Origin of the sequence: Micromonospora nigra, assembly GCF_900091585.1 — a bacterium.
In the GTDB taxonomy this organism is placed as follows: domain Bacteria; phylum Actinomycetota; class Actinomycetes; order Mycobacteriales; family Micromonosporaceae; genus Micromonospora; species Micromonospora nigra.
Genome location: NZ_FMHT01000003.1, coordinates 115,344 through 171,008 on the forward strand (window position 1 = coordinate 115,344; position 55,665 = coordinate 171,008).

Here is a 55,665-nt window from a genome sequence, read left to right on the forward strand (position 1 = left end):
CGGGGATGCTGTTGTAGAACGGCTCCGAGTGCGACGAGACCGGGGCGATGGTGTCGGTCTCGCCGCCGACGATCAGGGTCGGCACCCGCAGGCCGGACCAGGTCTTGTCCAGGTTCCACGGCGCCAGCGGCACGGCGGCCTGCAACGACGGGCGTTCGGCGGCGGCCTCCAGGCTGCCCCCGCCCCCCATCGAGTGCCCGGACACGGCGAGCCGCGAGCCGTCGACCCGGCTGCGCACCGAACTGCGCTCGACGAGGTAGTCCAGCGCGGCCAGCAGCTGCCGCCCCCGGCTGGCCGGCTGGTCGAACCGGCTGTTCGTCTCGATGCCGATGACCACGAACCCGTGCGAGGCCAGGCGCGGCCCGAGCCAGTCGATGCTGGACCAGGAGGCGGTGTACCCGGGCGAGATGGCGATGCCGCCGAAGGTGCCCTCGCTGGTGCTGGTCGGGTAGTAGATGACGCCGCCGCCGAAGCCGCTGACGCTCAGTGAGGACACCCTGGTCGACGAGGTGGCGAACGGGCCGCGGCTGGCCTCCAGCATCGCGGAGGTCGGAGCCGGGCCCCGCTCGTACGGGTTGGCCGCCGCCTGCGCGGCGGGCGACGGCGCCAGGACGCCGCCGGCGGCCAGGACGGCGGCCACCGCGAACCGGGCGACGGCCGAGCGCAGGGTGTGGGTACGGGTGGTGGTGGGTGATCGCATGCCGGGCACTCCCTAGCGGGTGGGCGGTATCGACATGCGTCAGTCTTCGGCGCGGTCCACCTGCGCCGCATCGGCGAAATCACCAGTGCCGCCGGCCCGGGGCGGCCGTCCGTCGAGCGGCCCTGCCCCGCACAGGTGTTCGTCGACGATCCGGACGGCCAACCCGACGTCGACGTGCGGGTACCAGCTGTCGTCGGGGTGCACCACCACGACCGGTCCGATACTGCACGGGAACAGGCAGCCCGTCGACGTCACCAGCACGTCGTCGTCGCCGAGGCCGTGGGCGGCGAGCCGCCCGGTCAACGCCCCGGCCACGTCGTTCGCGCCGTACGCGGTGCACCGCGGCCCCCGGCAGACCAGGACGTGGTGCCGGTGCCGGGGCACGGCCGTCCACGCGGCAGCGCGGAACGGGCCCGGTCGGCCGGTCAACGGGGTGACCGGCCCGCCGACCGCCGCCACCACGGCGGTGACCAGCGCCGGCTGCTCGGCCAGGGGCAGGGCCACCGATGTCGGGGGCGGGTTCCGCCGGCCCGCGGCCCAGTCCGCGTGGGCCCGGCGCAGCCAGGTGTCGAGGTACCGGTCGGGCGGCAGGTGGGTCGCCACCAGCAGCACCTCCGTCGCCCCGGCGTCCGCCGCGGCGTCGAGCGCGTCGTGCAGCGACGGTGCCGCACCGTCGAGGAAGCAGGCGACGACGGGGGCCCCGACGACCGCCGCGACGTCGACGGCGAGCCGGCGTACGGTCGCCTCGCCACCGTGGTGGGTCACGGCGCGGGCGACGAGGAGCACGTGCCGACTCACGCGTCCTCCCCGTCGACCGGCGGATGGTAGGTGACCACGGGCCGGCCGGTGACCGGGTGCGCCGCGACGTCGGCCCGCACCTCGTACACCTCGGCGATCAGCCCGGGAGTGAGCACCTCGGCGGGCGGACCGGCGGCCACGACCCGCCCGGCGCGCAGCACCACGACGGCGTCACAGAACATCGCGGCGAGGTTGAGGTCGTGCAGGGCGGCCAGGGTGGTCAGCCCGGCACGGCGCACGAGGTGCAGCAGGTGCAGCTGGTGCCGCACGTCGAGATGGTTCGTGGGTTCGTCGAGCAGCAGCAGGTCGGGTTCCTGCGCCAGCGCGCGGGCGAGCTGGACGCGCTGACGCTCCCCGCCGGAGAGGGTGTGCCAGCGCCGGTCGGCGTACCCGTCGAGACCCACCCGACCCAGCGCCCCGGCCGCCGCGGACAGGTCGGTGGGACTGTCGGCCCAGCGCGACCGCCGGTGCGGGATGCGGCCCAGCAGCACCACGTCCCGGACGGTCAGGTCGAGGTCGGTCTCGGCGTGCTGGGCGACCAGCGCCATCCGGCGGGCGGCGGCCCGGCGGGGCAGCCCGGCGACGGGGTCTCCGTCGAGCGCCACCTCGCCGCGATGCGGCCTGGCCAGACCGGCGACGGCTCGCAACAGGGTGGTCTTGCCGCAGCCGTTGGGACCGAGCAGCCCCACCAGACTGCCGGCTGCGACGGCGCAGGTCACCCCGTCGAGAATGCGGACGGCCCGCGCCGACACCGCGACATCCGTGACGGCGAGCATCAGCCCCGCACCTCCCGTCGACGCAGCAGCAGCACGAAGGCCGGCACCCCCACCAGCGCCGTGAGGACACCGGCCGGCAACTCGCGCGGCGCGAACAGGGTGCGGGCGGCGGTGTCCACCCAGACCAGGAAGATGGCCCCGGCCAGCACCGCCACCGGCAGCAGCCGGCGGTGGTCCGGTCCGGTGAGCAGCCGGGCGGCGTGCGGCAGGATCAGCCCGACGAAGCCGATCGCCCCGCTGACCGCCACCAGCACCGCCGTCAGCAGCGCCGTCGCCACCAGCAGCAGCCACCGCACCCGGGTGACGTCCAGGCCGAGGGTGGCCGCGGCGTCGGCACCGAAGGCGAACGCGTTGAGCGTGCGGGCGTGGGCCAGGACGACACCGAGCACGCCGGCGAACACCGGCGCGGCCCAGCCGAGGGCCGCCCAGTCGGCGCGGGCCAACGAGCCGGAGAGCCAGAAGGTGATGCTCTGGGTGGCGTGCGGGTCGGCCGCCCAGATGATGGCCAGGGAGGTGCCGGCCGCGGCCAGTTGGGCGACGGCGACACCGGCGAGCACCATCCGGGTCGGGGCCCGTCCGCCGGCCCGGCCGGCCACGGCGATCACCAGCGCGAACGCGGCGAGCGCTCCGACGAGGGCACCGCCGGTGAGCCGGGCGACCCCGGCCCCGAGGCCGAGCACGACGACCGCCACCGCGCCGAGGGACGCACCGGAGGACACCCCCAGCAGGTACGGATCGGCCAACGGGTTGCGGGTCACGGTCTGCATGACGGCGCCGCAGGCGGCCAGCCCGGCACCGACCAGCGCGGCACCGAGCACCCGGGGCAGGCGCAACTGCCAGACGATGTGCTCGCGCAGCAGCGGAACCTCCGCCCGCACCAGGCCCAGCCGGTCGGCGACGACCGTCCACACCGTGTTCAGGGACAGGTCGGCCGGACCGGCGGTGACCGCCGCGCCGATCGAGCCCAGCAGGAGCACGGCCAGCGCCCCGGGCAGCAGCGCGCCGGCCGCCCGCCCCGCACTGGGGCGGGCGGTGACGGCGGTCAGCGGTCGGTCCTGGTGCGCGGCGCGGCGACCCCGGCGGCGAGCGCCTCGATCGCGAGGACGTTGCGGATGCCGGCCGAGGTGGCGGAGAACGGGATGGTGACGATCCGTTGTCCGGCGACGGCGCGCAGGTTGCGCAGGGTGGGGTGGCGACGCAGGAACGCCTGCTTGTCAGGGGCCGGGTCCCAGGCCGCGTCGACGAGGACGATGAGGTCGGGGTCGCGTTCGGCCACGGTCTCCCAACTGGTGGCGGCCCAGCTGCCGGGGAGGTCGGCGAAGCCGTTGGTGACCCCGACAGCCTTCATGATCATGCCGGGTGCGCCGCAGCAGGCACCGACGCTCGGGGCGTCCGTACCGGCGTCCCACCACAGCACGGTGCCGCCGGCCGGGGCGGCCGACGACGCGGCGTCGATCCGTCGCCGCTGCTCGGCGACCAGCGCCTCGGCCCGCTGCGGCACCCCGAAGACCGCAGCGATCTCCCGGATCTCGGTGAAGACGTCCTCCACGGTCAGGGCCCCGGGGCGGTGCTCCTTCGCGCAGCCGGCCGGGGAGGTGTAGGTCGGGATGCCCAGCCGGGCCAGCTCGCCCCGGTCGCCCACCCCCTCGTCACCGAAGGCGCTGGCGAAGGAGGCGTAGACGAAGTCGGGCTCGACCGCGAGGAGTGCCTCGGCCGACGGGTACCGGTCGGCCAACACGGGCACCGTGGCGTAGGCCGCGGCGTACTCCGGCAGGATCTCGTCGTCGAGGTAGGCGGTGCCGGACATCCGGTCGGCCAGGCCCAGCGCCAGCATGATCTCGGTGGCCGGCTGGTTCAGGGTCACCGCCCGCGCCGGTGGCGCGGTCACCTCGACCGGCGTGCCGCAGTTGGACGACGCGACCGGCCCGGCGGCGACCGGCGGCCCCGGCGAGGCGGTGGTCGTGCAGCCGGCCAGGGCCAACAGCAGGGACAACGGTGCGGCAACGCACCGGGAGACACGGGGCCGCACAGCGCGCACGCGCATCGGGACCGCCTTCCAGCACCTCGTGGACGGGTCATCGCAGTGCCGTGGCCGGTCTCCTGGCTGACGGGAGGTGCGTCCACGGCCGGCCTTCCCAGGCGCGTACGCCCAGTGACCTCTTCACGACGAGGGCCGCGGACTTCCCGATCACAGTGGCGAGGGCCGCGCCGGCATCACACCGGCTTCCCGAACACCACGGCAGCGTCACCTTAACGCCCGGAAGCCGGCCCGTCACGGTGACGAACGCCATGGCCTGGTCCACCGGCGGCGCCACGGCCGCGGCGCTGCGCCGCGCAGCAGCCCGCACGGGTCGCACAGCCGCGCCTACCGCGCCGCGAACGGCCCGAAGAACAGCTCGTAGTGCGGCTCGCGGTAGCCCGGCAGGGACCGCAGCAACTCCCGCGCCTCGGCGGTCGACCGCCCGGCGGCCTCGCAGTCACCCGTGGCTTCGGCGGCGCGGGCCGCGGCGTGCCGCGCCACCGCCAGCACGTACCGGTCGCCGAACCGGGCGGCGAGGTCCCCCGCCTCGGCGGCGTCACGGGCCGCCGACACCGGATCGGCCAGTCGCAGGTGGGCGGCCGTCCGCGCCAGGTGCGCCTCGCTGCGGGACGGCAGGTCCCCGGCGCGTTCCGTCACCGCGACCGCCTCGGTGAGCACGGGCAGCGCCTCGGTCCACCGTCCCGCGAGGCACAGCAGCTGACCCCACATGCTCAGCGCCGCGCCCTCTAGGCCGACCGCGCCGATCTCCCGGGCGATGCGCAGCGCCTCCTCGACCCCCGCGAAGGCCTCCTCCTGCGCGCCGACGGCCATCCGCACCTGGGCGGAGTTGCTGAGACTGGCACCAACGAGCAGTGGCTTCCCCGAGGCCCGGCGTAGCGCCAGCGCTTCGTCGTGGTGAGCGAGGGAGCGATCGAGGGCACCCGTACGGTAGTGCAGCACACCCAACGCTTCCAGGCAGGCCGAGATCCGGTCCCGGTCGTCGAGGGACCGGACCAGTTCCAGGCACCGCAGCAGGTCCGCCTCCACCCGGCTCGGATCGCCGGTGCCCCGGTTCAGGCTGGCCCGGTAGAACAGCGCCGCCGCGTGTTCCAGGGGCAGCCCGAGCGTGTCGGTCAGCGTCGCCGCGCCGTCGATGAGACGCACCGCCTCGTGCCGGTAGCCGTGCCGGCGCAGCGCCGCCGCGCTGGACCAGGCGAGCAGCGCCGCGAGCCGGGCGGTGGCGGGGCCGCCCTCCGCCGCCTGGGTGAAGGCCGCGACGATGTTGGCGTGCTCCTCGGCCAGCCACCGGGCGGCCTGTTCCGGGGTGGTGGGCGACTCCTGCCAGGCCGGTGCGGGCGGCTCCGATCCGGCGGTCGGTGACCAGCCCGCGTTCGCCAGCCGCGTCACGTCGCGGGAGCCGAGCTGGTACAGCTGCGTCAGCCGGCCCAGCGCGGCCTCCAGGTCGGCGGTCGGCTCATCCTGCGCCCGTTCCGCGGCGAACAGTCGCAGCAGGTCGTGGATGGCGTACGTGCCCGGCCGGCGGGGCTCGACGAGGCGCTGGTCGGCCAGCAGCTCCAGGGTGTCCTCGGCCACCGCGACCGGCTCACCGAGCAGCGCGGCGACGGCCCGCGCGCTGACCACCGGCAGCCGGGTGCCACCCACCAGTCGCAGGATCCGGGCACCCCGGCGGTCCCGCTCGTCACCGCCGGTCAGCGCCGCGTACGCGTGCTGGATCGACGCCCGCAGGCTGAGGTCGTCGTACTCCAGTTCGTCGAGGCGGTGCCGGGGGTCGGTCAGCCGCGCCACGAGCCGGTCGAGGGGCCACTGCGGACGACTCGCCAGCCGGGCCCCCACGATGCGCAACGCCAGGGGCAGGAGGCCGCACAGCTCGGCGAGCCGGTCGGCCTGCTCCGGTTGGGCGGCGACGCGTTCGGCGCCGCACTCGGCGGCGAGCAGCCGCACCGCCGCCTCGCGGGAAAGCAGCTCCACCGCGAGGTGTCGGCTGTGCGGCAGGGTGGCGAGTATCCGCCGGCTGGTCACCAGGGTGGTGCACGATTCGTCCCCCGGCAGCAACGGTCTGACCTGGGCGGCGTCGCGGGCGTTGTCGAGGACCACCAGCATGCCGCGGCCGGCGACCGTTGACCGGAAGCAGGCGGTCGCCTCCCCCGGATCCGCCGGTACGGCGTTGCCCGGCATGCCGAGGGTGCGCAGGAACCGGCCCAGCACGTCGACCGGGCGCAGCGGCGGCAGGTTCGCGTCGGAACCCTGCAGGTCGACGTAGAGGGTGCCGCCGGGATAGCGGTCGGCCAGTTCGGCCGCGAGGTGCACGGCCAGCGCGGACTTGCCCACGCCGCCGGGCCCGTGCAGGGCCACGACCGCCGGGCGGGCCGGCCCGTCGAGCCAGGCCAGCGCGGTGGCGATCGCCGACCGACGGCCGACGAGTCCGTCGATGCGGGCGGGCAGCTCGCGCGGCGGCGTGCGGGCCGCCGCCACGATGCCGGTCGTGTCCGTGCCGGGGCGGTCTGCGGCCAACTGGGGGCTGTGGTGCAGCACGTCCCGGTAGAGCGCCTGGAGCTCCGGGCTGGGATCCAGGCCCGTCTGCTCCGCCAGCGCCTGCCGCGCGTGCAGGTACGCGGCCACCGCGCCGGCCACGTCCCCGGTGCGGTAGAGGGCCGTCATCAGCTGCGCCCAGCTGCGTTGCCGCAGCGGGTGCGCGGCCACCGTCTCGCGTAGCCGGCCGACCAGTTCCGCCGCGCCGCCCAGGCCGAGCCGCGCCTGGACGTGGTCCTCCTCGACGATGAGGCGCTGCTCCGCAAGCCGCGCCAGCCGTCCGGCGAGCGTCGGGGGCAGCGGCAGGTCGGCCAGGGCCGGTTCGCGCCACATTCGCAGCGCCGTGCCGAGACTGGTCTCGGCGGACTCCAGGTTCCCCGCCGCCAGGGCCGCCCGGCCCCGGTGCGCCGCCTCCTGGAACTCGTCCAGGTCGCGCTCGCCGGGGCGGACCTCCAGCAGGTAGCCGCCGGTGCGGGTGTGCAGCCGGGTGGGGGCGCCCGGGGCGGTGCGCAGCGCCCGGCGCAGCCCGTGGGCGTACGTGCGCAGGTTGGCCGCGGCCGATGCCGGGCGCGGCTGCCCCCACAGCATCTCCGCCAGGTGATCGGTGCGCAGCACCTCGTTCGGGTCGAGCAGCAGCGTGGCCGCGAACAGGCGCTGCTTCACCGGACCGAGGTTCACGGGCGTGTCGTCGACCCGGACCTCCAGCGGGCCGAGCAGCACGAACCGCAGGACAGCCACGGCGTCTTTCTACCAGAGCGACTGCCCTGTGATCGGCGTGGTCCCGGCTGCCGGACCTCCCGCGGCCTCAGCCGCTCGCGGCGGTGAGTTGCAGGTCCACGGCGATCCGGGTGAGGCCCGCCTTGTTGGGGGTGCCGGTCTTCTGCCGGACCCGGTGCACGTAGGTGTCGACGGTGGCCTTCGACAGGCCGAGTTGGGCGCCGATCTGCTTGTGAGTCAGGCCCTCCGCGATGAGGGTGAGCACCTCGCACTCGCGCGGGGTCAGTGCCGGAACCGACCGCAGCGCCGGCTCGACCACCGCGTCCGGGCCGTACGGCCCGGGTGCGAGCGCCGCCCGCGCCTGCCGGTCGAGGTACAGGTCACCGCAGGCCACCGCCGCGACGGCCCGGACGAGGGTGCTCACCTCCACGCCCTTGCCGATCCAGCCGGCCACCCCGCGCCCCAGGGCGGCGTGCACGTCGGCCGGGTCGTCGGCGGCCGACATGACCAGCACCGCCAGGTGACCGGGCAGCCGGGGCGGCAACGCCGGCCCGGTGCAGGGGTCCGCGATCACCACCGTCGGGTCGCCGTCGGGGGCACAGTCCGCGAACGTCGGGAAGACACCGGCGAAGCGGACCTCCGACGCCCCGCGTAACACCTCCGTCACGCCGCGGAAGGCGACGGACCGGTCGTCGACGACGGCCACTCTCGGGTACACCGCACCACCTCCAGCACCACCGGACCGCTCGCGGTGGCGGCACCCGCCACCGTTGGGACGACCACCGGCGTGTCCATCCTCGGTGGTCGTCCCAACGGTAGGGGTGGTGACGTACAGGAGGCGTACATCAGACGTACGCGCCCGGCGTACGCGACGACTCAGTCGCGCGTCTGTGGGCCGTCGCCCTGGGGGCAGGCCGGGAAGAGTTCGTCCCACAGGTCCGGCTTCTTCGTCGTCGGCCCGCAGGTGCCCATGTAGTAGATCGGAGGCGTCACGCCGACCAGCGGTTCGCCCACCGTCTGGCCGCCCGAACCGGAGGCCGAGAACCGGGCCGGGCCCCCGCCGACGGCCACGCCGGCCAGGGCGAGCGCCGCCACCGGTACGAGAAGCCGGGCGAGCCGTCTGTGACGGGGTGTCGTGCGCATGGTGTCGTCCTTTCGTCGCCGACCAGGACCTTCGAGCCTCATCGTCCGGGCGGGCGAGGTCAACAACCACTCGATCACGAAACAGGAAACGCCGCGTGCGTCCCCTACGGTACGTCCATCAAGCGTGACGTACCGTGGCGCAAATTGGGTCAGCGGGCGGGCGGACCGGCGACGCTGTTGCGCACCACGAGGGTCGGCGCGATCGTCCGGCGCAACGCGCCGCCACTGTCCGACGCGATCTGGGCCAGCAACATGTCGAGACTCGCCTGGGCCACCGCCGCGAAGTCGGGCCGCACGGTGGTCAGCGGCGGGATGAAGTACGCCGCCTCCGGCACGTCGTCGAAGCCCACCACGCTGATGTCGTCCGGCACCCGCCGGCCGTGTTCGTGCAGGGCGCGCAGCACCCCGAGGGCCAGGTGGTCGTTGGCGGTGAAGACGGCGGTGACCTCCGGCATCCGGGCCAGCATCTGCCCGCACCGGTATCCCGCCGCGGCGGACCAGTCGGCCGGCACCAGGGGTGGGATCTCCGCGCCCGCCGCGAGCAGCGCCGCCCGCCAACCCTCGATCCGGCCCGCGCTGTCGAACCAGTCCGACGGGCCGGACACGTGCCAGACGGTGGAGTGGCCCGCCTCGAGCAGGTGCTGGGTGGCGGCCCGGGCACCGGCGATTTGGTCGACGGTCACCAGCGGCACCGGCCGGTGCGGGTCGCCGTCGACGGTGACCAACGGAACGCTCTTCGGTAGGCGTTCCAACGCCTCCCCGGCCGACTCCACCGGCGCGATGACGACGACGCCGGCGACGCGGTGCGCGAGGTGCCGCTCGACGGCCGCGGAGATCGACCGGTGGTCCAGGTTGCGCACACTGCCCACGCTCACGGCGAAACCGGCCTCGGCGGCGGTCTGTTCGAGGGCGGCGAGCAGGGACGCGGGACCGTAGAGGGTGGTGTTCTGCGCGACGACGCCGATGACCTGGGACCGGCCGGTGACCAGGGCCCGCGCCGCGCGGTTGGGCCGGTAGCCGAGTTCGGCGATGGCGGCCTGGACCCGCAGCCTGGTCTGCTCCCGCACGTTCGGATGGTCGTTGAGCACCCGTGACACCGTCTGGTGGGACACTCCCGCCAGGCGAGCCACGTCCGTCATCGCCGGATCGCGCACGGCCATGTCCTACTCCCCCGCCTGCCCTTCCGTCGCCGCGGCCCGTCGACGGTGACCGGAGCGGCCTGGGTACGATCCCCGCTCGCGATCCCGTGCCCGCGCTGCGCGCACGGTTGGGTAGCGCCAGATCAGCGACAGTCTACGCCAGCGGTCGGCCGGGCTGGTTGCGAGGCCATTCCCCGCGCGCCGCCGAGGCGGGGTGGGTGGGCGCCGGTGCCCCTCGGGGCGGGTCAGCCGGCGGGCGGGGCGGGTCAGCGGCGGCGGGGCGGGTCAGCCGGCGGGCGGGGCGGGCACCACACGACGCAGGAAGGTCAGCTTCTCGCGGTCGTGGAAACCCTGCCCGCCCTCGTGGTTGTTGAACGGGTACTCGCGCATCTCCTTCACCCCGGCGTAGCAGTTGTAGGCCGCGTACACCGTCGACGGCGGGCAGACGTCGTCCATCAGGGCGACCGAGAACAGGGCGGGCGCGGTGGCACGCCGGGCGTGGCTCACCCCGTCGACGTAGCCGAGCGTCCGGTAGACGGGGTCGACGTGGTCGCGGTGGGCCTTGAGGTAACGGGCGACCTCCGCGTACGGGAGGGTGTCGACGAGGGTGGTGGCGCGCGGGAAGTCGCACAGGAACGGCACGTCGGTCATGACGGCGGCGAGGTCGTCGACCAGCCCGGCGACGGCCAGGCTGATACCGCCGCCCTGGCTCGCCCCGGTCACCACGACGCGGGCGGGGTCGACGGCGTCGAGGACGCGCACCGCCCGCACGGCCCGGACGGCGTCGGTGAAGACCCGGCGGTAGTAGTAGGTGTGCGGGTCCAGGATGCCTCGGGTCATGAACCCGGGGTGCGCCGGGCCGCCCGAGTCCGCAGCCGGGTCGGGAGTGTCCCCGACGCTCCACGACGAGCCCTGCCCCCGGGTGTCCATGATCAGGTGGGCGTAGCCGGCGGCGGCGTACAGGATCCTCTCGTGTGCCAGGCCCCGACCGCCTCCGTAGCCGACGTACTCGACCACGGCGGGCAGCGGGCCCACCCGTCGGGCGGGCAGGTGCAGCCAGGCGCTGACGGGGCTGCCGCCGTAGCCGGGGAACCGCACGTCGAAGGTGTCCACCAGGGTCAGTCCGGTGTCGACGGGCGTCGCGGTGACGTGCAGGTCGTGGGCGTCGGCGGCGGCGAGCGTGGTCGACCAGAACTCGTCGAAGTCGGCCGGCTCGGCCAACTCCGGGCGGTAGTTGCGCAGTTGCTCCGGTGGCAGGTCGAAGTGCGGCATGGGGATGACCTCCGGTGTCGGGCGTCTGTCCGGGACCCTATCCGGGCCCGCCGTCGGTCGTCGGGGGGTCGAGACGGCGGGCCAGGACCAGCAGCAGCTCGAACCGGGCGACCGCGTCGTCCAGGTCGGCGCCGTACAGCTCGCGCAGCCGCCTGAGCCGGTAGCTGACGGTCTGCGGGTGGACGAACAGCTCCGCGGCGACGTCGGCGCGCGAACCCCAGTGCCGCAGCCAGCTGTACAGCGTCACCAGGAGGTTGTCCTGCTGTGCGGGGCGCAGGTGTGCCAGCGGCGCCAGGCGGCGGTGGGCGAGCACCGCCAGCGCGCCCGTCTCGCCGCGCAGCGTCAGGGCGCTGAGCCGGTCGTCGACGAACACCGGCCCCGGGTCCGGCCCGACCAGCCCGCCGGTCAGCTCGGCGAGCCGCACCGACGCCGGCACCCGGGCCCAGCCCAGCGCCGGCCCCACCACGGCCCCGCGCCCGACCAGACTGTCGGTGAGCGCGGCCCGGCTCGTGCGGGTGCCGGCCCGCAGCAGCAGCACCGCGTCGCGCCCACGCTCGACCACCAGGCCGTCCGCGCCGAAGCGGAACCGCGCGTCACGCGCCTGCTCCGGCGGCAGCAGGACGGGCACCACCACGTCGAGGTCCGGCCAGCCGATCCGCGAGGCCGCCGCCTCGACCGCGCCGGGCAGGCCGTCGCCGCGCAGGAGCAGTTCGGCGAGCTGGCGGCGACGGTCCCCCTCGCCGGCCTGTTCCCGCAGTTGGAGGGCGTACCCGTCGGTGCCGGCGGCGGCCAGCTCGTCGACGTACGCGCTGATGGCGTCGGACAGGTCGATGAGTTCGCCGGTGCCGACGGGACGCAGCCGGGCCAGCGACTCGGAAGCCGTCCGCAGCATCGACCGGGCCGCCATCCGCAGCGCGGCCAGCAGCGCCTCGGGCCCGCGGTCCTCGCGCGCCTCGGCGGCGCCCAACGCGACGAAGACCTCGCGGATTCCGGGCGGCAGGGCGGGTTCCTCGGTGCCGACGAGGTCGATGAACCGGTCGAGCGCGACCTGAACGGCGGTGCGCACGTCCCGCGTGAACTTGGCGTCGCGGATGGCGGCGAAGGCCGGCGTCGCCTCGGTGACCGCGACCGCGACGGCCGCCACGGTCGCGGGCAGGTGGGGGCGCATCGCGGCGGCCAGGTCGGCCGGGAGCCGCTGCCAGGGGGTTGCGGTCGCGCTCACCCCGGGATCTTGTCACGCCGTGACAGAAACAGCCCGGTTTCTCGCTGCCGGCGGGACGGTGATCCGGGCGCGTCCGCCGGGTGACGATGGACGTCGCCCGTGGTCGCGACCGAGGAGGATGTCGTGCAGCACCTCATGTCCCGTCGACACGTCGTCGACATGTGCCGCACGATGCTCGCGCGGGGCTACCTCAAGGCGACCGAGGGCAACGTGTCCGTCCGGGTCCCCGGTCACCGGCTCTACGCGGTGACCCCGAGCAACTACGACTACGACCGGATGCGCGTCGAGGACGTCTGCATCGTCGACTTCGACGGCAGGCACGTGCCCGACGGCCCCGGCGAGGGGCTGGCGCCGTCCATCGAGTGCGGGATGCACGCCAACATCTACCGGGAACGCCCGGACGTCAACGCGATCGTGCACACCCACCAGCCGTACGCCTCGGCCCTGGCCTTCCTGCGCAAGCCGATCCCGGCTCTCACCGACGAGCAGGTGCGCTTCCTGGGCAGGCAGGTGGCCATCGTCGACTACGCCCCGTCGGGCACCGGTTGGCTGGCGAGGAACGTGCAGAAGAAGGTTGCCGGCGGGGACAACGCCTTCATCATCGCCAACCACGGCATCGTCGCGCTGGGCACCGACCCGGACCGGGCGGTGTTCAACATGGCGCTGCTGGAGAAGGTCTCCCTCGCCTACCTGCTGGCCCTGACCACCGAGACCGGCCGGGTCTACACGATCCCCGCCGCGATCCGCGAGGTCGCCTTCAGCAAGCTGCGCGCCGACGAGAAGCGCATCGCCGCCCAGCTCACCGAGGCGGTGGAGCCGCTGCGGGTGCCCGCCGACGAGGAACTGCCGAGCGCCGACGCGGTGTCCGCCGAGGCGGCGGGCACGGCACGCGACCAGGCCGACCAGCAAGGCCAGCCCGACCGAGCCGACGACCGGCGCGACCAGGAGTCCCCCGGCGGCGAGTCGGCGCGGCTCGGGTACGCGATCAGCGAGTATCCCGACGTGGACGACGTGATGCGGCGGTTGCGGGCGCTGACCGCGCAGCCGGTGCGCGGGCTGCGCCACGACGCCATGCTCGACGTGCTGGGCTGGTTCGACACCAAGTGCCGGGCCAGCCGGGAGATCACCGACCGCGCGAAGTTGCGCATCCCGGGCGGGGTGCAGCACAACCTGGCCTTCAACTACCCGTTCCCCCTCGCCATCGACAAGGCCGAGGGCGCACACCTGGTCGACCGCGACGGCAACACCTACATCGACTTCCTCCAGGCCGGCGGCCCGACCGTCCTGGGCAGCAACTACGCGCCGGTCAACGAGCGGGTCGCCGAGGCCGTGCGGGAGTCCGGGCCGGTGACCGGGCTGTTCCACGAGTACGAGCTGAAGCTCGCCGAGATCATCCACCGGTACCTGCCGCACGTGGAGATGTACCGCTCCCTCGGCTCCGGCACCGAGGCGGTGATGGCCGCCGTGCGCGGGGCCCGCGCCTTCACCGGCAAGAAGATGGTGATCAAGGTGGGCGGGGCGTACCACGGCTGGTCCGACACGATGGTCTACGGGCTGCGGGTGCCCGGCACCTACCGGATGAACGCCAAGGGCATCCCCTTCGGCGCCACCAGCCGCACCCGGGAGGCGTTCCCGCACGACCTGGGCCAGCTGCGGCGCAAGCTGATCGAGAACCGGGTACGCGGCGGCACCGCCGCCGTGGTCGTCGAGCCCCTCGGCCCCGAGTCGGGCACCCGACCCGCCCCACGCGACTTCAACGCGAAGGTCCGCGAGCTGTGCGACGAGTTCGGCGCGTTGCTGGTCTTCGACGAGGTGGTCACCGGCTTCCGGCTCGGCCTGGGCGGCGCGGCCGGCTACTTCGGCGTCACCCCCGACCTCACCGTGCTGGGGAAGGCGGTCTCCGGTGGCTACCCGATGGCCGGCGGGGTGGGCGGCCGGGCCGACGTCATGGCGGTGTTCGGCTCCGGTCTCGACGGCCGCAGCGGCGCGCACATCCAGGTCGGCGGCACCCTGTCGGCCAACCCGCTGTCCTGCGCGGCGGGTTACTTCGCCATCGAGGAGATGGCGCGCACCAACGCGCCGGTGATCGCCGGGCGGGCCGGCGACCGGCTGACCCGTGGCCTGCAACGGCTGATCGACCGGTTCGGCCTGCCGTACGTGGCCTACAACCAGGGGTCGATCGTGCACCTGGAGTGCAGTGGCGTCATGCTGCTGGACATGCGCAACCCGGTGAAGCTGCTGCGGGAGAACAAGGCCCGCAAGCGGCTGATGGAACAGATGGGCGCCGCGTACGCCGCGCACGGCATCATCACCCTCGCCGGCTCCCGGATGTACACGTCGATGGCCGACACCGACGAGGTGATCGACGACGCCCTGGCCCGGTTCGAGCGGGTGTTCGAGCTGGTCGAGGGGGTCTGAGTCGGGTGGGGGCCACACCGCCGCAGGTCCTCGCGATCGACCTCGGCACCTCCGGGATGAAGGCCGCCCTCGTCGCCGCCGACGGCACCGTCACCGGCTGGGCCGAGCGGGCGGTGCCGCTGCGGGTGCTGCCCGGCGGCGGGGCGGAACAGGACCCGCTCGCCTGGTGGGACGCCCTCGGTCAGGTCACCGCCGAGCTGGGTCGTGCCCATCCCGGGCACCTGCGGGCGGTGACCACCGTGTGCGCCTCGACGCAGGGCGAGGGGACCATCGCCGTCGACGCCGCCGGCGAGCCGCTGACCGCGTGCATCAGCTGGCTCGACATGCGCGGCAGGCCCCACCTGCGCCGGCAGTTCGGCGGCTTCCCGTCGTACCAGGGGATGTCGGTGCGGCGCATCGCGCGCTGGCTGCGCCTGACCGGCGGGATGCCGTCGCCGACCGGCAAGGACCCCGCCGCCCACATGCTGCTGGTCCGCGACGAGATGCCGGCGGTGTACGCGCGCACCGCGTCGTTCCTCAACGTGCTCGACTGGATCAACCTGCGGCTGACCGGGCGCACCGTCGCCACCGTCGACTCGATCCTCACCTCCTGGGTGACGGACAACCGGCGGCCCGGTGACGTCCGGTACGCCCCCGCCCTGGTCGCCGACTGCGGCATCGACGCCGACAAGTTGCCGCCGATCGTCGCGTGCACCGAGGTGGTCGGCACGCTCAGCCCGGCCGCCGCCGCTCACCTGGGGCTGCCGCAGTCGGTGCGGGTGGTGGCGGGGGCCGTCGACAACTCCGCCGCCGCGGTCGGCGCGGGCACCACCAGCGACAACGAACCCCACCTCTATCTCGGCACATCGTCGTGGATCGCCGCCCACGTGCCGCGCAAGAAGACCGACGTCGCCGCCGGCATCGCGGCGGTGCCGTGCGCGCTGCCGGACCGCTACCTGATGACGGCCCTGCAGGCCACCGCCGGGGCCAACCTGACCTGGCTGCGCGACAAGGTGGTCGAGTACGACGATCCGTTGCTCAGCGCCGGGCACGTCAGCCGGGACGAGGGTCGATCTTCGACGCCTTCGACGCGATCCTGCCGACCGTGCCGCCGGGCGCGAACGGGGTGCTCTACACCCCCTGGCTGTACGGCGAACGCGCCCCCGTCGACGACGCCAACCTGCGTGCCGCGTTCCTCAACATCTCCCTCGACACCAACCGCTCGGACCTGCTGCGGGCGGTCTTCGAGGGGGTCGCGTTGAACACCCGGTGGCTGGCCGGGGCGGTCGACCGGTTCCTCGGCGCGCCGGTCACCTCGATGGCCGTCACGGGAGGCGGCGCGTTGTCGGACTCGTGGTGCCAGATCTTCGCCGATGTGCTGGGCATCGAGATCCGCCGCGACGCCCAGCCGCTCGCCGTCAACGCCCGGGGCGCGGGCTGGATCGGCGCTGTCGGCGTGGGAATGCTCTCCTTCGCCGACATCCCCGCGCTGATGCGCACCGACCGGGTGTTCACCCCGACGCCCGCCCACCGGGCGACCTACGACGAGTTGTTCGCCGTCTACCGGGATCTGCACCGGCGGCTGGCCCCGGTCTACCGGCGACTGCACCGCTGAACAGCGGGAACCACCGCTGCGCGCCGGCTGCCGCCGGCCGTTGGCCCTGACACCGCACGCCGCGAGGTGTGGCGGGCACCCCACCGGTGTGACGATCCCATGGTCCCGGCGTGCCGTGATCAGGAGGTCCACCGCCATGAGCTCCGGTCTGTCGATCGTGTTGTTCCCCGTCGCGCTGGGCATCGTCATGCTCGGCCTCGGGCTCACCCTGACGGTGGACGACTTCCGCCGCGTCCTGGCCTACCCCCGGGCCGTCGTCGTGTCGCTGGTCTGCCAGATGCTGGTCCTGCCGGCCATCTGCCTGGGGCTGGTCCTGGTCGCCGACCTGCGGGCCGAACTGGCCGTCGGGATGATGCTGCTGGCCGCCTCCCCCGGTGGCAGCACGGCCAGCCTCTACAGCCACCTGTTCAAGGGCAACGTCGCGCTCAACCTGACCCTGACCGCCATCAACTCGGTGCTGGCCCTGTTCACCCTGCCCCTGATCGTGAACCTGTCCGTCGCCGCGTTCATCGGCTCGGACAGCTCCATCGGGCTGCCGGTCGACAAGGTGATCCAGGTGTTCGCCCTCGTGCTCGTCCCCATCGCGGTCGGCATGACCGTGCGCCGGCGGCGGCCCGCCTTCGCCGCACGCATGCAGCGACCCGTGAAGATCGTCTCCGTCGTCGTCCTCGTCGTGGTCCTCACCGGCGCCGTGCTCGGCATCCGGGGTGAAATCGCCGCCACGGTGGGTGCGGTGGGTCTGGTCGCCCTGGTGTTCAACCTCGCCAGCCTGGCCGTCGGGTACGCCGTGCCGCGCCTGCTGCGCGTCGGGCACCCCGAGGCCGTGGCCTCGTCGTTCGAGATCGGCATCCACAACGCCACCCTGGCCATCACCATCGCGCTCAGCCCGGCCCTGCTGAACAACAGCGACATCGGGATGCCCCCGGCCATCTACGGCACACTGATGTTCTTCACCGCCGCGGTGTTCGGGTTCGTCGCCGCCCGGCACCGCAGCGTCGCCACCGCCGGCGGGCGCGTGCCCACCTCGGCAAGGTGAGGAGCGGCCACCCGGGCTAGTCACCGCACATCGGGCATCCGGGGAGTTTGCCGACAAGGGCTGAGGGTACGGCCACGAGGACCCCGCTCGTAGCCGTCCACGGAGGAACTCGCCCAGATGGATTCCCGCACACCCGCCAAGGCAGTCAAGGACGTCGTGGAGAAGGTCACCGACGCCCTCACCCCCGACGTGCCCGGTGCGCCGGGCAGCGCGCCGCCCAGCGTCGAGGAGCCGACGACGCCGCACGACCCGTTGCCGCCGAAGCCGGAGCAGGGGGCCCCGCAGACCCGCACGCCCACCGGCGTGGAGACCGGCGCGCCGGCCACCGCCATGGGGCAGCAGGGCGCCTTCCTGACGACCGCGCAGGGGGCGAGGCTGCGCGACACGGACCACTCGCTGAAGGCGGGGCCGCGCGGTCCGGTGCTGTTGCAGGACCACCACCTGCGCGAGAAGATCACCCACTTCGACCACGAGCGCATCCCCGAGCGGGTGGTCCACGCCCGGGGTGCCGGCGCCCACGGCCTGTTCACCGGTTACGGCACCGCCGAGGAGGTCACCCGGGCGGGGTTCCTGGGCAAGGGCAGGGAGACGGAGGTCTTCGTCCGGTTCTCCACCGTCCTCGGCTCACGCGGATCGGCCGACACGGTGCGCGACACCCGCGGTTTCGCGACCAAGTTCTACACCGACGAGGGCACGTTCGACCTGGTCGGCAACAACATGCCGGTGTTCTTCATCCAGGACGCCATCAAGTTCCCCGACATCATCCACGCCGGCAAGCCGCACCCCGACCGGGAGATCCCGCAGGCGCAGAGCGCGCACGACACCTTCTGGGACTTCGTCTCCCTGCACACGGAGGCGCAGCACCACACGATATGGAACATGTCCGACCGGGGCATCCCGCGCTCGTACCGGACGATGGAGGGCTTCGGCGTCCACACCTTCCGGCTGGTGAACGCCGCCGGTGAGACGGCGTTGGCCAAGTTCCACTGGAAGCCGAAGCTGGGCGTGCACTCCCTGACCTGGGAGGAGGCGCAGATGCTGGCCGGCGTGGACCCGGACTTCCACCGCCGCGACCTGTACGACGCCATCGAGGCCGGCGCGTACCCGGAGTGGGAGCTGGGCATCCAGGTGTTCCCCGACACCCCCGAGGAGACCTTCGCCGGCATCGACCTGCTCGACCCGACGAAGATCGTGCCGGAGGAACTGGCCCCGGTGCAGCCCGTCGGAAAGCTGGTGCTCAACCGCACGCCGACGAACTTCTTCGCCGAGTCCGAGCAGGTCGCCTTCCACGTCGGTCACCTGCCGCCGGGCATCGACGTCACGAACGACCCACTGTTGCAGGGCCGGCTGTTCTCGTACGTGGACACCCAGCTCACCCGGCTGGGCGGGCCGAACTTCTCCCAGATCCCGGTCAACCGCCCGCACGCCCCGGTCAACGACATGCTGCGGGACGGCTTCCACCAGCACGCCGTCCACGCCGGGGTGGCGCCGTACCGGCCGAACTCGCTCGACGGCGGCAACCCCTTCCCCGCCGGCGACGCCGACGACGCGTTCGTCGACGTGCCCGTGCGGGTGACCGAGGCGCCGAAGGTGCGCGCGAACCCGGCCACCTTCGACGACCACTTCAGTCAGGCGCGGCTGTTCTGGCTGAGCATGTCGCCGGTCGAGAAGGAACACATCGTGCGCGCGTACACCTTCGAGCTCGGCAAGTGCTACCACCAGGCGATCAGGGAGCGGCAGCTACAGTGCCTGGCCAACATCGACCCGGTGCTGTGCGCCCAGGTCGCCACCGGCCTGGGGCTGCCCGCACCGCAGCCGACCGTGCCGCTCGGGGAGGCCACGCCCAGCCCCGCGCTGTCGCAGGTGGGTCGGCAGTGGCCGGCCGACGGCCGGATGGTGGGGATCGTGGTCGACCCCGACGGTGACCTCGACGACGTGCACCAGGTGCGTCACGCGGTGTTCGCCGCCGGCATGGTGCCGCTGCTGATCGCCCCGCACGGCGGGACGATCGGTGGCCTGACGGTGCAGCGGACGTTCGCCACCGGGCGGTCGGTCGAGCTGGACGCCGTCCTGCTGGCCGCGGCGCCGGCGCCCGCGCCGGATGCGCTGCCGGCCCGCGACGCCAAGGCCGGCGCGGCGGGCCCGGCGGCCGTCGACCCGCGCGTGCTGTTGCTGGTGGAGGAGTGCTGGCGGCACGCCAAGGCGATCGGCGCGTGGGGCGCCGGCGCCGACGTGCTGCGGCAGGCCGGTCTGGTCGACTCTCCCGGTGTCGTCACGGGTGGGTCGGGCACCGAGACCCTCACCGCCGTGCAGCAGTTGATGGCCGCCCACCGGGTGTGGGAGAGGTTCCCCGCGGCGATCGCCTGATCCGCGCCGTTCCGGTCGAGGGCCGTCCACCGCCGAGGCGGGGGCGGCCCTCGTCGCGCCCGGTCAGCGCAGGGCGACCGGCGGGCCGAACCGGACCGGGACGCCGGGCGCGTAGAGCACGCTGGCCGGCGCGCCGGCCGGCGGCGGCAGCCCGGCGGCGGCGACCAGTTCGTCGTCGAGGTGCAGCAGCTCGGCCCGGTGCAACGGCCAGCGGGGATGCCAGTTCGGCAGGTGCAGCGTCCGCCCGTACGCCCGGGTGTGCAGGCCCCAGCGGGCGGTGACGAAGTGTTCCAGCGGGGTCGGGTCGGCGATGGGCCCGCCGACCCGTACCGTCATCCGGCTCGCCGCCCCGACGGGGCCGGGCCAGCGACGCCGGCACCGGTAGGTGAGCCGGTCACCGTCGCGGTCCAGCCGCATCCTCGACCACAGGTACGGCAGTCGCAGGGTCGCCCGGGCGACCAGCACCGGGATCAGGCGGGACGCGTCGAGCGACCGGAACACCACCGCACGCCGGCCGGTGTCGTCGACGGAGTAGAGCCGGACGTTGGTCTCCCAGAAGCTGCCGAAGTAGGGCACCGCCGGCCCGAGGCCGAACCCCAGCCCGACCATCCGGAAGCCGATCAGGCCGACGTGACTGACCCCGTCGAGGGTGTCCGGGCGGGTACCGGGAGGCAGCAGCGGCGCGACGACCTCCGGGGCGACCGCCCAGTGCAGGAAGGTGAGATGCTCCCAGCGCTGCCGCAGGACCGCGCGGTGGAACCCCTGACCGGGTGCCGCGTCGACGGGCTCGATGTTCACCTGCCCATCCTGCACCGGGGACGCACGCCGCAGGTCAGGCCGGGTGGCCAAGGTTCCGGTGGCCGTCCCGGGCGGCGGGGCGCCGCCTGCCCGCGCCGGCCCCGGCTGGCGTCGGGCGCGAGATCTTGCGAGGCTGGCGGTCGTGTACGACTACGACGTGTTGGTGCTGGGCTCCGGGCCCAGCGGTCAGAAGGCCGCGATCGCCGCCGCCAAACTCGGCCGGCGGGTCGGCATCGTGGACCGCCGCGACATGATCGGCGGGGTGTGTATCAACACCGGCACCGTGCCGTCCAAGACGCTGCGGGAGGCCGTGCTCTACCTGACGGGCCTGAGCCAGCGGGACCTGTACGGCAGCAGCTACCGGGTCAAGGAGGAGATCACGGTCGGCGATCTGGCCGCCCGGACGCAACACGTGATCAGCCGGCAGACCGACGTGATCCGCAACCAGTTGGCCCGCAACCGGATCACCATGATCACCGGCACCGGCCGGTTCGCCGACGCGAACGCCGTGTGGGTGGACGCGGGCTCCGGCCGCGAGCAGCGGGTCACCTTCGACAAGGCCGTCATCGCCGCGGGCACCCGGCCGGCCCGCCCGGACAGCGTCGACTTCGACGACCGGACGATCGTCGACTCCGACGGGGTCATCAACCTGCAGGCCGTCCCCCGCAGCATGGTGGTGGTCGGTGCCGGGGTCATCGGCATGGAGTACGCGTCCCTGTTCGCCGCGCTCGGCACGAAGGTGACGGTGGTGGAGCGCCGTGACCGGATGCTCGACTTCTGCGACGAGGAGATCGTCGAGTCGTTGAAGTACCACCTGCGCGACCTGTCGGTGACGTTCCGGTTCGGCGAGGAGGTCGCCGCGGTCGAGAAGCACGGCGACGCCGCGCTGTGCGTGCTCCGCAGCGGTAAGAAGATCGTCGCGGACACCGTGATGTACTCGGCCGGGCGTCAGGGGCAGACCGACGGCCTCGGGCTGGAGGCGGCCGGGCTGGAGGCGGACCGGCGGGGCCGGATCGCCGTCGACGGCGACTACCGCACCGCCGTGCCCAACATCTACGCCGTCGGTGACGTGATCGGCTTCCCCGCGTTGGCGTCCACGTCGATGGAGCAGGGCCGGCTGGCGGCGCAGCACGCCTGCGGCGAGCCGGCCCGCGCGATGCCGGAGTTGCAGCCGATCGGCATCTACACGATCCCGGAGATCAGTTTCGTCGGCCGGACCGAGGACGAGCTGACCGACAGTTCGACGCCGTTCGAGGTGGGGGTGGCCCGCTACCGCGAGCTGGCCCGGGGGCAGATCGTGGGTGACTCGTACGGCATGTTGAAGCTGCTCGTCTCGCCGACGGACGGCCGGCTGCTCGGCGTGCACGTGTTCGGCACCGGCGCCACCGAGATCGTCCACATCGGGCAGGCGGTGATGGGCTGCGGCGGCACGGTCGACTACCTGGTCGACGCCGTCTTCAACTACCCGACCCTGGCGGAGGCGTACAAGGTGGCCGCCCTGGACGCCGTCAACAAGATCCGTAACGTGTCCCGGATCGACAGAGGTTGAGCCGGCCGGCCGGTGACCGGAGACCTTCGGCGGTGAGATGCGTTACCTGTGGGTGGAGCGGGAATCACCTCGCCCCTTGCGGAAGTTGGAGCCAGGTATGACTGTCGCACCGCCGTTCACCCGTTCGGGTTCGTTCCGGGCGTGCCGATGAGCGCCGCCGTCGCGTCCCGGGCGGCCGAACCGATGCCGGGTGACCTGATGACCGGCCGGCAGCGCCTGCGACTCGTGCTCGTCCTCGGTTCGCTGATCGCGGTCGGTCCGCTGACCATCGACATGTACCTGCCGGCGTTGCCCGCGATCGTCGACGGCTTCGGCACCACCTCCGCGGCCGTCCAGCTGACCCTCACCGGCACGCTGGTCGGAATGGCCGTCGGGCAGTTGCTGATCGGTCCGCTGTCCGACGCCGTGGGCCGGCGGAGGCCACTGATCGCGGGCACCGCGCTGCACGTGCTGGCGTCGGTGGGCTGCGCCGTCGCGCCCAACGTGGCGACGCTCGGCGTGCTGCGGGTGGTGCAGGGCCTCGGGGCGGCAGCCGCCGCCGTGATCGCCATGGCGGTGATCCGCGACCTGTTCAGCGGCGCGGCGTTCGCCCGGTTGCTCTCCCGGCTGCTGCTGGTGATGGGCGTGGCTCCGATTCTGGCACCGACGCTCGGCAGCGCGGTGCTGCGGTGGACGCAGTGGCGTGGCGTGTTCGTGGCGTTGGCGGTGCTCGGTGTCCTGCTGGTGCTGGTCGCCGGGTTCGGCCTGCGGGAGACGCTGCCGCCGGAGCGTCGGCGCCGTGGTGGGCTCCGCCCCACCGTCGGGCTGTACGGCCTGCTGCTGCGGGACCGCACCTTCGTCGGGCTGGTGCTGGTCGCCGGGTTGGCCATGGCCGCGCTGTTCGCCTACGTCGCCGGTTCGTCGTTCGTCCTCCAGGAGCAGTACGGCCTGGACGAGCAGGAGTTCGGGTTGGCCTTCGGTGCGGGCGCGTTCGGGCTGATCGCCGCCACCCAGGGCAACGTGCGGTTGCTGCGCCGTCATTCTCCGCAGCGGATCCTGGTCACTGCCCTGGCCGTGGGAACAGGTGCCGGCCTGGCGCTGCTCGGTTTCGCCGCGACCGGCATCGGCGGGCTGCCCGCCGTGCTGGCGTCGCTGTGGGTGGTGCTCGCGGCGGCGGGCCTGGCGATACCGAACGCCCCGGCCCTGGCCCTGGCCGGGCACGGGGAGGCGGCCGGCACGGCGTCGGCGCTGCTCGGCGCGGCGCAGTTCGGCATCGGCGCTCTCGCGGCACCGCTGGTGGGTGTGCTCGGCACCGGTGCGGCGGCGATGGCCCTGGTGGTGGCCGGTTGCATGGTGGCGGCGCAGGTCGTGCTGCACCTCGTGGTGCGGCCGGCGCGGCTCGCCGCGCCGGAGGTGCCCGTCGTCGCCGTCGCGACGCACTGACGGAACGGGCCCGGGTCACCGGGAGGGGGCCCGCAGCTGCTCGAAGTAGGGTTTCATCGCCGGGTAGTACGCGTCGAAGGACGGTGCTGCCGCACCCGCGTGGGCGGCCACCAGGCGGTCGAGGTAGTACTCCCACCCCGGGCCGACCTCGCCGATGCCGTCGACGCTGTCGAGGTGGTGGACGAACCGCAGCTCGGTGCGGTCGCCCCGTGGGGTCAGCAGCAGCTCCGTCCGCCAGGTGCCGGCATCGTCGCGCATGGTCAGCGCCAGCCGACGCGGTGGTTCGCACACGTCGACGCGCATCTCGCACCAGGGCGTGCCCTCCTCGTACGCCATCTGGACGCGAATGGTCCGGCCGGGGGCCGCGTCGCCTTCCCACGGGCCGAACCAGCGCGCCGAGCGCTCGGGTTCGGTGATGCCGGCCCAGACGTCCTCGACGGGGGCGCGGAACGTGCGGGTCAGGACGAGGTCCGTGCCGTCGCCGGCGCCGAACAGGCGTCCGCTCGGTGTGCCGATCATGCTGTCTGCTCCCTTCGCAGGGTTTCCGCGTCGCCCCGGCGGCGGTCGCGGCGGGCCCGGTGGACCTCGGTCTCCAGGGCGTCGAACCGGCGTTGCCAACCGTCGCTCCCGGTGAGCCAGGCCAGCCAACGGCTCAGGTCGGTGAGCCGGGACGGGTCGAGCTCGTACAGCCGACGGCGACCGACCAGGGTGACCCTGACCAGTCCGCTGTCGCGCAGGACGCGCAGGTGTCGGCTGACCGCGGGCCGGCTGATGTCGAACCGGTCGGCGATCTCACCGGCGGCCAGTCGCTGGCCCCGCAGCATTTCCAGGATGTGCCGCCGCGCCGGGTCGGCGATCGCGACAGTGACGTCGTCCACACCGGAAGTGTAACTCACAGGTTACGCGTCCGGCCGGTGGAGCGACCGGGTCGGGGGCTCAGCCCTTGACGGCACCGATCAGCACGCCCCGGATGAAGTGCCGCTGGATGAAGGGGTAGACGGCGACGATGGGCGCAACGGTGAGGACGACCACCGCCATCTTGATCGCCTCGGTGGGCGGCATGGTCACCCCGGTGGTCCCGCCGGAGGTGTGCGGTGCCTGCCCGGCCAGCAGGTAGCTCTGCAACACCCGCTGGATCGGGTACATGTCGTTGCGGTCGATGAACAGCAGCGCGTCGAACCACACGTTCCAGTAGCTGACCGCGTAGAACAGCCCCACGACGGCGACCACCGCCCGGGACAGCGGCAGGACGATGCGGGCCAGGGTGCGGAAGTCGCTGGCGCCGTCGATGCGGGCGCTGTCGAGCAGTTCCTGCGGGACGCCCTGGAAGAAGCCGCGCACGACGACCAGGTTGAACACGCTGATCGCGGGCGGCAGGACCAGCGCCCAGATGGTGTCCTTGAGCCCGAGCCCGGTCACTACGAGATACTTGGGCACCAGCGGTGGATAGATCAGGAAGGGCAGCAGGAAGTACGCGAGCAGCCACCGGTAGCCGAGCGAGCGGGGTTGGGACAGGCCGTACGCGGCCAGCACGGTCACGGTCAGTGCCACGGCGGTGCCGATGACGGTGACCAGCGTGCTGATCCACAGCGCCCGGGTGACGGCGCCGCCGGCGAAGATCGTCTCGTACGCTGACGTGTCGATGCCCCTGGGGATGACCACCAGGCCGCCGGCCCGGGCGATCGTCTCGCGGGACGACAGGCTGGTCACCAGGATCACCCAGAGCGGGAACAGCACCCCGAGCACCAGCAGGGTGAGCAGGGTCGCCTTGAGGGCCTGGCCGACCGGGGTCGGCTGCTCCTCCCAGACGGGGCGGCGCTGGTGCCCCCGGCGCGGCTTGCGGACGACGGTGTCGGTCATGATCGCGAGTAGATCCCTCGTTCGCCGAGCTTGTGTGCGATCTTGTTGGCGGCCAGGATCAGGCAGAGCCCGATCGCGGCCTTGAACAGGCCGGCGGCGGCGCCGTAGCCGTAGTTCCCGGTGGCGATGGAGAAGTGGTAGACGAAGGTGTCGAGCACCTCCGAGGCCTGCCTGCCCACGGCGTCGCGTTGCAGGAGGAACTGCTCGAAGCCGACGGAGAGGGCGTCACCCAGCCGGAGGATGAGCAGGAGCACGATCACGGGGCGCAGGCCGGGCAGGGTGATGTGCCACAGCCGCCGCCACCGTCCGGCGCCGTCGGCCGCCGCCGCCTCGTAGAGGCTCTGGTCGATCGTGGACAGCGCGGCGAGGAAGACGATGGTGCCCCAGCCGACGTCCTTCCACACCGCCTCGACGGTCACCAGGATGATGAAGGTGTCGGGGTTGGTCATGATGTTCCACGGTTCCAGCCCCGCCTCGCGCATGGTCTGCGCCAGCAGGCCCGCCCCGCCGAGCATGGCGACGAAGAAGCTGACCACCAGCACCCAGCTGAAGAAGTGCGGCAGGTAGACCACGGTCTGGACGAAGCCGCGCAGCCGGCTGGAGAGCAGGTTGTGCAGCATGATCGCCAGGAAGATCGGCAGCGGGAAGAAGAACACGAGCTGGAACGCGGTGATCGCGAGGGTGTTGCGGAACGCGTCCCAGAACGCCGGGTCCTCGAACAGGAGCTGGAACTGACCGAAGCCGATCCATTCGCTGTGGACGAACGCCTCCAGCGGATTGTTCCCGAGGTACGGGTTGTAGTCCTGGAAGGCGATGACGTTGCCGAGGATCGGCACGTAGCTGAAGACCAGCAGGATGAGGAAGCCCGGGGCCACCATGGCCAGCAGCTGCCAGTCGCGCCGCAGCCGGGTCCGCAGTGGCAGTCGCCGGCGACGCGCGGCGGGACGGGCGGTCGCCTCGGGCGGGGACGACCCGCCGGGTCGGGCCCGTTCGGGCCCGACCTCGGCGGTTGCCTTGCGTGTGGTCATCGTCCAGCCTTGGGCAGGGAATCGGCGAGCAGCTTCCTCGCCTCCTCTCCCCCGTTGGCCTTCCACTCCTGCACGATGCCGTCGACGTCGGACAGCGGCCGGCGACCCCGCAGGACGTCGGTGAACTTGTCCTCCGTCGGCACCTGGTTGGCCTTGTACGCGGCCGGCATCTCCAGCTTCACCCCGTCCCAGGGGTCCTTCTCCAGGTACTTGACCATGGCGTTGGAGTACGTCAGCACGTCCTGGACGTAGTTCGGGGTGTCCGGGAAGGGGCCGACCGTGGGGTTGCGGCCGCTGATGAAGAAGTACTGGTTGGCGATCTCCTTGAACGCCAGTTCGGTCTTGACCGGGCCGTTGGGCGTCATGGTGTGGTGCTGGCCCGCGACGCCGAAGTCGCGCAGCTGCGCCTCCTGGCTGCCCAGGGGCGCGGAGCACCAGTTGATGACGCGCAGCAGCTCCTCGACCCGCTCCTTACCGACGCCCTTCTTGACGAAGGTGTAGGAGATCGGCTCGTCGTCACCCCAGACGAGGGGGTCGCCGCCGGTGGCGGAGAAGACCGGCAACGGCTGGATGTTCAACTTGGGGTTGATCTTCTGGTGCTCGGCCTGGGCGCCCTGCCAGAAGCCGATGCCGTCCTGCTTGAAGACGATGGCGCCGCTCTTGGCGAACAGCTGGGTGGCGTCCGCTCCCTTGCTGGCGACGAGGTCCGGGTGGACCAGACCATCCTTGTAGATCTTGGTCATGACCTCCAGCGCCTGCCGGTACTCCGGGGTCTCGTACTTGAACTCCGGCGTCCCGTCGGACTTCAAGCGCCAGCCGCCCTTGGAACCGGGCACCTTGTGGTACATCTGGATCATCGCGAAGACGTCGCTGAACGCCCACACGTTCCGGGCCGGGTCGGTGATCTCCCTGGCCATCGTCAGCAGCTCGTCGAGCGAGGTCGGAGCGGCCAGGCCGCGCGCGTCGAGCAGATCCTTGCGGGTGAACATGGCCCAGGGGAAAGGGCCGTCGGTGGGGTTGGGCACGGCGGCGAGGCGACCGTTCCAGATCGCGTTGCGCCAGGAGCCGGTCGGGAACGTCGCCAGCATCGGGTAGGAGCTGATCGCGTCGCCCTTGAGGTGATCGGTGAGATCTTCGAACAGCACCCCGATCGCCTCGGCGAAGCGCGGAATCTTCTCCACCTCCCAGCCGGGCACGCAGAGCAGGTCGGGCACGTCCCGGGCGCCGAACATCGCGTTCAGCTTGTCGGCGTAGGTGTTGCCGTCCTGGATGGTGAAGTTGACCGGCGTACCCAGCTCCGCGTTCACGGCCTGGAGGTAGGCGCTCTGGCCGACTCCCGGCGGCGCCGGCCCCCAGGCGGGGGTCATCGCGGTGATCTCCTTGCCGCTGGTGCCGGGCTTGTCGGTGATCGCATCGACGAGGCTGGCGGGGTAGCTGGTGTAGCCGTCGGGCACCGGGCGGACGCCGATGACGTCGGGCCGGATGCTCTGGGCCAGGTCCCGGTGCGTCGGCAGCAGGTCGGCGAAGGCGTCCAGGTTCTGCGCGGCGCCGCTGCTGGAAGGCTTCTCGGAGCAGCCGGCGAGCAACGGGCCGCCGGCGGCCGCGGCCGCCCCGAGGCCCAGGAGGCTGAGGAAGGTACGGCGCGAGGACCTCGCGTCGGAGTGGTGGAAGGTCATCGGTCTCCCCTGCGAGAAGGGCGGTGTCGAGAGGACGTGCACGGTGGGGTACGAGAGTTCGTCTGGAACGTAAACAAACTAAGGTACGGCCGAAACTCCCACAAGGCCCGGCCCGCGACGTCAGGGGGCGCCCCACACCGTCGCCGTCACCCACGGCGCCTTCGGGATGCTGCCGTCCCGCTCCGGTGGCAGGATCGCCGGCATGACACCGGCCAGGAAACCGTGGTGGCAGCTCACACACACGCCGAGGCAGGGATACATCCTGGGAGGCTTCTGGCTGTCCATGGCCATCTTCCAGGCATTGATCGTCATCGGGAAGCCGATGGACTGGCGGGTGGCGCTGGCCGCCGGGTTCGGACTGCTCGGTGTGGGCTATCTGGTGTCGGCCGTGCGACTGCGGCGGGCACCGACGTGCGCCGACGACGTGCCGGTGGGCGCGCGGTGGCGACGTCGACGCTGACATCCCAGGCGGTCAAGCTGAATGCTTGACCGGAGATCTCGCCGTCCATCGACCACCGACACGCCGCACCTGACTTCGGGAACTGACTAGATGTGCCGCCCGGCAGCGTTGTTGTCGCGGGGCGGCGCGACCACGGAAGTCGTCACGCCGGCACGCCCGACACGACCTCCGCGACATTGCCCTGGTAGCAGGTGGTGGTGGAGATGCTGGGGGCGGTCCTCGCCGGACCGTGGACGACGTAGCGCTGGCCGGTCTGCATGTTGTGGCACTGGATCCGAACCCGGTAGGTGCCGGTGTCGCACTGGGCGGTGCCGCGGCCGTAGTAGTGGCTGCTGCCCTGGTGGACCCACTCCGCCCAGGAGACGCAACCGGTGACGCCGACCGTGGGCAGCGGGTCCTCGACGGGGAAGACGCCCTCGGCGACGTTACCGGTGTAGCAGGTCCTGGTGGCCGTGCTCGGCGCGTTCACCGCGTAGCTGCCGTAGACGACGTACCCTACGCCCGTCTGCAGGTTGCGGCACTGGAGCTTGACCTTGTAGCGGCCGGTGGCGCACTGCACGTTACCCCGACCGTAGTAGTAGTGGTTGCCCTCCTGCACCCACTGCACCGACGTCGTGCAGCCCGTGGGGGCGGCCTGGACGCCGAGGTCGGACTGCGCCACCACCGGGGCCGGCGGCGGGGCTGCCTGTGCGGGTGCGGCCACGGCGGCAAGACCGAGAACAGCCGCTGCGACCATCGAGAGCGAATGCCTGATCAAGTCTGTCTCCTTGCGGTTGTAGGGGTTCTCACTCAACGGCAGGGACCATACTAGGAAGCATTTTGATCTACGTCTATGGCCTTGTCGCGGCTCGGGGCTTCGCGGGCCTGTGCGCTGGTCACGCTAGCGATCGCATGTGTCCGATGAGCGTGGTGCCGCTACGGTGACGCCCGTGACGACCGACGACGCGGCCCTGGTGGCCGTGGACATCCTGCTCGCCAGCGCCGCCGTCGCCCTGATCGGGTTGGCCGCCTGGCTGGTCATCAAGAGCAGGCACGCGCCAACCGGCCGGCTGTTCGGGCGGACCGTGCATCACCCCCGGCTGTGGGCCGCAGGGGCAGCATGCATGGGCTTCTACGTTCTCCTGTGGCTGGGAAACCTCACGGAGGTCACGCCCAGCGCCTGGCACACTGCGAGCCGGTGGATCGGCGCCGCGCTGTTCCTGGCCGCGTTGGCCCTCATGGCCTCCCGCTCGGTCCTTGAGCATCGCGCCAGGCGTCGGCATGGCCGTGAGCAGCACACAAGGCCGTGACGAGCGCCGGCGCGACCGACCGCCATCGACGTGAGGGCGATCAGCTGCCGCGCTGCGATCCTCTACACCAGACAGGTCAAGGCCACTCCGTGGAGGGGCCTTGACCTGTCGTCACGTCTCGCGCGGGCCAGCCGCTACACCGGGTACGTGTTGTACCGGTCGAGCGTCGACTTGGACGTCGAGGTATCCCGGAAAACCAGTTCCCACGGGCCGGTGTTGACATCCATGTCCTTGCCGAACCCGACCCACTTTCCGGCCATCCGTCGACCCGTGGGCTCGGCCATGAGTTGGATCGCGCCGTGATACCGGGCACCTCGGTAGTAGCCGGCCGAGTCGGTCTGCTCCACCCACGTGCCAGTGACAACGGCACCATCGACGGTGAGATCCAAAGACAGGGACGAGGTCGCCGAGCCGGGCAGGCTACGCGCCGTGAGCCGGTCGCCGTGCTGAAGCACCACCATGAAGTGCTGTCCGGCGAAGGACTCCCCCCGACCGCTGGAGTAGTACTGGTAGCGGCTGAGCCACACGCCCTCGTACGACCGGTGAACCGTCGCCGGCCTGGACGTTGGCGTCGGCGTCACCAGACTGGACATGGGAGAGGTCAGGTCGTGACCCCCGTGCTGGTCATCGGCGACATGGTCGTCAGGCACCGTGGCGAAGCCAAGTAACGAGATGGGTAGGCCGGTGACGACCTCCAGCGCGCGGGCGTAGACGGGTCGCGGCGCGGCGATCGCTCCGGACTCCCACCGCTGGACGAGTCTCTTGTTGGCGTCGTTGGGCTCGCCGACGCGATGGCCGGCAGCCTGGAGCGCGCGAGCGAAGTCGTCCTGGCTCATGCGCATCCCGGCACGGACGGCGCGCAGTGCGGTGTTCGGGACCGTCATGACCGCCACCGTAGCGGAATGTCGCCAGAATGTCGTCAGGCGTGTGGCGGTATTGCCCTACTTCATGTCGTCGCGGGCGGTGACACCTGGGCGTCATTGTGGTTGGCACGCGACGGCGGGCCCGCCGCCGCTTCTCATGACGGAGGTAGGTATGCAGTGTCATGGCGACGAATCGGCGGTGAGCCGAGGCGAGCAGGTGGAAGACGCGGAACGGGAGGCCGCCAAGCAGCGGATTCTGGCGCAGGCGGAGGCGGAGCGGATCCCGGTCGAGGAGACGACCCGGGCGGTGCCGGATCGGCGGTGGCGTGGTGAGCGGTGATCCGGTGCCGATCGGGCGGCGGGTGGCGTATCTGCGGGTGCGACGGAGGTTGTCGCAGCAGGCGTTCGCGGATCGTCTCGGCAAGTCGAAGAGTTGGGTGGACAAGATCGAGCGTGGCGTTCGGCGGTTGGAGCGGGTGTCGACCATCCGGGACATCGCCGCCGTGCTGGGGGTCGATGCGGCGACGCTGCTCGGGCGTGAGGCTCAGCCCGCCGAGGTTGCCGAGCGGAGTCGGGGTGTGGCGCGGATCCGGGCGGCGTTGTCGGCGTACGAGATGACACGCGGCCGTCCGGTCGTGTCGCGGCCGGCGGTGGCGGTGGATCGGTTGGTACGGGAGGTCGGGCATGCGTGGACGACCTACCAGCATGCCCGGTATCCGCAGCTGGTCGAGGCGCTGCCGAGGCTGCTCGGCGAGGTTCAACACGCCTACGTCCGGGATCCGCAGGCCGGTCGGGTGGCGGTGGTGGAGGCGTACCGGGTGACGGCGGCGCTGCTGGTGAAGCTCGACGAGGCGAGCCTCGCGTGGCTGGCCGCCGACCGGGCCATGTCCGCCGCGACCGGTGACCGGGTGTTGGTGGCTGCCGCAGCGGTGCAGCTCGGGCAGGTGTTGCGCACGGCGGGCGCGAGGTCGGTGATGCTGGCCGCCGCCTACCGGATCGCCCCGCCCGACCTCGGTGCCGGTGACCCGCATGAGTTGTCGCTGTGCGGATCGCTGCTGGTGCAGGCCGCGTTGATGGCGGCGAGGGCCGGAGACGACCGGGCGACGAGCGAGCTGCTGGACGACGCGGCCGACATGGCCGCTCTGGTGGGCGACGGACACGACCACCACCGCACCGGGTTCGGACCGACGGCCGTCGAGCTGGCCCGGACCGCCGCCGCCGTCGCCTCGGGGAATGGACGCGAGGCGGTCGCCTGGCACGAGAAGGCGACCAGCCGGGACGGGTGGCGGTGGCTGCCGGTCGAACACCGCGCCGCCCACCTCATCGACACCGCCCGCGCCCACCTCCAGACCGACGACCCCACCAACGCCGCCCGACTCCTGCTCCAGGCCGACAGCATCGCCCCGGCCGAAGTACGCCACCGGCCGACCGCCCGGAAGGTCGTCGCCCAGGCCGCCCGCGCTCCGGACGCACCCGGCACGATCACCCAACTCGCCCTCACCCTCGGCGTCATCTGACGCTCCCACCCGACGACGTGCCGCGACGAAGGTCGGCGTCGTAGGACGGTCACGGCCAGGCTGCCTCCACCAGGGCCGGGAGCACCTGGGCGGCCGTGCCGCGCAGGTTGACGTCGGCTACCTCGTCCAGCGCCGTCTCGCCGGGGTCGACCTGGACGACCGTGGCGCCGAAGCGGGCAGCCACCTGGGGAATCTCGGCGGCGGGGTAGACCAGCCCCGAGGTGCCCACGGTCACCAGCAGGTCGCAGCTGGCGGCGGCCTCGACGGCGGCGGCCAGGGCCGACTGCGGCAACGCCTCCCCGAACCACACCACCCCCGGCCGGACGGGAGCCGCGCACCCGGCGCACCGGGGCGGGGGCAGCCGCCGACCGCCGACGGGCTCCGCTCCCCCGTCGGGCACCGACGCCGGGCGGTCGCAGGCCGAGCAGCGCGGCGCGAACAGGCTGCCGTGCAGGTGCACCGGGGCGGCCGAGCCGGCGCGCTCGTGCAGGTCGTCGACGTTCTGGGTGACCAGCACGGCGTGCGGGACGCGGGCCTCGATCTCGGCCACTGCCAGGTGCCCCGCATTCGGCGTGGTCCGGCGCACGAGGTCGCGTCGCCACTCGTACCAGCCCCACACGAGAGCCGGATCGGCGTGGAACGCCTCCGGCGTGGCGAGCTGCTGCGCGTCGTACCGCTGCCAGAGCCCGGTGAGGGCGTCGCGGAACGTCGGAACGCCGCTCTCGGCCGACATGCCCGCGCCCGTGAAGACGACGATCCGCTCGGCCCGGCCGAGCATCGACGCGGCCTTCCGCAGCTCCGATTCCCCCACCCGTCCACCCCCTCCGGCGCGGGTCCACCCCGCGACGCGACTGTCCCACAGCCGGTCCGGCTCGCGGAAAGTCGGTTGCCCGGCGGGGCGGGCTACGGGATCGTCGCCGCCATGACGTACTGACGGACAGCACCCGATGCTCCCTCTGGCCACGCGGCTGTGATTCGCGGTGGCCTCCGTCCACGTTGTCTGATCAGCCAGAAGAAGGCTCGTTTGTCTGCGCGATCCTCCCGGCGGGAACCGCTGCCGCGGTCCGCCCCCGCCACCGTCTCCGTGTTCGCCTCCCCCGGCAGTTGGATCGAATCCGACGCTCTCGAACAGTGCCGGCAGGTGGCCGACCTCGACGGCATGCAGCACGTCGCGGCGATGCCGGACCTGCATCCCGGTAAGGGCGCCCCGATCGGCGCCGCCATGGCCTCGACCGTGCTGTACCCGTTCCTGGTGGGCTCCGACATCGGCTGCGGCATCGCCGTGTTCCCCATCGCACTCAGGCGTGTCGTGCCCGAGCGGCTCGCCGCCCGGTTCCCCGATCTGGACCGCCCACTGGATCCCGTCCGGGACGCCGACGACCCGGCCTGGGACGTCGTGGCCGGGGACATCCCCGGCGGTCACGTCGAGGGCCTCGGCACGGTCGGCCGGGGCAACCACTTCGTCGAACTGGCCCGGATCGGCGCCGTCCTCGACGCCGGACACGCGGGCCGTCTCGGGCTCGACGCCGGTGACCTCGTCCTCGTCGTGCACAGCGGCTCCCGGGGTCTGGGCGAGCGGATCCTGCGCGAGCACACCGAGGTGCACGGCGCGGGCCCCGCCGCAGATGCCGCCGCCTACCTGGCGGCGCACGACGACGCCGTCCGCTGGGGTTCGCTCAACCGGCGGCTGCTGGCCGCCCGGGTCGCCCACGCCCTGGGGGCCGCTGCGACCGAACCGATCGTCGACCAGTGTCACAACCTGGTCGAGATCCGCGACGGGATGTTCCTGCACCGCAAGGGAGCCGCGCCGGGCGACGGCCGCGACGTGCTGGTCGCCGGCACCCGGGGCACGCCGTCCTATCTGGTGGCCGGTCACGCCGGGCCGGAGGCCAACCACTCGGTGGCGCACGGCGCGGGCCGCAAGATGTCCCGCTCCGACGCGCTGCGCCGGGGGCGGGCCAAACACACCGTCGAGGAGCTGCGTCGTACGCCGCTGGGGTCGCTGGTGGTGTGCGGCGACCGTCAGCTGCTGTTCGAGGAGGCCCCGACGGCGTACAAGCGCATCGAGCAGGTGGTCGGCGACCTCGTCGCCCACGACCTGGCCACGCCCGTGGCCACCACGGTTCCTCTCGTGACCTACAAGACGGCCGACAAGGGGCCCGCCGCGCGCCGCGACGACCGCCGCCGTCGGGGGCGGCGGTGAACGTACGCCGCACCGGGAGCGCTCGGGGGTCGCCCGGTGAGGCGCGACCGCTGCCGGGGGACGGCGGTTCAGCCGTCCCCCGGCAGGCGTGGTCGCCCGGTCAGGCCACCGTGCAGGGGTTGCCGCCGAGGCTGAACGCGGTCGGTGCCGGGTTGCTGCCGGCCCAGCTGGCGAGGAAGCCGACCGTGGCCGACGCGCCGGGGGCCAGGGTGGCGTTCCAGGAAGGCCCGGTGACCGTCACCGTGGCGCCGCTCTGCGTGTGCGTGCCGTTCCATGCCTGGGTGACCTGCTGGCCGCCGGTGAAGGCCCACCGCAGCGTCCAGTCAGGCACCGCCGCGGTGCCGGTGTTGGTGACCCGCACCTCGCCCTGGAACCCGCCGGGCCACTGCCCGGTCACCGAGTAGCTCACCCGGCACGCGCCGGCGGGGCCCGTCGGCGTGGGCGTCGCGGTCGGCGTCGGGGTCGCGGTGGGCGTCGGCGTGGGCGTCACGGTCGGCGTGGGCGTCACGGTCGGCGTGGGCGTCGCGTCGATCCGGCTCGGATCCACCACCCCCCAGTACGCGGGCTTGGCCTGCAACTGCCGGTCGAACAGCAGCGGAGCGTCGAGCCGGGTGACCGGGAACGTGTCCAGCCAGGTGTCGTCGTCGGCCAGCCCCCACAGCGTGACCGAGGTGATCTCGTCGGAGTACTGCCGGTAGAGGTCGAACAGGTCCCGGTACCGGTACGCCTGCCGCAGCAGCCGGTCCCTCGGCGGGGCGGGGAACGACTCGCTGTTGCTGGTGTAGATCGAGATGTCCATCTCGGTGATCTGCTGCTCCACGCCCAGCGGGATGAACCTGGTCAACATCGCCTCGGTCTCGGCCACCGACGGCCAGTCCACGTTGACGTGCATCTGGTGGCCCACCCCGTCGATCGGCACGCCCTCCGCGCGGAGCTGGCTGACCAGGTTGAACAGGTGGTCCCGCTTGGCGGGCACGTTGGTGTTGTAGTCGTTGATGTACAGCTTGGCCGCCGGGTCGACCTCGCGGGCCACCCGGAAGGCGGTGCGGATGAAGTCCAGGCCGGTCAGCTCGTACCAGCGGCTGCGCCGGATGCCGTCGGACTGCCCCTCGTCGATGACCTCGTTCACCACGTCCCAGGCGCTGATCTTCCCCTGGTAGCGCCCGGCGACCGCACGGATGTGCGCCTCCAGCCGGGACAGCACGACCTGCTTGCTCGTCTCGTTGACCGGCATCGGGTTGCCGGTGTCGTCGGCGAAGACCCAGTCGGGCGTCTGGCTGTGCCAGGCGAGGGTGTGCCCGCGTACCTGCATGCCGTTGGCCTCGGCGAAGGCCACGACGGCGTCCGCGTCGGCGAAGCGGAAGTCGCCCTCGGCCGGCTGCGTCGCGTCCCACTTCATCGCGTTGCCGGCGGTGACCGAGTTGAAGTGCCGGGTGAGCAGCTGTGCGTGGTTGCCGACCAACTGGGCACGCGACACCGCCGCGCCGACGGGGAACTCGTCGGCGAGCACGTCCCTGACCGCCGGGATGTCGGTCTGGATGGGCAGCGCCGGCACGTACGACAGGGTGAAGTCGTCGATGTGCAGCGACGCGGTGCCGGTGGCGGTCTCCACGTACGCGGAGAGGAATTCGACGTCCTGGGCGAGGGTGTACTGACCCTGCAGGTTGACCCAGGCGCCGGAGGTGACCGCGGTGTTGCCGACGACCTGGTCGTAGGAGGGCGTTCCGTCGGTGCGACGCTCGACGCTGAGCCGCGCCTGGGTGTCCGCCTCACCGGCGGCGAGTCGGACCCACACCGACAGGGTGTAGCGGGTGCCCTGCTCGACGGTGTCCCGCAGGTCGCGCACCGGCCCCTCCCAGCTGCGGGTACGACCGGTGACGGCCAGGCTGTGGCTGCCGGTGCGGGCGACGGCGTCGCTGGCCGTGACGGTCTCGTCCGCGCGGGCGGTCCAGCCCTGGGCGGTGCCGTCGTCGAAGCTGTGGGTGACCACGACGACCGGTTCGGCCGCCTGGGCGGGCGGCGCGGCGGCGAGGGGCGCCACGACGGCGAGCGTCGCCGTGACGGCGAGCGCAGCCAGGGCGTACGGCCAGGCGCGACGCGTCCGTGGTGCGGGCATGGCGAGGGTGTCCTTTCCGGGGTTGCCCGCCGGCCCGGACGAGTGGTGCGGTGAGAGGTGGGCCGGCGACGCTGAACGGGATGCCCCTCACGGGGCGGGGCCGCCGTGGCTGCCCCACCACGGCGCGGCCGCCCGGACCGGCCGGCATGAGCCCGCATGCCGTGCCGACCCGGCGCTCGCGCCGGCTCCCTGCGCGCGTACCCGGTGCTCGGCAGATGCCGAGCCACGTCGATGTCCGCCGATCCTATGGCTGAGCGGTCTGCCCGTCAACGCTGCCGCGGGTGGGCAGGCCGGCCAGCCAGCGGTCCAGGGCCACCGGGGAGTCGAACAGCAGCACCGGCGGGCCGGACTGGTCGGCCTGCCAGGCCCGCATCCGCCGCCGGGCCCGGCCGAAGGCGGTGACGTGCCACACCAGGATCGAGTCCCGGGCCAGGACGCTGCGCCACGACTCACGGTTGCCGTTGCAGACCCGCTCCCCCGTCGAGAGCCGGCGCGCGGTGCGGCGCAGCAGCCGCCAGAAGGACAGCCACCTCGGGTAGTCGAGGCCGACGACCAGGTCGGCCCGGGCCAACGGCACGTCCCGCCACCCGTGGTACGCGCCGTCGAGGATCCAGCGGTCCCGCCGGCAGATCTCCTCGATCCGGCTGCGCTGCAGCGCTACCGGCACCTCGACCCAGCCGGGCTGCCAGAGCAGGTCGTCGACCGGGTACCAGGGCAGTTCGAGCCGTTCGGCGAGGCGTTCGGCCAGGGTGGACTTGCCGGCACCGTAAACTCCGTAGACCAGGATGCGGGACGGCACGCTCACCGCGGCAGCGTACGCGCCGAGGTTCCGGTGCGCTCCGCGGCCCGCGCCGGCCGCACCGAGGTCCGCTGCCGCACCAGGGCGAGCGGGTAGGTTGCATCCGACGGACGGGGCGTCCTCGGTTCGTGCGCGCCTCGACGGTCCCGGTGCCTCGGGGCGACGAGCTGACCTGGGAGGGCGCGATGAACCGTGGTGGCCACGACGAACAGCTCGACCGGCTCACGGGGATCCTGGCGACGATGAGCCGGGAGGCGGCCGTCGCCGTACGCGACGCCAGCACGGCGCTGCTCGACGTCGACCGGGGTGCCGCCGAGGCGGTGGTCAGTCGGGATGCGAGCCTCGACGCCCACCGTCGCGACGTCGAGGCCCTCATCCCCGAGGTGCTGGTGCGGCAGCAGCCCGTCGCGTCCGACCTGCGGCTCGTGCTCTGCGCGATCCGGGTGGCGGGCGACCTGGAGCGGATGGGCGACCTCGCGGTGCACATCGCGAAGATCGTGCTGATGCGCCACCCGGTCGCGGTCGTCCCCGAGCGGGCCAGGGACGTGATGGGCGTACTCACCGGGGCGACGGCACGGATCGCGGACAAGACCGCCCTCGTGCTGGCCACCCGCGACCAGCTCGACGCGATGCAGCTCGGCCTCGACGACGACGAGGTCGACGCGGCGCAGGCCCGTCTGCTGTCCATGCTCGTCGCCGGCTGGCCGTACGGGGTGGAGTCGGCGATTGACCTGGCGCTGCTCGGGCGCTACTACGAGCGGTACGCCGACCACGCGGTGAACGTCGCACGGCAGGTCGTCTACCTCGTCACCGGCACGATCCGCCTCTGAGCCGTCGGCACGACCCGCACCGGGTGACCGGCACGGCCCGTCCTCGTGTCACCGGCACGACGCGTTCCTGACCGGCCGGACGTGCTTCCGACCGGTCGGACGTGCCTCTGACCGGCCGCATCGGGGTGCGCGTAAGGGACATCTGTGTCGCCCACGACACGAAGGTCACATGGCCTCCGGTGCCCGGCCACCCTTCGAGCCGGTGAGTTCATCTTTCGTTCACCTGGGGCCGGGGGCCCGGCTACCTGGGCTGCCTAGCGTGACTCACGTACGGCCCGAACGGGCTGATGCACCCCAATAGAGAGGCTTACCTGGTGAACCGCAACGTGCTCTCGCGGCGCCTTCTCGCTGGCGTCGCGGTTGCCGCGCTCGCGCTTACCGGCTGTGGTGGAAACGACAACGCCGAGCCGGCCGGAAACGACGGCAGCGCCGCCAACGAATACGCGAACCTGTCCGGCGAGTTGAAGGCTTCCGGGGCCAGCTTCCCGGACGCGTACTACCAAGAGGTCATCAGCGCCTTCAAGGACGAGGCCCCGAAGGTCACGATCAACTACAACGCGACCGGTTCGGGCACCGGCAAGAAGCAGTTCGGCGAGGGCCTGGTCGACTTCGCCGGCACCGACAGCCTGGTCAAGGACAGCGACGGCGTGGCCCCCGGCTCGTTCCTCTACGTGCCGACGGTCGCCGCACCCATCACGGTGTCCTACAACCTCGAGGGCGTCGACAAGCTCCAGCTGAGCCCTGAGACGCTGGCGAAGGTCTTCCAGACGGACATCAAGACCTGGAACGACCCCGCCATCGCGGCCGACAACCCCGGCGTCACCCTGCCGAACACGCCGATCGTCGTCGCGCACCGCTCGGACGGCTCCGGCACCACGAGCAACTTCACCAAGTACCTGGCGGCGGCGGCCGGCTCCACCTGGAAGCTCGGCAGCGGCGACACGGTGGCCTGGCCGGCCAGCACCCAGGGCGGCGAGAAGAACACCGGCGTCGCGCAGATCGTCAAGCAGACCAACGGCGCCGTCGGCTACGTGGACCTGAGCGACGCGAAGGCCACCGGCCTCACGTACGCCGCCATCAAGAACAAGGACGGTCAGTACGTCCTGCCGTCCCTGGAGGGCACCACCGCCGGCCTGGAGGGCGCCGAGATCGCGGACGACCTGAGCTACAACCCGCTCAACGCCGCCGGTGCCTCCGCCTACCCGATCACCGCGCCGACGTTCATCATCGTCAAGCCGAGCTACGACGACGCGAACAAGGCCCAGCTGGTCAAGGCCTTCCTGAAGTTCCTGCTGACCGACGGTCAGGAGCTGGCTCCGGAGGTCGACTTCGCTCCGCTGCCCGCCAACCTCAAGGAGAAGGCGCTGGCCCAGGTCGACAAGATCCAGGGCTGACCGCGATCAGGATCGCTAGGCGTTCCGGCTAGGGACGGGATCGGATGATCCCGTCCCTAGCGGGGTACCCGAGCTGGAGTGACACATGACGCTAACGAATCAACCCCCCACCTCCCGGTCGACGCTGGTCCAGCGCAGTCGAGGTGCCCTCGCCGACCGCGCCTTCTCCTGGTGGACACTCGGCACCGGGCTGCTCGTCCTGGCCATCCTCGGACTCATCCTCGTCACCACGCTCCGGGAGGCGTGGCCGGCGTTCGAGGCCATGGGCCTGCGGTTCATCACCGAGCGCACGTGGGATCCCAACCCGGCCGTCGGCGACCCCGTCTTCGGGGCCCTGTCGTTCGCGTTCGGCACGGTGGTCTCGTCGCTGATCGCCCTGCTGTTCGCCGTGCCGGCCTCCATCGGCATCGCACTGTTCCTCACCGAGCTCGCGCCGCGTCGGCTGCGCGGGCCCGCGGTCACCGTGATCGACCTGCTGGCCGCTGTGCCGTCGGTCGTCTTCGGCCTGTGGGGCATCCTGGTGGTCGCGCCCGCCCTGGTGCCCGTCTACCAGGGATTGCACGACGCTCTCGGCGGCGTTCCGGTGCTCGGCAGCCTCTTCGGCCCGGCGGCCAGCGGTCGCAACTTCATGACCGCCGGTCTCATCCTGGCGATCATGGTGACGCCCATCATCACCTCGATCACCCGTGAGGTGTTCAGCACCGTCCCCCGGGCCGACAAGGACGCCGCCCTCGCGCTCGGCGCCACCCGCTGGGAGATGATCCGGGGCGCGGTGTTCCCGCACAGCTTCGGCGGAATCGTCGGTGCGGTGATGCTCGGCCTCGGCCGGGCGATGGGCGAGACGATCGCCGTGGCGCTGGTGATCGGTGGCGCTACGAACATCACGGCCAACCTGTTCGCGCCCGGAAACACGATGGCCGCGGTCATCGTGCAGCAGTTCGGTGAGTCCACGGGCACCTTCACGGCGGCCCTGATCGGCCTCGGCGTCGTGCTGTTCGCGATGACGGTACTGATCAACGTGTTCGCCCGGTCGGTCGTCAACCGGGCCGAGGCGCGGATGAAGGGAACGAAGGCGTGACCACCACCACCGCACCCCCCGCCGCGCGCACCGCATCCGGTGGGCCCGACCTGACCCGCGCGGCCCTGTCCGGCCGCCGCCGGTTCAGCAACCACCTCGCGACGGCGGCCATCTGGTTCGCCGTCCTGCTCGCCGTCGTGCCGCTCGCTCTGGTGACCTGGACGGTCATCGCCAAGGGAGCCGGGGTGATGAGCCTGGAGTTCCTCACCGGGGACATCCCCAACTCGTACCGCCGGGTGGGCCCCGGCATGGGGCCCGCGATCGTCGGCACCCTGCTCATCACGGGGGCGGCCGCGCTGATGGCCATCCCGCTCGGCGTCTTCGGGGCCATCTACCTCAACGAGTACGGCAAGCAGCGGCCCCTGGCCCGGACCATCCGGTTGATGGCCGACGTCATGACCGGCGTGCCCTCGATCGTGATGGGTCTGTTCGTCTACCTCGCCTGGGTGCTGCTCGTCGGCGAGCAGACCGGCTTCGCCGGCGCGCTCGCCCTCGCGTGCCTGATGCTGCCGGTGGTCATCCGCAGCAGCGAGGAGATGCTGCGGCTGGTGCCCGACGAACTCCGGCAGGCGAGCATGGCCCTCGGCGCCCCCAAGTGGCGGACCACCCTGACCGTGGTCCTGCCGGCGGCGATCTCCGGGATCACGAGCGGCTCGTTGCTGGCCGTCGCCCGCGCCGCCGGGGAGACCGCGCCGATCATCATCGTCACCGGCATCGTCTTCTCGCCCAACTGGAACCTCTTCGACGGCTCCAACACGGCGCTGCCCGCGCAGATCTTCCGCAACGCCAGCCAGCCCTTCCCCGGCGCCCAGGAACGAGCCTGGGGGGCGGCGCTGACCCTCATCGTGATCGTGCTCGGCTTCACGATCATCGCCCGCTACGTCGCCAACCGGTTCGCCATCAAGGAGCGTTGATCATGTCTGGGAGCAACATGGACCTCACCACCCGGCCGGCCGTGGCGCTGAACACCCCCGGTCGTGACTCCGGCGCCCCGGCCCCCGGCCCGTCGGCCACGCCGGTGATGGAGTTGCACGACGTCAGCGTCTACTACGGCGGCTACGAGGCGGTGCGCGGCACCTCGATGCCCATCCAGCAGAACCAGGTCACGGCGATGATCGGGCCCTCGGGATGCGGCAAGTCCACCATCCTGCGCGCCCTCAACCGGATGAACGACCCGATCCCCGGTGCCCGGGTGAGCGGCCAGGTCCTCTTTCACGGCCAGGATCTGTACGCCAAGGACGTGGACGCCATCCAGGTCCGCCGACGCATCGGAATGGTGTTCCAGAAGCCGAACCCGTTCCCCAAGTCGATCTACGACAACGTCGCGTACGGGCTGCGGATCAACGGCATCAAGGGCCGGCTCGACGACCACGTCGAGGAGGCGCTCACCCGGGCGGCGCTGTGGGACGAGGTCAAGGACAAGCTCAAGTCGAGCGGCCTGTCCCTGTCCGGCGGTCAGCAGCAGCGGCTCTGCATCGCCCGGACGATCGCCGTCAAGCCCGAGGTCATCCTCATGGACGAGCCCTGCTCCGCGCTCGACCCGATCGCCACGGCGAAGATCGAGGATCTGATGTTCGAGCTGGCGAGCGACTACACCATCGTGATCGTCACGCACAACATGCAGCAGGCCGCCCGGGTGAGCCACTACACGGCGTTCTTCACCGCCGAGGTGGACGACAACCAGGAGCGGTTCGGTCGCCTGGTGGAGTTCAGCCAGACCGGCAAGCTGTTCACCAACCCGTCCGACAAGCGCACGGAGGACTACATCACCGGCCGGTTCGGCTGACGGCGGCGGCGGTCGAGGGCATCGCTGCCGATGAACACCCGTGTCCAGGCCACCTGGGGTGACCACCAACGCACCGACGGGCGCTTCGTGCTGCTCGTCGTCGACGACGACGAGCGGGTGGGCACCGAACTGGTCGACCTCCTCGGGGCGTACCGCGTGCACGGGTACTTCTTCGCGCACGCGGCGGAGGCGCTGCTGGCGGCGGGCAGCCTGGCGCCGGGTGCGGCGCTGGTCTCGGCCGGGCTGACGAGCATGAGCAGCACGGATCTGGTGCAGGTGTTGTCCGGGCGGGCGGGGATCGCGACCATCGTCGGTGTCGGCGACGACGACGGTCCCCTCGCCGCGGACGTGCTCAAAGCCGGCGCGCGGATGTGCGTCCGTCGCCCCTACCGGGTGGAGGAGGTGGTGCCGATCCTGCGCGCGTTCCAGCCCGACTCCGCCGGGGTGCTCGACCCGCCCGTCGAACTGGGCGGGCTGCGGGCGGATCCGGCCAGCATGGAGGTACGGCTGGACGGGCGGCAGGTCGTCCTGCCGCAGAAGGAGTTCCGGCTGCTCTACTTCTTCATGACCCACGCCGAGCGGACGGTGACCCGGGAACAGTTGCTCTCGGCGGTGTGGGAGGACCTGGCCGAGGAGACCTCGAACACACTGACGGTGCACATCAAGCGGCTGCGCAAGCGGCTGCTGACGCACGCCGGGAACCCGCCGTCCATCGTCACCGTGCGCGGCCTCGGGTACCGGTTCGTTCCCCACGCCGGGGTCGCCGGGGCGGAGACCTCCGTCCGATGAGCCGACGCGAGCCGGGCGTCGCCGGCACCGCGCAGGAGGCGGCGGCGCGGCGCGTCCCGGCGGTGACCACGACGACCGCGGCCGACGACGTCCTCCTCGTGGCGGTGCCGACCGCCTATGTGCCGGACGTCGTCCGGCTGCTCGCGGAACTGGAGGCGGAACGTCGTCCGGTTCCCGCCCCGGAATCGTCCCGCCCTCCACGGGCCGCCGCGCCCCGGCACGGACCCAGACCTCAGCATCGCGGCGGCCAGTGGCCGGTGGAGCAGTTGCGCCGCTTCAGCAGGGGACGCAGCTCCACCCACCGGACGGTCATCGCGGTGCTGGACACGCTCGCCGCGGACCCCGGCCGGGCGTTCACGTTGACCGAGTTGGCGGCGGCCACCGGGATGCCCCGGGAGAAGCTCGTCGGCGCGTTCGCCGGTCTCACCCGGCTGCTGAAGGCCCACTTCGAGTACGAGCGCCACGGCCTGCCCTTCGCGCGGATCACCGGCCGCCCGGACGGCTCGCCCAACGACGTGTCCTACCTGGTGACGAAGAAGCAGGCCGCCTCGTGGCAGCGGGTCCGGGGCGACTAGCGGTACAGCGGCTCCTCCTGGCTGAGGACCATGGTGAGGTCCGGTGAGCGGGACAGGTGTCGCCGGACGACGTCGTCGAGCCGCGCCGCGGACACGTCGCCCAAGCGGCGCGGCCGCTCCTGGCGTTCGGACTCCGGCCGGAGGCCCAGGTCCCGCCAGTAACCGCTCAGAGTGAGGCGGGACTCTCCAGACGACCACAACGTCCGCTGCTCGGCCACGGTGTGCGCGACAGCGGAGAGCCGTTCGGCGGGACTGGGCGCGCAACCGGTGACCAGGTCGACGATGCGAGCCGCCGCCTCCTGCACGCGACCGGCCGGAACCCGCACGGACACCTGCCACAGGCCGTGCTCCCGCGCGGACCGCAGCATGGCCCAGGGCGAGTAGCTCCAACCCTGTTCCTCGCGCAGGGCGCGCATCAGCCGGGATCGGTGGTGACCGCCGAGGATCCGCGCCGCCACCGCCAAGGCGGGAAAGTCCGGGTGGCGGCACGTCTGCGCGCCACGTCGACCGTGACCAGTTGGGACCACCCGCCGTGACGATCGAGTTGCAACCGGGTGACTCCCTCTACATCCCGCTGGGTTGGGTGCACGGTGCGGTCGCCGGTGACGAGGGCTCCACGCACATCACCTACCAGTTGGTGCCGGTCAGCCTCGTCGATGCGGTGCTGGATCAACTTGCCGCTGCATTGGAGGAACTGCTTGGCGACGACGTCGCCGCCGTGGACGGGGGCGTGCCGTTGGAACCGGCGGTCGCGGAGGACCTGGCCGTCGCCATCGCCGGCCGTCTGAAGACCTCGGTACGCAGAGGCGCGTAACGCCGCAGACCGGACGCGCCACCGGGGGCACGAGGATGCGGTGGCACGTCCCGGCGTGCCCGACGGTGGCGCCGACGTGCGGTCGGCGACCCGCCGTAGGGTCGGCTCAGCCGGCCGGGCGGGGCGGGACACCCAGCCGCTCACACGCCTCCTGGTACATCCGGACCACCTCGCGGCGGATCTCGGCGCGTTCGGTCAGCCGGTGGGCGAACGGGATCCGCACCGGCACCTCGATGTCGTCCACCGTGACGGCGAAGTCCATCCCGTCGGCGTCCAGCCCGACCGTGCGGGCACGGGTCGCCCCGGGGCAGCCGCCGAGGGTGCGGCAGATCAGCACGGCGTCCTCGGGGTGGTCGTCGTTCATGTGCCGGCTGACCGCGGCCACCACCTCGGGGCCGAACGGCTGCCCGGTCCCGCCGTCGCCCCGCGTACCGTCAGTGGTCACGCCGCCGCCTCCGTACCGTCAGCGGGCACGTGCCGGGCCAACGCGGCGAACACCGCCGTGTTGTGCCGGTAGGCCAGCAGCGCCTCCTCCAGCAGGGCGGACTCGGACTCGGCCGTCAGGGGCAGCGCGTCCAGGCGGGCCCGGTAGGCGTCCTTGTACGCCTTCGGCTCGGGGATCCGGTCGAAGTGGTAGAAGGCGGTGCCGGCCGCCCCGGACAGCCCGTAGTGCCGGGCGACCGCCCGGCCGATGTGCAGCCCGCCGGAAAGGTCGCCGAGGTAGCGGGTGTAGTGGTGGGCGACGAACCGCTCGGGCGAGCGGGCGGTGTCGCGGATGCGGTCGGCGTAGGCGACGGTCTCCGCGTGTGGGCCGGTCCGGTCGGCCCAGTCCGGCCCGACCAGGTGGGCCAGGTCGGCCTCGAGGGCGGGCAGCCGGTGCAGCGCGTCGTCGACGAAGGGGCCGGCGAGTGGATCGTCGCGCATCTCGTCGGCTGTGGACTCCAGGGCCGCGTAGATGGCCTGGTGCTGCACCACCAGATCGGTGTAGCCGGCCACGTCGAGGTCACCGGCCACCAACGCCGAGACGTACCGCTGGGACTCGGCGGCGGCGTGGGCGCCCTCGCTGGCGGCGCGCAGCCGGGCCGAGAACGGGATGCTGGGCGTACTCATGTCTCCGAGGGTAGATCCACCCTCGGCGAAAGTCGGCATGTCGCGGCCGGGGCGACGACTGGTCCCCGGTGACCGCTACCATCGCGCGATGGATCTTCGAGGAACGATCGACCCGGAGCGGCCGCTGCTCGTCGTGGCTCTCCCGGAGGAGGCCGCCCACCTCGCCTCGGATCTCCCGGTGCTGCTGACGGGAATGGGGAAGGTCAACGCGGCGATCGCTCTGGCCACGACGCTGGCCCGGGGGCAACTGCCCGCCTCGGTGGTCAACCTCGGCACGGCCGGTGCGCTGCACCCCGGCTGGGCCGGCACCCACGAGGTGGGTCGGGTCGTCCAGCACGATCTCGACACGGATCTGCTGCGCACGCTGACCGGGCAGACCGTCGGGGCGCCACTGGAGCTGACCGGCTCCGGCCCGGTGCTGGCCACCGGGGACCAGTTCATCGCCGACGACGCGGCCCGCGCCCGGCTGGCCACGCACGCCCACCTGGTGGACATGGAGGGCTACGCGTTGGCGGACACCGCGCGGCGGTTCGGGGTGCCGGCCCGACTCGTCAAGCACGTCAGCGACGGTGCCGGGGCCGGGGCCGAGCGCACCTGGAAGGAGTCCGTGGACGGCTGCGCCCGCGTCCTCGCGCAGTGGGTCAGCGACCATCTCTGACGACGGAACCAGGACCGGCCGCCCGTACCACGGTCTCCGGCGGGCCGTGGCCGTCGTGTGCCTGCTCGCCGCCGCGGCGGTACCGTCCGGATCGTCGGGGACCGGCGCCACCGGAGCCACGACGCTGCGGGTGCTCCAGATGAACCTGTGCAACAGCGGTCGGGCCGACTGTTACACGGGCCGGTCCGTCACCGAGGCCGCCTCGGTGATCCGAGCCGAGGAACCCGACCTGGTCACCCTCAACGAGGTCTGCCAGGACGACGTGACGGCGCTGGAGCGGGTCTTCGCGGTCGTCCATCGCAGCGCCGTCGTGTCGGCCTTCGCCGCCGCCGGTGACCGGCCGAGCGGCGACGTCACCCGGTGCCGCAACGGCCAGCCGTACGGTGTCGGGCTGCTGACCAGCATTCCCGCACCGTACCGGGGGCACACGGTGCACCGGGGGATCCATCCCACTCAGGACGTCGACGACCCCGAGGAACGGGCGTGGCTCTGCCTGCACGTCGCCGGCGTCGTGAACGCCTGCACCACTCACCTGGCCGCCTTCAGCAGCACCGTCGCGCTCGCCCAGTGCGTCCACCTGCTGGGCACGGTCGTGCCGGCGATCCGCAGGAGCGCCGGGTACGCCCCCACCGTGCTCGGCGGCGACCTCAATCTCCGGCTCGGCGGCCAACCCGACGTCCGTGCCTGCGTGCCGCCGGGCCACCTGCGCGTCGACGACGGCGCGGTGCAGCACATCGTCACGACGGCGGACGCCACCGTGCGGTCCCACCGGACGGTCGGCATGCGCGGATCGACCGACCACCCGGGGCTCCTGGCCACCCTCACGATCGCCGGGGACGGCGGTGACACCCTCGTCCTCGGGCCGCGGCCGGACTTCCCCGGTTGGCCGGCTGGTGACGGCCGCCGCGGCACCGACGGCGACCGGTAACCAGGACTGAGAACTTCCGGAAGTGGTTGACGCGCCGCCGCGCGCTGTCCGACCCTGGGGCGTACCGCGACATTTGCGATGGTCGATCGCCTTGTCGCTCCCACCACCCCACTGGAAGGAGAGCCCGGTGACCACACGCTCGGGCCGCTCTCGACGCCGCTCCACCATCGTCGTGCTGGTGACAGCAGCACTCACGGTCGTTTCCGCCGGGTCGGTCGTCGTGCACAGCACCACCGCCGAGGCCGTCGCGGGCAGCCTCGCCGTCGCCGCACCCGTCGAAGACGAGGGTGCCGACTGCCCGGTGCCCGCTTCCGGTTCCCTGACCGCCGATCCCAGGCTTCCCGACCCCTTCCGGAAGCTCGACGGCACCCGCATCTCCGCGAGATCCGACTGGCGGTGCCGACGCGCCGAGATCAGGGAGTTGGCGGAGCGGTACGTCTACGGCCAGAAGCCCGCCAAGCCGGCCAGCGTCACGGGAACCGTGACGAACACCAACATCACCGTGACCGCGACCGACAACGGCCGGAGCGCCAGCTTCTCGGCGAGGGTCGACCTGCCGAGCGGTCCCGGCCCGTTCCCGGCCGTCGTCGTCCTGGGCGGGTTCGGCGCGGACACGGCCACCATCCGGGCCGCCGGGGTCGCCGTCATCAGCTACGACCCCCTCGCCGTGGGTCGGGAGGGCACGCCCCGGAACAACAAGCAGGGCGCGTTCTACAGCATCTACGGCTCCACGAACAGCACCGGCCTGCTGATGGCCTAGGCCTGGGGCGTGAGCCGGCTCATCGACGTCGTCGAACAGTCGGGCGGGAACATGCTGAGGGCGGATGCGACGGGCGTCACCGGATGCTCCCGGTACGGCAAGGGCGCCTTCGTCACCGGCGCCTTCGACCAGCGCATCGCCCTGACCATGCCGATCGAGTCCGGCAGCGCGGGGGTGCCCGCCTTCCGCAGCATCCCCGGGGAGTCGGGTTCCCAGCCGCTCAGCAGCGCCTACGGCGAGCAGCCGTGGCTGGGGGACGCGTTCGGTTCCTTCACGGGCAACCCGGCCACCCTGCCGGTGGACACGCACCAGATGGTGGCCATGGTCGCCCCACGGGGCCTGTTCATCATGGAGAACCCCCACGTCGACTGGCTGGCCGCGAGGTCCGGCAGCGTGGCGGCCCTGGCCGGGGCGGAGGTCTACAAGGCGCTCGGCGCGGGTGAGAACATCACCTACTGGTCCGACGTGCAGGACGGCAGCCACTGCGCCGTCCGGTCGGAGTGGCGGGCTCCACTGCAACAGCACATCCAGAAGTTCCTGCTCAAGACCGGCAGCGCGGCCGGCACCATCAGGATGTCGAGCCGGAAGGCCGGCAGCCTGTCGCAGTGGCGGGACTGGCAGACCCCGACCCTCTCCGACAGCCCGACCACGCCACCCACCACTCCCCCGGGCACCCCGCCCAGCACTCCCCCGAGCACGCCGCCGACGACCCCGCCCAGCACGCCGCCGACCGGTGGCGGCTGCTCCGCATCCGTCTCGGTCAACCAGTGGACTGGCGGTTTCGTGGCCACGGTGCGGGTGACCGCCGGCCCCTCGCCGATCACCGGCTGGACCGTCACGGCGGCCCTCCCGTCCGGTGCCGCGATCATCAACGCCTGGAACGCGAACCGCAGCGGGAACAGCGGCAGCGTCCAGTTCACCAACGTCGGATACAACGGCTCGGTCGCCGCCGGCCAGTCGACCGAGTTCGGGTTCCAGGGCACCGGCAACGGTACGGGGCTGACGACCACATGCTCCGCCAGGTAGCGTCCGCCGGCTGGCGCACCTGCTGGTACTGCCAGCCGGCGGTCTGGTCGTTGGCGAAGTACCCGCCCACCCCGAAGGTGAGGTCGTAGTCCCACAACGGGCCGGCGAAGTTCGACGCCCGCAGCACGTTGTGGAACTGCTGGATGTGGTGGCGCAGCCAGTCCCGCTGTTCGGGCTGCGACGGCGACGGGTCGGCGACCTCCAGGTAGTTCCAGCAGCTCGCCGCCCGTCCGGTGCACAGAGTCGGTGGCATCGATTGCGTCAAACACACGACGCAGGCGAGGTGAGACCGGTGCGTGACGACCCTGACTCCGGTTCGCCGCCGTGGCCGCAGCCCTGAGGCGTCGACGAGCCCGATCGCAGGGCCGAACGGCTGTCGCCACGCCTCAGGTCGACGACGCCTCGACGGTGATCGCGCCACCGGAACTTCCGGAAGGTGGCGTCCGATGATGCTGGTCGCCGGCTCTCACCTAAGGGCGGCCGACGCACCGTCACCGCGTGGGGTCACGCCTCGCGTCGCCGCCCGCCCCCGCCCGCGCGCCGCGCGACTCGTCACGACGCGGAACTGCGCGCCGCGTCCCCCTCGCGCCCCGCGTCCCCCTCGTGCGCCGCCTCGGGCGGGGTGACCTGTGCGCCAGCCGCCGCGAGGCTGCGCCGCAGCGCCTCGATCTCCGACCGCAACGCCGCCACGTCCGCGCTCGTCGCCGGGGCCGGCTGGTCGGAGCCGGCGGAGACGCGCTCCACGATCCAGGTCGCCAGCGAACCCGTCACGAAACCGATCAGGCCGATCCCACCGATCATCAACCCGAGCGCGACGAACCGCCCCGACGTGGTCACTGGGTAGTGGTCGCCGTAGCCCACGGTGGTGATGGTGACCGTCGACCACCACAGCGCGTCCTCGAACGACGTGATGTTCGAGTCGGGCGCGAACCGCTCAGCGTCCAGCACCGCCAGTGCCGAGACGAGCACCAGCAGCGCGGTCGTCGTGGCCACGTACACCGCCAGCCGGCCCCTCGCCCAGACCGCCGTGCGCCGGCTGATCGTCAACACCACCATGACCAGCCGGACGGCCCGCAACGGTCGGAGCACGGGAAGCGCCAGCACGATCAGGTCGAACAGGTGCCCGCGCAGGAACCGGCGCCGGTCGGTGGCCAGTCTCAGCCGCACCACGATGTCGACCCAGAACAGCACCCAGATGGCCACCGAGGTCACGGCGCACGCCGTGTGCCACACCGGCGCCATCCCGGGACGCAGGATGGGTGCCGCGTACGCCACCAGGAACACCACCGACAGCACGGTCAGGGGGACCGCGGTGAGTCGCTCCCAGTGGGCCATACGAGCGTCGCGCCCGGTGTCGTCCTGCATCTTCGCTCCGCCCGACGTTCCTTCCGTGGTGCCGGGCGGGTCACCCCACCCGACCTGGGCGAGGGTAGACACCGACCCCGACCGGCCGGGAGCCACCCCCGGCCTGTTCCGGGTCACCGGCGGGCACCGGCACCCGCGTCAGCCGCTGCGTGCGGGTTCCGGCACCTGCTGTGACGGGCGGCCCGCGACCACGCACCGGCACGGCGGTGGGTGTCAGGACGCCGGCGTGGACTTCTGCCGCGACCGGTGTTCGCGCACCTTGCGCCGGTTGCCGCACTCCGCCATCCGACACCAGACGCCCGTCCGGTTGCGGGCGTGGTCGTAGAAGACCCACCGGCATCGTCGGCCGGGCACATCTTGAGCCGGCCCCACGTGCCGTCGACGGCGGCCACGACGACGATCTCGACCAGCCGGGCGAGCACGGTGTCGATGCGGGGGCCGGAGGCGACGAGTCGGGGGGCCATCCCGGCGGTGAAGTGCGGCCGGACGGGGAGTCGGGCGATCGCCCGGTTGAGTGGCGTCCGGATCGTCGTGGGCCTGCTCGTCGCCCTCGCGGGGGTGGCCCTGGTGGTGGAGCTGCCGACCACGCCGCTGGGCGAGGTGAACCTCCTGGGAGTCGGCTTCGGCATCGCCACGGCTGTCGGTGTCGCCGCCTTCTCGGTGCTGGGTAGCAGGGCCACCCGCGCGTACGGGGCACTGCGAAACCCTGGCCCCCTTCGTGCTCTGCTCCTGGGGCACCGCCCGCGTCGGCCCCCACGCCGGGGCGGTGAACATCTGCCCGGAGCCGGTGTTCAGCGCGGCCCTCGCCTGGACGTGGCTGGGTCAGGTGCTCAACCCGGTCCAGATCGCAGGCGGAGTGATCGTCATCGCGGCGGTGATCCACCTGCAACGGTTGCGCGTCATCGGGTGAGCCGCCGGGCTCGACACGCCGTCGGGGTGAGCAGTGGGCTCGGCGCGGGTCAGCGCAGCCGGCGGGCGGTGAACCTGGTCGGCGGGTCGGCGATCGCGTCCTGCGCCGCCACCAACTGGATCTCCCGGGTGCCCGCGGCGAGGGTCGCCTCGAACACGGCGTAGACGGCGGCGATGGTGCGTTCCAGCGCCGTCGCGGGCGAGCCCGTCGTCTGCAGGTGAGCCAGGTAGAGCGCGGCGGTGACGTCGCCCCCGCCGTTGGGGTTGATCGGCAGCAGCGGCGTGGTCACCGCCCACGCGCCCTCGTCCGAGACGGCCACCACCTCCAGCGACCCCGCCGGCACGTCGCCGTGGAGCACGCTGGTGACCAGCACGTGCCGCGGCCCCGTCTCGCGCACGACGTCGACCGCCGCCAGCACCTCCGGCACCGAGCCGGTCGTACGGCCGGCGAGGAAGTCCAGCTCGAAGTGGTTGGGGGTGATGATGTCGGCGCGCGGGACGACGACGTCGCGCAGGTACTCGGGGATGCCCGGCCGGACGAACAACCCCCGGCCGACATCGCCCATCACCGGGTCGCAGCAGTACACCGCCGCCGGGTTGGCCGACTTGACCCTGGCGACCGCGTCGAGGATCACCGCGCCCATGGCCGGGTCGCCCTGGTAGCCCGACAACACCGCGTCGGCGCTGCCGAGGACGCCCCGGTCCGCGATGCCCGCGATCACCTCCGCCACGTCGGCCGGTGCCAGCAGCGGGCCACGCCACGCCCCGTACCCCGTGTGGTTGGAGAAGTGGACCGTCAGCACCGGCCAGACCTCGTGCCCGAGGCGCTGGAGGGGAAAGACGGCCGCCGAGTTGCCGACGTGGCCGTAGGCGACCGATGACTGGATTGACAGGATCCTCACCGGACCATCATGGCGGTTCCCGCCCGGCCGTGCGCAGCGATACCTCCCTCCCTGGCCGGCACCGACCGTTCAGGCATGCTGGCGCGGCGAGACGAACCCCGGAGCTGGTTGCGGTGCCTCGCCGGTGACCTGGGTGATGATCTCCGCGGCCACGTCCCGCAGCTTTCGGTTGCGATGCTGCGACGCTCGCCGGAGCAGGGCGAACGCCTCCGCGGCGGTGCACCGCTGCTGACCCATCAGCACACCCAACGCCTGGTCGATGACGCTCCGCGAGGACATCGCCTCGGTGAGCTGCCGGTGCACGAGGGCCTGGTCGGCCTGGCGGAGGATGACGGTGAGCGCCGCCGTCCCCTGTTCGGTGAAGGCCACGGCCTGCCGACGTGCCCCGTCGGTGAAGGAGCCGGGATCGGTGGTGTAGAGGTTGAGGGCCCCGACGGTCTCGCCGTCGACCGTCATCGGCAGGGACAGCGAGCCGGCGACGCCGAGGCGTAGCGCGTGTTCCCGGTACCGGCGCCAGCGGTCGTCCGTCCGCAGGTCGACCACCTCGACGATCCGGCCACTGCGAAGGGCCTCCAGGCAGGGGCCCTCGTCGGCGCCGTACTGGATCTCGTCGGCCCGGGCGGCGAGGCCGTCACTGCTGGCGGCGGTGAGGGCGCCGCCGTCGCGACGTACCGTCAGACCGCAGGCCACGGCCGGGGTGACGACCTCCGCCGCGACCCGGACGACCTGGTCGAGGAACACGTCGACGTCAGGCGAGTCGGCGACCAGGGTCAACAGCCGGCCGTACGCCGAGGCCAGGTAGGACCCCGCAGCATCGGACACCATCGCTACCTCCCGAAGACCTGGATCCGGTCGGTCCCACCGGTGCGGCCGGTTCCCGGCGGGGGTGTCGACCGACGCGTTCCGCAGCCGGCCAGCCCGCGCTCCCCGGATCGTCGGGTGCGATTCGCGCGGGAGGCGGCTAGGGTTGACGTGGGTTCGGACCTGAGCCCAGGACCAGTGCCCCCGCCGATGGCGATCCGGGGCACACATCCGGTTCTGGCCTGCTCACCAAGGAGCACCTCATGTCCGTCCATCAGGCACCGCCCCCGACAGCCCGACAAACCCCCCGACCACCGGCCCTGTCCCTCACCGTCAGCGCGGAGGGCGCGGTGGCAGTGGTGGTGCGGGTTCGGGGCGCGGTGGACATGGCCACCTCCGACCTGCTCCTCGACGCCGTGGAAACGGTGCTGGCCGGTCGACCGCCCCCGGTGCTGGTGCTGGACCTGAGCGGGGTGACCTTCTTCAGCGCGGCCGGCATCACCGCGCTGCTCGTCGTACGTCAGCACGTCGCCGCAGCCGGCCGCACGCTGGTGCTGCGCCAGCCGTCCCGGATCACCGCAGTCGTCATCGACATCGTCGAACTCAGGGACGAGTTCACCATCGAGTGACCTCCCTCGCTCCGGTACGACGGCGGGCACGCCGCGCGGGGCAACCACATTTTCCAGCCGCCGCGCACGCTAAACCCGCCGCACCCGAGGGCGGCCGCACCGCTGTCGTGGTCGGGGCGCACCGCGACCCCGACGGCGGCGCGACGGCCGCACACATCGACGGCACGGTATGCGCTTGGGGCGATCTGCGCCCGGTTCGCCGCTGCCGGGCGCCCGCTCGGGGCCATCTCCCGCCACATCGCCGCACATCTATTGACACACCTAGTTAACAGTTGCAGTCTTGAGAGAGCGCTCTCTCATCCCGCCCGCCACCCGAGGAGTTGCCGTGGGCATCCGAAGAAGACTCCTGGCCGCCGTCTGCGCCCTGGTCGCCGCCGTCCCGACAATCGCCACCGCCGCCCCCGCCCAGGCGGTCGGCCCCGCACTGCTGCCCGTCACCGTCACCAACAGCACCGGCCGCGGCGAAGCCGTCCACCTCTACGTCATCGGCATCCAGCTCGCCACCAACCGCCTCGGCTACGTCAACCAGGCCGGCACGTTCATCCCCTGGTCCGGCGGCCAGAACCCGCCGGCACCCGCGCCGGACGCGTCGATCCCGGGGCCCGCCGCCGGCACCAGCACCACCATCCGGTTCCCCCGCGGCTTCTCCGGCCGGGTCTACTTCTCCTTCGGGGAGAAGCTGAAGTTCTTCCTGACCCCCGACGGACTGGTGCAGCCCGCGCCCTGGGCACCCGGCGACGCCAACCGCGACATCCTGTTCGACTGGAGCGAGTTCACCTACAACGATGCCGGCCTGTGGCTCAACAGCTCGCAGGTCGACATGTTCGCGGTGCCACACGCGGTCAGCGTCACCGGCGCCGACGGGGTCACCACCCGCACCGGTGACGTGGTCAGCAACGGCCGCACCGCCATCATCGACGGCATCCGGTCCCAACCCGGCTGGGCGAACACCGTGTACACCCGGTCCGACGGCACCGTGCTGCGCGTGCTGGCACCGGGCAAGGCCGCTGGCGCGGGCCTGCTGAGCAGCACCTACCTGGACTCGTACATCGCCTCGGCGTGGAACGCGTACACCACCAGGACCCTGACCGTCGTGCCCTTCACCCACCAGCCGAGCGTCCGCTACTTCGGGCGGACCTCGGGCAACGTCATGACCTTCACCAACGGCGCCGGCCAGGTGGTCGCCTCCTTCAACCGGCCCTCGTCGGCCAGCGTGTGGGGCTGCGACGGCGACCTGCCCGCACCCAACGACCAGGTGGTCGGCCCGATCTCGCGTACGCTCTGCGCCGCGCTGAACCGGGGCACCCTCGGCAGCATCGACACCCAGCCCAGCACCAACCCCACCGAGTTCTACCGCAACAACCCCACCAACCACTACGCCCGCGTCATCCACGCCAACATGGTCGACGGCAGGGCGTACGCCTTCGCCTTCGACGACGTCGGCGCCTTCGAGTCGCTGGTCCACCACGGTGACCCCCGCTCGGCCGGCCTGGTCCTCAGCCCGTTCGGCTCCGGTGGTCCGGGCAACCCGAGCGGCGGCACCGCGCTGGTGAGCAACTGGAACGGCAAGTGCGTCGACGTGCCCAACGCCAGCTTCGTCGACCGGGCACCACTACAGATGTGGGGCTGCAACGGCACCACCGCGCAGAAGTGGACGTTCACCGGCGGCGCGGTGCGGAGCCAGAACAACAAGTGCATGGACGTCGACGGAGGGGCGACCGGCAACGGCGCGGCCATCCAGCTCTACACCTGCAACGGCACCGGAGCCCAGCAGTTCACCCTGACCGCAGCCGGCGAGCTGGTGAACCCGCAGTCCAACAGGTGTGTCGACATCAGGGACTGGAACGGTGCCGACGGCGCGCGGCTGCAACTCTGGGACTGCGCCGGCACCGCCAACCAGCACTGGCGCCGGGGCTGACCCGCGCCGAGCGGGTGTCGTCGGGCCCCGGGGGCGTCACTCGTACGCCGCCGGGGCGCCG

General features: G+C 72.4%; 54 protein-coding genes, 2 pseudogenes and 1 riboswitch (1 of these 57 cut by a window edge). Of the genes and pseudogenes, 27 read left to right on the forward strand and 29 right to left on the reverse strand.

From position 1 onward, the window contains the following. The 11 genes from GA0070616_RS01200 to GA0070616_RS01250 form a co-directional block, all read right to left on the reverse strand. A protein-coding gene (locus GA0070616_RS01200; RefSeq protein ID WP_091075001.1) for an alpha/beta hydrolase family protein crosses the window boundary here: on the reverse strand, positions 1-700 show its 5' portion. Its footprint begins 200 nt before the window's first position; the window shows 700 of its 900 coding nt (coding positions 1-700); the start codon lies at positions 698-700; the stop codon falls past the left edge of the window. Positions 701-739: 39 nt separating this feature from the next. Beyond that, complete coding sequence (locus GA0070616_RS01205) at positions 740-1,498, reverse strand: (2Fe-2S) ferredoxin domain-containing protein (protein ID WP_091075003.1); 759 nt, start codon at positions 1,496-1,498, stop codon at positions 740-742. Continuing rightward, the gene (locus GA0070616_RS01210) at positions 1,495-2,274 is read right to left on the reverse strand and encodes an ABC transporter ATP-binding protein (RefSeq protein ID WP_091075004.1); all 780 of its coding nucleotides are present in this window, start codon (positions 2,272-2,274) and stop codon (positions 1,495-1,497) included. Before GA0070616_RS01210 ends, GA0070616_RS01205 begins: the two co-directional genes overlap by 4 nt. After that, positions 2,274-3,251, reverse strand: coding sequence for a FecCD family ABC transporter permease (locus tag GA0070616_RS01215; protein WP_245712602.1), 978 nt, complete (start codon positions 3,249-3,251; stop codon positions 2,274-2,276). The genes GA0070616_RS01210 and GA0070616_RS01215 overlap by 1 nt, the downstream gene beginning before the upstream one ends. A 65-nt stretch (positions 3,252-3,316) precedes the next feature. Beyond that, positions 3,317-4,318 carry an ABC transporter substrate-binding protein gene (locus GA0070616_RS01220; protein ID WP_091075008.1) on the reverse strand — a complete coding sequence of 334 codons (1,002 nt, stop codon included), beginning with the start codon at positions 4,316-4,318 and terminating at the stop codon, positions 3,317-3,319. Positions 4,319-4,347: 29 nt separating this feature from the next. Next, positions 4,348-4,528, reverse strand: a riboswitch (cobalamin riboswitch). A 111-nt stretch (positions 4,529-4,639) separates the two neighbouring features. Beyond that, positions 4,640-7,582 (reverse strand): AfsR/SARP family transcriptional regulator, encoded by a 2,943-nt coding sequence (locus GA0070616_RS01225; protein WP_091075010.1) that lies wholly within the window; start codon positions 7,580-7,582, stop codon positions 4,640-4,642. A gap of 67 nt (positions 7,583-7,649) precedes the next feature. Next, entirely contained in the window at positions 7,650-8,279 is a 630-nt protein-coding gene (locus tag GA0070616_RS01230) for a response regulator transcription factor (RefSeq protein WP_139128819.1), read from the reverse strand. A 158-nt stretch (positions 8,280-8,437) separates the two neighbouring features. Further along, complete coding sequence (locus GA0070616_RS01235; protein WP_091075015.1) at positions 8,438-8,704, reverse strand: hypothetical protein; 267 nt, start codon at positions 8,702-8,704, stop codon at positions 8,438-8,440. A 149-nt stretch (positions 8,705-8,853) separates the two neighbouring features. Continuing rightward, complete coding sequence (locus GA0070616_RS01240; protein ID WP_175440223.1) at positions 8,854-9,843, reverse strand: LacI family DNA-binding transcriptional regulator; 990 nt, start codon at positions 9,841-9,843, stop codon at positions 8,854-8,856. 285 nt (positions 9,844-10,128) lie between these two features. After that, positions 10,129-11,115 (reverse strand): acetylxylan esterase, encoded by a 987-nt coding sequence (locus tag GA0070616_RS01245; protein WP_091075017.1) that lies wholly within the window; start codon positions 11,113-11,115, stop codon positions 10,129-10,131. A gap of 37 nt (positions 11,116-11,152) precedes the next feature. Beyond that, on the reverse strand, positions 11,153-12,337 hold the full coding sequence (locus GA0070616_RS01250) for a PucR family transcriptional regulator (RefSeq protein WP_245712603.1): 1,185 nt from the start codon (positions 12,335-12,337) through the stop codon (positions 11,153-11,155). A 123-nt stretch (positions 12,338-12,460) separates the two neighbouring features. On the opposite strand from GA0070616_RS01250, the gene GA0070616_RS01255 reads away from it, so the two are divergent. From GA0070616_RS01255 to GA0070616_RS01270, 5 genes are all read left to right on the forward strand, one after another. Continuing rightward, positions 12,461-14,755 (forward strand): aminotransferase class III-fold pyridoxal phosphate-dependent enzyme, encoded by a 2,295-nt coding sequence (locus tag GA0070616_RS01255; RefSeq protein ID WP_091089616.1) that lies wholly within the window; start codon positions 12,461-12,463, stop codon positions 14,753-14,755. Between the two features lie 5 nt (positions 14,756-14,760). Continuing rightward, the gene (locus GA0070616_RS01260; protein WP_245712604.1) at positions 14,761-15,996 is read left to right on the forward strand and encodes a xylulokinase; all 1,236 of its coding nucleotides are present in this window, start codon (positions 14,761-14,763) and stop codon (positions 15,994-15,996) included. Next, on the forward strand, positions 15,879-16,349 hold the full coding sequence (locus GA0070616_RS28535) for an FGGY-family carbohydrate kinase (protein WP_245712920.1): 471 nt from the start codon (positions 15,879-15,881) through the stop codon (positions 16,347-16,349). Before GA0070616_RS01260 ends, GA0070616_RS28535 begins: the two co-directional genes overlap by 118 nt. Positions 16,350-16,485: 136 nt before the next feature. Beyond that, positions 16,486-17,385 (forward strand): bile acid:sodium symporter family protein, encoded by a 900-nt coding sequence (locus tag GA0070616_RS01265; protein WP_091075019.1) that lies wholly within the window; start codon positions 16,486-16,488, stop codon positions 17,383-17,385. Between the two features lie 117 nt (positions 17,386-17,502). Further along, entirely contained in the window at positions 17,503-19,752 is a 2,250-nt protein-coding gene (locus GA0070616_RS01270; protein WP_091075021.1) for a catalase, read from the forward strand. Between the two features lie 63 nt (positions 19,753-19,815). On the opposite strand, the gene GA0070616_RS01275 is transcribed toward GA0070616_RS01270, so the two are convergent. Beyond that, positions 19,816-20,550, reverse strand: coding sequence for a YqjF family protein (locus GA0070616_RS01275; protein WP_091075023.1), 735 nt, complete (start codon positions 20,548-20,550; stop codon positions 19,816-19,818). Between the two features lie 142 nt (positions 20,551-20,692). On the opposite strand from GA0070616_RS01275, the gene sthA reads away from it, so the two are divergent. Together sthA and GA0070616_RS01285 are read left to right on the forward strand one after the other, a co-directional pair. After that, on the forward strand, positions 20,693-22,099 hold the full coding sequence (sthA, locus tag GA0070616_RS01280) for a Si-specific NAD(P)(+) transhydrogenase (RefSeq protein ID WP_091075025.1): 1,407 nt from the start codon (positions 20,693-20,695) through the stop codon (positions 22,097-22,099). A 183-nt stretch (positions 22,100-22,282) separates the two neighbouring features. After that, on the forward strand, positions 22,283-23,521 hold the full coding sequence (locus GA0070616_RS01285) for a multidrug effflux MFS transporter (RefSeq protein WP_425412976.1): 1,239 nt from the start codon (positions 22,283-22,285) through the stop codon (positions 23,519-23,521). A 15-nt stretch (positions 23,522-23,536) separates the two neighbouring features. Here the strand turns inward: GA0070616_RS01285 and GA0070616_RS01290 are convergent, their stop codons facing one another. Genes GA0070616_RS01290 through GA0070616_RS01310 form a run of 5 tightly spaced genes read right to left on the reverse strand, consistent with a single transcriptional unit; the run spans position 23,537 to position 28,085 of the window. Next, the gene (locus GA0070616_RS01290) at positions 23,537-24,040 is read right to left on the reverse strand and encodes an SRPBCC family protein (RefSeq protein WP_091075027.1); all 504 of its coding nucleotides are present in this window, start codon (positions 24,038-24,040) and stop codon (positions 23,537-23,539) included. Next, positions 24,037-24,399: a metalloregulator ArsR/SmtB family transcription factor gene (locus tag GA0070616_RS01295; RefSeq protein WP_091075029.1), complete on the reverse strand. Its 363-nt coding sequence runs from the start codon at positions 24,397-24,399 to the stop codon at positions 24,037-24,039. The genes GA0070616_RS01290 and GA0070616_RS01295 overlap by 4 nt, the downstream gene beginning before the upstream one ends. Before the next feature lie 58 nt (positions 24,400-24,457). After that, positions 24,458-25,381, reverse strand: a complete 924-nt coding sequence (locus tag GA0070616_RS01300) for a carbohydrate ABC transporter permease (protein WP_091075030.1) — start codon at positions 25,379-25,381, stop codon at positions 24,458-24,460. Beyond that, positions 25,378-26,409: an ABC transporter permease gene (locus GA0070616_RS01305; RefSeq protein WP_091075032.1), complete on the reverse strand. Its 1,032-nt coding sequence runs from the start codon at positions 26,407-26,409 to the stop codon at positions 25,378-25,380. The genes GA0070616_RS01300 and GA0070616_RS01305 overlap by 4 nt, the downstream gene beginning before the upstream one ends. Beyond that, positions 26,406-28,085, reverse strand: a complete 1,680-nt coding sequence (locus GA0070616_RS01310) for an extracellular solute-binding protein (protein WP_091075034.1) — start codon at positions 28,083-28,085, stop codon at positions 26,406-26,408. The genes GA0070616_RS01305 and GA0070616_RS01310 overlap by 4 nt, the downstream gene beginning before the upstream one ends. A gap of 202 nt (positions 28,086-28,287) precedes the next feature. Between GA0070616_RS01310 and GA0070616_RS27430 the strand changes: the two genes are divergently transcribed. Next, positions 28,288-28,545 carry a hypothetical protein gene (locus tag GA0070616_RS27430; RefSeq protein WP_139128820.1) on the forward strand — a complete coding sequence of 86 codons (258 nt, stop codon included), beginning with the start codon at positions 28,288-28,290 and terminating at the stop codon, positions 28,543-28,545. A gap of 142 nt (positions 28,546-28,687) precedes the next feature. Here the strand turns inward: GA0070616_RS27430 and GA0070616_RS01315 are convergent, their stop codons facing one another. Next, entirely contained in the window at positions 28,688-29,338 is a 651-nt protein-coding gene (locus tag GA0070616_RS01315) for a hypothetical protein (protein ID WP_139128821.1), read from the reverse strand. A 136-nt stretch (positions 29,339-29,474) separates the two neighbouring features. On the opposite strand from GA0070616_RS01315, the gene GA0070616_RS01320 reads away from it, so the two are divergent. Continuing rightward, positions 29,475-29,834, forward strand: a complete 360-nt coding sequence (locus GA0070616_RS01320; protein ID WP_091075038.1) for a hypothetical protein — start codon at positions 29,475-29,477, stop codon at positions 29,832-29,834. A 134-nt stretch (positions 29,835-29,968) separates the two neighbouring features. On the opposite strand, the gene GA0070616_RS01325 is transcribed toward GA0070616_RS01320, so the two are convergent. After that, a complete protein-coding gene (locus GA0070616_RS01325) occupies positions 29,969-30,727 on the reverse strand; it encodes a helix-turn-helix domain-containing protein (protein WP_091075040.1) in 759 nt (252 codons plus the stop codon). Positions 30,728-30,896: 169 nt separating this feature from the next. Here GA0070616_RS01325 and GA0070616_RS27900 point away from each other — a divergent pair, with 169 nt between their 5' ends. Both GA0070616_RS27900 and GA0070616_RS01335 read left to right on the forward strand, forming a co-directional pair. After that, a complete protein-coding gene (locus GA0070616_RS27900) occupies positions 30,897-31,037 on the forward strand; it encodes a hypothetical protein (protein WP_175439931.1) in 141 nt (46 codons plus the stop codon). Continuing rightward, positions 31,027-32,214, forward strand: coding sequence for a helix-turn-helix domain-containing protein (locus tag GA0070616_RS01335; RefSeq protein ID WP_245712606.1), 1,188 nt, complete (start codon positions 31,027-31,029; stop codon positions 32,212-32,214). Before GA0070616_RS27900 ends, GA0070616_RS01335 begins: the two co-directional genes overlap by 11 nt. Positions 32,215-32,263: 49 nt before the next feature. Here the strand turns inward: GA0070616_RS01335 and GA0070616_RS01340 are convergent, their stop codons facing one another. Continuing rightward, complete coding sequence (locus GA0070616_RS01340; protein WP_091075044.1) at positions 32,264-33,025, reverse strand: SIR2 family NAD-dependent protein deacylase; 762 nt, start codon at positions 33,023-33,025, stop codon at positions 32,264-32,266. A gap of 213 nt (positions 33,026-33,238) precedes the next feature. Here GA0070616_RS01340 and GA0070616_RS01345 point away from each other — a divergent pair, with 213 nt between their 5' ends. Further along, a complete protein-coding gene (locus tag GA0070616_RS01345; RefSeq protein ID WP_091075045.1) occupies positions 33,239-34,417 on the forward strand; it encodes an RNA ligase RtcB family protein in 1,179 nt (392 codons plus the stop codon). Positions 34,418-34,517: 100 nt separating this feature from the next. Here GA0070616_RS01345 and GA0070616_RS01350 read toward each other — a convergent pair whose 3' ends face one another. Together GA0070616_RS01350 and GA0070616_RS01355 are read right to left on the reverse strand one after the other, a co-directional pair. After that, on the reverse strand, positions 34,518-36,533 hold the full coding sequence (locus GA0070616_RS01350) for an endo-1,4-beta-xylanase (RefSeq protein ID WP_091075046.1): 2,016 nt from the start codon (positions 36,531-36,533) through the stop codon (positions 34,518-34,520). A gap of 244 nt (positions 36,534-36,777) precedes the next feature. Then, positions 36,778-37,338: a P-loop NTPase family protein gene (locus GA0070616_RS01355; RefSeq protein WP_091075048.1), complete on the reverse strand. Its 561-nt coding sequence runs from the start codon at positions 37,336-37,338 to the stop codon at positions 36,778-36,780. A 179-nt stretch (positions 37,339-37,517) separates the two neighbouring features. On the opposite strand from GA0070616_RS01355, the gene phoU reads away from it, so the two are divergent. The 7 genes from phoU to GA0070616_RS01390 all read left to right on the forward strand — a co-directional run bounded on the left by phoU (position 37,518) and on the right by GA0070616_RS01390 (position 43,784). Continuing rightward, the gene (phoU, locus tag GA0070616_RS01360) at positions 37,518-38,162 is read left to right on the forward strand and encodes a phosphate signaling complex protein PhoU (protein ID WP_091089625.1); all 645 of its coding nucleotides are present in this window, start codon (positions 37,518-37,520) and stop codon (positions 38,160-38,162) included. A 314-nt stretch (positions 38,163-38,476) separates the two neighbouring features. Continuing rightward, entirely contained in the window at positions 38,477-39,556 is a 1,080-nt protein-coding gene (gene pstS / locus GA0070616_RS01365) for a phosphate ABC transporter substrate-binding protein PstS (protein ID WP_091075050.1), read from the forward strand. Positions 39,557-39,641: 85 nt separating this feature from the next. Beyond that, entirely contained in the window at positions 39,642-40,634 is a 993-nt protein-coding gene (pstC, locus tag GA0070616_RS01370; protein ID WP_091075052.1) for a phosphate ABC transporter permease subunit PstC, read from the forward strand. Further along, on the forward strand, positions 40,631-41,548 hold the full coding sequence (gene pstA / locus GA0070616_RS01375) for a phosphate ABC transporter permease PstA (protein WP_091075054.1): 918 nt from the start codon (positions 40,631-40,633) through the stop codon (positions 41,546-41,548). The genes pstC and pstA overlap by 4 nt, the downstream gene beginning before the upstream one ends. A gap of 2 nt (positions 41,549-41,550) precedes the next feature. Beyond that, the gene (pstB, locus tag GA0070616_RS01380) at positions 41,551-42,420 is read left to right on the forward strand and encodes a phosphate ABC transporter ATP-binding protein PstB (protein WP_091075056.1); all 870 of its coding nucleotides are present in this window, start codon (positions 41,551-41,553) and stop codon (positions 42,418-42,420) included. A 30-nt stretch (positions 42,421-42,450) separates the two neighbouring features. Next, positions 42,451-43,209 carry a winged helix-turn-helix transcriptional regulator gene (locus GA0070616_RS01385; RefSeq protein WP_091075058.1) on the forward strand — a complete coding sequence of 253 codons (759 nt, stop codon included), beginning with the start codon at positions 42,451-42,453 and terminating at the stop codon, positions 43,207-43,209. Beyond that, positions 43,206-43,784 carry a hypothetical protein gene (locus tag GA0070616_RS01390; RefSeq protein ID WP_091075061.1) on the forward strand — a complete coding sequence of 193 codons (579 nt, stop codon included), beginning with the start codon at positions 43,206-43,208 and terminating at the stop codon, positions 43,782-43,784. Before GA0070616_RS01385 ends, GA0070616_RS01390 begins: the two co-directional genes overlap by 4 nt. Here GA0070616_RS01390 and GA0070616_RS01395 read toward each other — a convergent pair. Beyond that, the gene (locus tag GA0070616_RS01395) at positions 43,781-44,311 is read right to left on the reverse strand and encodes an insulinase family protein (RefSeq protein WP_091075063.1); all 531 of its coding nucleotides are present in this window, start codon (positions 44,309-44,311) and stop codon (positions 43,781-43,783) included. The two genes, GA0070616_RS01390 and GA0070616_RS01395, sit on opposite strands and share 4 nt — an antisense overlap. 5 nt (positions 44,312-44,316) lie before the next feature. Between GA0070616_RS01395 and GA0070616_RS01400 the strand changes: the two genes are divergently transcribed. After that, positions 44,317-44,598, forward strand: a complete 282-nt coding sequence (locus GA0070616_RS01400) for a JmjC domain-containing protein (RefSeq protein ID WP_091075065.1) — start codon at positions 44,317-44,319, stop codon at positions 44,596-44,598. A gap of 106 nt (positions 44,599-44,704) precedes the next feature. Here GA0070616_RS01400 and GA0070616_RS01405 read toward each other — a convergent pair whose 3' ends face one another. Both GA0070616_RS01405 and GA0070616_RS01410 read right to left on the reverse strand, forming a co-directional pair. Next, the gene (locus tag GA0070616_RS01405) at positions 44,705-45,043 is read right to left on the reverse strand and encodes a DUF2470 domain-containing protein (RefSeq protein WP_245712607.1); all 339 of its coding nucleotides are present in this window, start codon (positions 45,041-45,043) and stop codon (positions 44,705-44,707) included. After that, positions 45,040-45,708, reverse strand: a complete 669-nt coding sequence (locus tag GA0070616_RS01410; protein ID WP_091075066.1) for a biliverdin-producing heme oxygenase — start codon at positions 45,706-45,708, stop codon at positions 45,040-45,042. Before GA0070616_RS01410 ends, GA0070616_RS01405 begins: the two co-directional genes overlap by 4 nt. An 88-nt stretch (positions 45,709-45,796) precedes the next feature. Here GA0070616_RS01410 and GA0070616_RS01415 point away from each other — a divergent pair, with 88 nt between their 5' ends. The 4 genes and pseudogenes from GA0070616_RS01415 to GA0070616_RS28540 all read left to right on the forward strand — a co-directional run. Next, complete coding sequence (locus GA0070616_RS01415; protein ID WP_091075069.1) at positions 45,797-46,366, forward strand: nucleosidase; 570 nt, start codon at positions 45,797-45,799, stop codon at positions 46,364-46,366. Between the two features lie 46 nt (positions 46,367-46,412). After that, the gene (locus GA0070616_RS01420; protein WP_245712608.1) at positions 46,413-47,294 is read left to right on the forward strand and encodes an endonuclease/exonuclease/phosphatase family protein; all 882 of its coding nucleotides are present in this window, start codon (positions 46,413-46,415) and stop codon (positions 47,292-47,294) included. 301 nt (positions 47,295-47,595) lie between these two features. Next, positions 47,596-48,477, forward strand: a pseudogene (locus tag GA0070616_RS29355) (glucuronyl esterase domain-containing protein); the annotation flags it as partial. A 222-nt stretch (positions 48,478-48,699) separates the two neighbouring features. Continuing rightward, positions 48,700-49,080 (forward strand): annotated as a pseudogene (locus GA0070616_RS28540) (cellulose binding domain-containing protein); the annotation flags it as partial. Positions 49,081-49,632: 552 nt separating this feature from the next. On the opposite strand, the gene GA0070616_RS01440 reads toward GA0070616_RS28540, so the two are convergent. Further along, complete coding sequence (locus GA0070616_RS01440) at positions 49,633-50,445, reverse strand: potassium channel family protein (protein ID WP_091075073.1); 813 nt, start codon at positions 50,443-50,445, stop codon at positions 49,633-49,635. A 213-nt stretch (positions 50,446-50,658) separates the two neighbouring features. Continuing rightward, entirely contained in the window at positions 50,659-51,219 is a 561-nt protein-coding gene (locus tag GA0070616_RS29360; RefSeq protein WP_091089634.1) for a CGNR zinc finger domain-containing protein, read from the reverse strand. Between GA0070616_RS29360 and GA0070616_RS01455 the strand changes: the two genes are divergently transcribed. Continuing rightward, positions 51,152-51,355 carry an EamA family transporter gene (locus tag GA0070616_RS01455; RefSeq protein WP_425412977.1) on the forward strand — a complete coding sequence of 68 codons (204 nt, stop codon included), beginning with the start codon at positions 51,152-51,154 and terminating at the stop codon, positions 51,353-51,355. The two genes, GA0070616_RS29360 and GA0070616_RS01455, sit on opposite strands and share 68 nt — an antisense overlap. Before the next feature lie 49 nt (positions 51,356-51,404). Here the strand turns inward: GA0070616_RS01455 and pdxY are convergent, their stop codons facing one another. Beyond that, a complete protein-coding gene (gene pdxY / locus GA0070616_RS01460) occupies positions 51,405-52,256 on the reverse strand; it encodes a pyridoxal kinase PdxY (RefSeq protein WP_091075079.1) in 852 nt (283 codons plus the stop codon). Positions 52,257-52,325: 69 nt separating this feature from the next. Beyond that, entirely contained in the window at positions 52,326-53,081 is a 756-nt protein-coding gene (locus GA0070616_RS01465; RefSeq protein ID WP_175439942.1) for a GAF and ANTAR domain-containing protein, read from the reverse strand. 239 nt (positions 53,082-53,320) lie between these two features. On the opposite strand from GA0070616_RS01465, the gene GA0070616_RS01470 reads away from it, so the two are divergent. Further along, the gene (locus GA0070616_RS01470) at positions 53,321-53,686 is read left to right on the forward strand and encodes an STAS domain-containing protein (protein ID WP_091075083.1); all 366 of its coding nucleotides are present in this window, start codon (positions 53,321-53,323) and stop codon (positions 53,684-53,686) included. A 325-nt stretch (positions 53,687-54,011) separates the two neighbouring features. Continuing rightward, entirely contained in the window at positions 54,012-55,604 is a 1,593-nt protein-coding gene (locus tag GA0070616_RS01475) for a beta-1,3-glucanase family protein (RefSeq protein ID WP_091075085.1), read from the forward strand. The last annotated feature ends 61 nt before the right edge of the window (positions 55,605-55,665 follow it).

What these genes read in the sequence shown, in the direction of transcription:
- GA0070616_RS01210 (WP_091075004.1), bottom strand. Translation starts at nt 2,274, where the DNA reads ATGCTCGCCGTCACGGATGTCGCGGTGTCGGCGCGGGCCGTCCGCATT.
- GA0070616_RS01220 (WP_091075008.1), bottom strand. Translation starts at nt 4,318, where the DNA reads ATGCGCGTGCGCGCTGTGCGGCCCCGTGTCTCCCGGTGCGTTGCCGCA.
- GA0070616_RS01235 (WP_091075015.1), bottom strand. Translation starts at nt 8,704, where the DNA reads ATGCGCACGACACCCCGTCACAGACGGCTCGCCCGGCTTCTCGTACCG.
- GA0070616_RS01240 (WP_175440223.1), bottom strand. Translation starts at nt 9,843, where the DNA reads ATGACGGACGTGGCTCGCCTGGCGGGAGTGTCCCACCAGACGGTGTCA.
- GA0070616_RS01245 (WP_091075017.1), bottom strand. Translation starts at nt 11,115, where the DNA reads ATGCCGCACTTCGACCTGCCACCGGAGCAACTGCGCAACTACCGCCCG.
- GA0070616_RS01265 (WP_091075019.1), top strand. Translation starts at nt 16,486, where the DNA reads ATGAGCTCCGGTCTGTCGATCGTGTTGTTCCCCGTCGCGCTGGGCATC.
- GA0070616_RS01270 (WP_091075021.1), top strand. Translation starts at nt 17,503, where the DNA reads ATGGATTCCCGCACACCCGCCAAGGCAGTCAAGGACGTCGTGGAGAAG.
- GA0070616_RS01285 (WP_425412976.1), top strand. Translation starts at nt 22,283, where the DNA reads ATGCCGGGTGACCTGATGACCGGCCGGCAGCGCCTGCGACTCGTGCTC.
- GA0070616_RS01290 (WP_091075027.1), bottom strand. Translation starts at nt 24,040, where the DNA reads ATGATCGGCACACCGAGCGGACGCCTGTTCGGCGCCGGCGACGGCACG.
- GA0070616_RS01300 (WP_091075030.1), bottom strand. Translation starts at nt 25,381, where the DNA reads ATGACCGACACCGTCGTCCGCAAGCCGCGCCGGGGGCACCAGCGCCGC.
- GA0070616_RS01305 (WP_091075032.1), bottom strand. Translation starts at nt 26,409, where the DNA reads ATGACCACACGCAAGGCAACCGCCGAGGTCGGGCCCGAACGGGCCCGA.
- GA0070616_RS01310 (WP_091075034.1), bottom strand. Translation starts at nt 28,085, where the DNA reads ATGACCTTCCACCACTCCGACGCGAGGTCCTCGCGCCGTACCTTCCTC.
- GA0070616_RS27430 (WP_139128820.1), top strand. Translation starts at nt 28,288, where the DNA reads ATGACACCGGCCAGGAAACCGTGGTGGCAGCTCACACACACGCCGAGG.
- GA0070616_RS01350 (WP_091075046.1), bottom strand. Translation starts at nt 36,533, where the DNA reads ATGCCCGCACCACGGACGCGTCGCGCCTGGCCGTACGCCCTGGCTGCG.
- phoU (WP_091089625.1), top strand. Translation starts at nt 37,518, where the DNA reads ATGAACCGTGGTGGCCACGACGAACAGCTCGACCGGCTCACGGGGATC.
- pstC (WP_091075052.1), top strand. Translation starts at nt 39,642, where the DNA reads ATGACGCTAACGAATCAACCCCCCACCTCCCGGTCGACGCTGGTCCAG.
- pstB (WP_091075056.1), top strand. Translation starts at nt 41,551, where the DNA reads ATGTCTGGGAGCAACATGGACCTCACCACCCGGCCGGCCGTGGCGCTG.
- GA0070616_RS01385 (WP_091075058.1), top strand. Translation starts at nt 42,451, where the DNA reads ATGAACACCCGTGTCCAGGCCACCTGGGGTGACCACCAACGCACCGAC.
- GA0070616_RS01390 (WP_091075061.1), top strand. Translation starts at nt 43,206, where the DNA reads ATGAGCCGACGCGAGCCGGGCGTCGCCGGCACCGCGCAGGAGGCGGCG.
- GA0070616_RS01410 (WP_091075066.1), bottom strand. Translation starts at nt 45,708, where the DNA reads ATGAGTACGCCCAGCATCCCGTTCTCGGCCCGGCTGCGCGCCGCCAGC.
- GA0070616_RS01415 (WP_091075069.1), top strand. Translation starts at nt 45,797, where the DNA reads ATGGATCTTCGAGGAACGATCGACCCGGAGCGGCCGCTGCTCGTCGTG.
- GA0070616_RS01440 (WP_091075073.1), bottom strand. Translation starts at nt 50,445, where the DNA reads ATGCAGGACGACACCGGGCGCGACGCTCGTATGGCCCACTGGGAGCGA.
- GA0070616_RS29360 (WP_091089634.1), bottom strand. Translation starts at nt 51,219, where the DNA reads ATGTTCACCGCCCCGGCGTGGGGGCCGACGCGGGCGGTGCCCCAGGAG.
- GA0070616_RS01465 (WP_175439942.1), bottom strand. Translation starts at nt 53,081, where the DNA reads ATGGTGTCCGATGCTGCGGGGTCCTACCTGGCCTCGGCGTACGGCCGG.
- GA0070616_RS01470 (WP_091075083.1), top strand. Translation starts at nt 53,321, where the DNA reads ATGTCCGTCCATCAGGCACCGCCCCCGACAGCCCGACAAACCCCCCGA.